General features: G+C 55.2%; 40 protein-coding genes and 2 pseudogenes (1 of these 42 running past the window's edge). 4 read left to right on the top strand and 38 right to left on the bottom strand.

Translation table 11 applies throughout. The features are described 5' to 3' along the window. The 12 genes from BCM02_RS00205 to BCM02_RS00155 all read right to left on the bottom strand — a co-directional run. Positions 1 to 3,282: the 5' portion of a LamG-like jellyroll fold domain-containing protein gene (locus BCM02_RS00205; RefSeq protein ID WP_148927051.1), read on the bottom strand. It extends 150 nt beyond the left edge of the window; the window shows 3,282 of its 3,432 coding nt (coding positions 1-3,282); its start codon is at positions 3,280 to 3,282; the stop codon falls past the left edge of the window. Positions 3,283 to 3,583: 301 nt separating this feature from the next. Further along, positions 3,584 to 5,566, bottom strand: coding sequence for a glycoside hydrolase family 127 protein (locus tag BCM02_RS00200; protein ID WP_148927050.1), 1,983 nt, complete (start codon positions 5,564 to 5,566; stop codon positions 3,584 to 3,586). A 44-nt stretch (positions 5,567 to 5,610) separates the two neighbouring features. Further along, on the bottom strand, positions 5,611 to 6,681 hold the full coding sequence (locus BCM02_RS00195) for a M24 family metallopeptidase (protein WP_148927049.1): 1,071 nt from the start codon (positions 6,679 to 6,681) through the stop codon (positions 5,611 to 5,613). A 52-nt stretch (positions 6,682 to 6,733) separates the two neighbouring features. Beyond that, a complete protein-coding gene (locus BCM02_RS00190) occupies positions 6,734 to 7,942 on the bottom strand; it encodes a glycoside hydrolase family 127 protein (RefSeq protein ID WP_246183124.1) in 1,209 nt (402 codons plus the stop codon). Beyond that, positions 7,872 to 8,129 (bottom strand): hypothetical protein, encoded by a 258-nt coding sequence (locus tag BCM02_RS35760; protein ID WP_246183123.1) that lies wholly within the window; start codon positions 8,127 to 8,129, stop codon positions 7,872 to 7,874. The genes BCM02_RS00190 and BCM02_RS35760 overlap by 71 nt, the downstream gene beginning before the upstream one ends. Positions 8,130 to 8,142: 13 nt before the next feature. Beyond that, complete coding sequence (locus BCM02_RS00185) at positions 8,143 to 10,458, bottom strand: glycoside hydrolase family 127 protein (RefSeq protein WP_148927048.1); 2,316 nt, start codon at positions 10,456 to 10,458, stop codon at positions 8,143 to 8,145. Positions 10,459 to 10,465: 7 nt separating this feature from the next. Further along, the gene (locus BCM02_RS00180) at positions 10,466 to 11,248 is read right to left on the bottom strand and encodes a carbohydrate ABC transporter permease (protein ID WP_148927901.1); all 783 of its coding nucleotides are present in this window, start codon (positions 11,246 to 11,248) and stop codon (positions 10,466 to 10,468) included. 48 nt (positions 11,249 to 11,296) lie between these two features. Next, positions 11,297 to 12,214, bottom strand: coding sequence for a carbohydrate ABC transporter permease (locus BCM02_RS00175; protein WP_246183121.1), 918 nt, complete (start codon positions 12,212 to 12,214; stop codon positions 11,297 to 11,299). A 71-nt stretch (positions 12,215 to 12,285) separates the two neighbouring features. Then, complete coding sequence (locus tag BCM02_RS00170; RefSeq protein WP_187433925.1) at positions 12,286 to 13,665, bottom strand: ABC transporter substrate-binding protein; 1,380 nt, start codon at positions 13,663 to 13,665, stop codon at positions 12,286 to 12,288. A gap of 110 nt (positions 13,666 to 13,775) precedes the next feature. Then, on the bottom strand, positions 13,776 to 15,563 hold the full coding sequence (locus BCM02_RS00165) for a sensor histidine kinase (protein ID WP_187433924.1): 1,788 nt from the start codon (positions 15,561 to 15,563) through the stop codon (positions 13,776 to 13,778). 41 nt (positions 15,564 to 15,604) lie between these two features. Further along, entirely contained in the window at positions 15,605 to 17,134 is a 1,530-nt protein-coding gene (locus BCM02_RS00160; RefSeq protein WP_148927045.1) for a response regulator transcription factor, read from the bottom strand. Between the two features lie 50 nt (positions 17,135 to 17,184). Further along, positions 17,185 to 17,730, bottom strand: coding sequence for a helix-turn-helix domain-containing protein (locus tag BCM02_RS00155; protein ID WP_148927044.1), 546 nt, complete (start codon positions 17,728 to 17,730; stop codon positions 17,185 to 17,187). Positions 17,731 to 17,964: 234 nt separating this feature from the next. On the opposite strand from BCM02_RS00155, the gene BCM02_RS00150 reads away from it, so the two are divergent. Further along, positions 17,965 to 18,879, top strand: a complete 915-nt coding sequence (locus tag BCM02_RS00150) for an AraC family transcriptional regulator (RefSeq protein WP_148927043.1) — start codon at positions 17,965 to 17,967, stop codon at positions 18,877 to 18,879. A 419-nt stretch (positions 18,880 to 19,298) separates the two neighbouring features. On the opposite strand, the gene BCM02_RS00145 is transcribed toward BCM02_RS00150, so the two are convergent. The 16 genes and pseudogenes from BCM02_RS00145 to BCM02_RS00075 all read right to left on the bottom strand — a co-directional run bounded on the left by BCM02_RS00145 (position 19,299) and on the right by BCM02_RS00075 (position 41,697). Next, positions 19,299 to 20,738, bottom strand: a complete 1,440-nt coding sequence (locus BCM02_RS00145) for an NAD-dependent malic enzyme (protein ID WP_148927042.1) — start codon at positions 20,736 to 20,738, stop codon at positions 19,299 to 19,301. A gap of 7 nt (positions 20,739 to 20,745) precedes the next feature. Then, positions 20,746 to 21,978, bottom strand: a complete 1,233-nt coding sequence (locus BCM02_RS00140) for an NAD(P)/FAD-dependent oxidoreductase (protein ID WP_148927041.1) — start codon at positions 21,976 to 21,978, stop codon at positions 20,746 to 20,748. Beyond that, the gene (locus tag BCM02_RS00135; protein WP_148927040.1) at positions 21,975 to 22,304 is read right to left on the bottom strand and encodes a (2Fe-2S)-binding protein; all 330 of its coding nucleotides are present in this window, start codon (positions 22,302 to 22,304) and stop codon (positions 21,975 to 21,977) included. The genes BCM02_RS00140 and BCM02_RS00135 overlap by 4 nt, the downstream gene beginning before the upstream one ends. Continuing rightward, entirely contained in the window at positions 22,305 to 22,577 is a 273-nt protein-coding gene (locus BCM02_RS00130; RefSeq protein WP_148927039.1) for a (2Fe-2S)-binding protein, read from the bottom strand. A gap of 11 nt (positions 22,578 to 22,588) precedes the next feature. Then, positions 22,589 to 24,025: an aldehyde dehydrogenase family protein gene (locus tag BCM02_RS00125; protein ID WP_148927899.1), complete on the bottom strand. Its 1,437-nt coding sequence runs from the start codon at positions 24,023 to 24,025 to the stop codon at positions 22,589 to 22,591. Positions 24,026 to 24,061: 36 nt separating this feature from the next. Continuing rightward, positions 24,062 to 24,946, bottom strand: a complete 885-nt coding sequence (locus BCM02_RS00120) for a dihydrodipicolinate synthase family protein (RefSeq protein WP_148927038.1) — start codon at positions 24,944 to 24,946, stop codon at positions 24,062 to 24,064. Between the two features lie 58 nt (positions 24,947 to 25,004). After that, complete coding sequence (locus BCM02_RS00115) at positions 25,005 to 26,006, bottom strand: proline racemase family protein (protein WP_148927037.1); 1,002 nt, start codon at positions 26,004 to 26,006, stop codon at positions 25,005 to 25,007. Between the two features lie 35 nt (positions 26,007 to 26,041). Further along, positions 26,042 to 27,043 (bottom strand): proline racemase family protein, encoded by a 1,002-nt coding sequence (locus BCM02_RS00110; RefSeq protein ID WP_148927036.1) that lies wholly within the window; start codon positions 27,041 to 27,043, stop codon positions 26,042 to 26,044. Further along, on the bottom strand, positions 27,040 to 28,236 hold the full coding sequence (locus BCM02_RS00105; RefSeq protein ID WP_148927035.1) for an NAD(P)/FAD-dependent oxidoreductase: 1,197 nt from the start codon (positions 28,234 to 28,236) through the stop codon (positions 27,040 to 27,042). The genes BCM02_RS00110 and BCM02_RS00105 overlap by 4 nt, the downstream gene beginning before the upstream one ends. Before the next feature lie 393 nt (positions 28,237 to 28,629). Further along, positions 28,630 to 31,059, bottom strand: a complete 2,430-nt coding sequence (locus BCM02_RS00100) for a hypothetical protein (protein ID WP_148927034.1) — start codon at positions 31,057 to 31,059, stop codon at positions 28,630 to 28,632. A gap of 338 nt (positions 31,060 to 31,397) precedes the next feature. Continuing rightward, complete coding sequence (locus tag BCM02_RS00095; protein ID WP_148927033.1) at positions 31,398 to 32,444, bottom strand: LacI family DNA-binding transcriptional regulator; 1,047 nt, start codon at positions 32,442 to 32,444, stop codon at positions 31,398 to 31,400. Positions 32,445 to 32,600: 156 nt separating this feature from the next. Next, a pseudogene (locus BCM02_RS35755) lies at positions 32,601 to 34,139 on the bottom strand (LamG-like jellyroll fold domain-containing protein); the annotation flags it as partial. 189 nt (positions 34,140 to 34,328) lie between these two features. Then, positions 34,329 to 38,135 (bottom strand): annotated as a pseudogene (locus BCM02_RS00090) (DUF5695 domain-containing protein); the annotation flags it as partial. A 304-nt stretch (positions 38,136 to 38,439) separates the two neighbouring features. Continuing rightward, positions 38,440 to 39,297, bottom strand: coding sequence for a carbohydrate ABC transporter permease (locus tag BCM02_RS00085; protein WP_148927032.1), 858 nt, complete (start codon positions 39,295 to 39,297; stop codon positions 38,440 to 38,442). Between the two features lie 3 nt (positions 39,298 to 39,300). Next, positions 39,301 to 40,233 (bottom strand): carbohydrate ABC transporter permease, encoded by a 933-nt coding sequence (locus BCM02_RS00080; RefSeq protein WP_425466132.1) that lies wholly within the window; start codon positions 40,231 to 40,233, stop codon positions 39,301 to 39,303. Positions 40,234 to 40,329: 96 nt separating this feature from the next. After that, positions 40,330 to 41,697: an ABC transporter substrate-binding protein gene (locus BCM02_RS00075; RefSeq protein WP_246183119.1), complete on the bottom strand. Its 1,368-nt coding sequence runs from the start codon at positions 41,695 to 41,697 to the stop codon at positions 40,330 to 40,332. Between the two features lie 594 nt (positions 41,698 to 42,291). Here BCM02_RS00075 and BCM02_RS00070 point away from each other — a divergent pair. Then, positions 42,292 to 43,209 (top strand): peptidylprolyl isomerase, encoded by a 918-nt coding sequence (locus BCM02_RS00070; protein ID WP_148927031.1) that lies wholly within the window; start codon positions 42,292 to 42,294, stop codon positions 43,207 to 43,209. 612 nt (positions 43,210 to 43,821) lie between these two features. Here the strand turns inward: BCM02_RS00070 and BCM02_RS00060 are convergent. From BCM02_RS00060 to BCM02_RS00050, 3 genes are read right to left on the bottom strand one after another with little or no spacing between them, the layout of a single operon-like run. Further along, on the bottom strand, positions 43,822 to 44,706 hold the full coding sequence (locus BCM02_RS00060; RefSeq protein WP_148927030.1) for a metallophosphoesterase family protein: 885 nt from the start codon (positions 44,704 to 44,706) through the stop codon (positions 43,822 to 43,824). 12 nt (positions 44,707 to 44,718) lie between these two features. Beyond that, entirely contained in the window at positions 44,719 to 45,060 is a 342-nt protein-coding gene (locus BCM02_RS00055) for a DMT family transporter (RefSeq protein WP_148927029.1), read from the bottom strand. After that, complete coding sequence (locus BCM02_RS00050; protein WP_148927028.1) at positions 45,050 to 45,868, bottom strand: HAD family hydrolase; 819 nt, start codon at positions 45,866 to 45,868, stop codon at positions 45,050 to 45,052. Before BCM02_RS00050 ends, BCM02_RS00055 begins: the two co-directional genes overlap by 11 nt. A gap of 167 nt (positions 45,869 to 46,035) precedes the next feature. On the opposite strand from BCM02_RS00050, the gene BCM02_RS00045 reads away from it, so the two are divergent. Continuing rightward, on the top strand, positions 46,036 to 46,593 hold the full coding sequence (locus BCM02_RS00045) for a GbsR/MarR family transcriptional regulator (RefSeq protein WP_148927027.1): 558 nt from the start codon (positions 46,036 to 46,038) through the stop codon (positions 46,591 to 46,593). A gap of 147 nt (positions 46,594 to 46,740) precedes the next feature. Here the strand turns inward: BCM02_RS00045 and BCM02_RS00040 are convergent, their stop codons facing one another. The 6 genes from BCM02_RS00040 to BCM02_RS00015 form a co-directional block, all read right to left on the bottom strand. Continuing rightward, positions 46,741 to 47,658, bottom strand: a complete 918-nt coding sequence (locus tag BCM02_RS00040; RefSeq protein WP_246183118.1) for an NAD(P)/FAD-dependent oxidoreductase — start codon at positions 47,656 to 47,658, stop codon at positions 46,741 to 46,743. A 312-nt stretch (positions 47,659 to 47,970) separates the two neighbouring features. Further along, positions 47,971 to 48,492, bottom strand: a complete 522-nt coding sequence (locus BCM02_RS00035; RefSeq protein WP_148927025.1) for a DinB family protein — start codon at positions 48,490 to 48,492, stop codon at positions 47,971 to 47,973. A 151-nt stretch (positions 48,493 to 48,643) separates the two neighbouring features. After that, positions 48,644 to 49,195, bottom strand: coding sequence for an MFS transporter (locus tag BCM02_RS00030; protein WP_148927024.1), 552 nt, complete (start codon positions 49,193 to 49,195; stop codon positions 48,644 to 48,646). Next, a complete protein-coding gene (locus tag BCM02_RS00025; RefSeq protein ID WP_148927023.1) occupies positions 49,192 to 50,634 on the bottom strand; it encodes an FAD-binding oxidoreductase in 1,443 nt (480 codons plus the stop codon). Before BCM02_RS00025 ends, BCM02_RS00030 begins: the two co-directional genes overlap by 4 nt. A gap of 169 nt (positions 50,635 to 50,803) precedes the next feature. Then, entirely contained in the window at positions 50,804 to 52,852 is a 2,049-nt protein-coding gene (locus BCM02_RS00020) for a methyl-accepting chemotaxis protein (RefSeq protein ID WP_187433922.1), read from the bottom strand. A 198-nt stretch (positions 52,853 to 53,050) separates the two neighbouring features. Further along, positions 53,051 to 56,347 (bottom strand): OmpL47-type beta-barrel domain-containing protein, encoded by a 3,297-nt coding sequence (locus BCM02_RS00015; protein WP_148927021.1) that lies wholly within the window; start codon positions 56,345 to 56,347, stop codon positions 53,051 to 53,053. 245 nt (positions 56,348 to 56,592) lie between these two features. Here BCM02_RS00015 and BCM02_RS00010 point away from each other — a divergent pair, with 245 nt between their 5' ends. Beyond that, positions 56,593 to 57,048 (top strand): hypothetical protein, encoded by a 456-nt coding sequence (locus BCM02_RS00010; protein WP_148927020.1) that lies wholly within the window; start codon positions 56,593 to 56,595, stop codon positions 57,046 to 57,048. 247 nt (positions 57,049 to 57,295) lie between these two features. On the opposite strand, the gene BCM02_RS00005 is transcribed toward BCM02_RS00010, so the two are convergent. After that, positions 57,296 to 57,671, bottom strand: a 376-nt coding sequence (locus BCM02_RS00005; RefSeq protein ID WP_187433921.1) for a transposase, incomplete at its 5' end; no start/stop codon positions are given.

The raw sequence follows: 57,671 nt of genomic DNA, 5'->3' as shown, positions 1-57,671 counted from the left end.
AATTCGAGCGTCGTCGTTGATATCGCCCGGCGTGGTCTTGATGATGGCCGCTTCGAAGGTCACGATCGCCGTCTGCAGCTCGCGAATGGCGTTCTCGATCTGCGGCTGCGTCGGATTCGCGTCATCTGCCACCGCTTTAGCGGACTGAATCGCCTGTTCGAATGCGGTTTTGGCCGCTTGAGGCACTTGGCCGACTCCCGAGCCGACGGAGGCTGCCGCAAGCTTCTGCTCGGCATCCGTAATGAGCGAGACGAGGGCTGATGGATCGATTGCGTCCACGGTGATCGAGAGCGCGGCACCGGTTAGCGCCGTTTCGGTACCCGAGCCGTCGGCTGCGCTGCCATTCGTTAAGGATACCGATGCCACGCCTCCCGAACTGCCGCTCTTCGCTTTGAAGCGCAGCTCAATAAGCTTACCGTTCACCTCTTTGGCATCCGTTCCAAGCTTGGCGAACAGCAGTCGAATGCTGCCCGGTTGAAGATGCTGTCCGACCAGCTTGAATGCTTCATTCTTCGCCGCAAGGTCGGTATCCGCCAACTCCAGTCGATCCGCGTCGTATTGAATGGTCATGTCGGCGGCAAGCGTATCGCCGTCCACCCCGCGCAAGCCCGCCTGCACATCGAACGATTGCCCGCTTTTCACCGAACTCGGCCCGGTTATCGTCAAGGCGTTGCGAGCTGTCTCATCCGCCCGCATCACCTTCCACTGCTGGATTCCTGTCGAGGTTGTCGGTTTGGCTTGAATTTGGACTCGAATTTTGTTCGTCGTAACCGGATCGAACGTCGTGACGTTATATTGATCCGGCAGCACGCCGTACTGCGACGGATTGGGCACTTCCTTCCAGGCCGATCCGTCCCAATACTCGAGAAGATAGGACTCCGGAGTATCGATGCCGTCATTATCGTCGAACCAGTAGAGGTGGCTGGAAGCAAGCGCAACCGGCTGCGCGAATTCGTACTGTACCCACTGCGTCGTTCCATGCGTATCCCAATTGCCGTAGATCGGATGATTGCGGTCCGCCGAGCTTGCCGGTTCGTACTCGTCGTTGATGCCAACCAAGCTTTCCCATGCGGAGACGAAGGATGTCGATACATCGGCGTCTACCGCCGCGTTCGGGTTCACCGGATCAGGCTCCTCTACTTCGGGCGGGATCGGTTTATCGGCAGCTAGCGCCGCGATCTCCGCGGCCGATAGAGCGCGATTGTACAGCTTCGCTTCATCCAAGACGCCTTTATAGTAATCCTTATTCGCATGGGATTTCCCGATCAGCTTGGCGCCGCCATTCTTAACGACGGATAACAGACCCGAAGGGATGTCGGAACTCCTCGCGGACTCCTTGCCATCTACGTATAGAATGGCCGAGTTACCCGTGACGGCGACGGCGGCATGATGCCACTCCTCAGAGGCCGCTTTCCCGCCGGAGATCGATATGTGTTTCCCGTTGTTAGGACTGGCGTTGAATCGCAAGACGTCCTGCTCATCTACGGCGAGCGCCATGCCTCCCGCCTCGCTCTTGAAGTCGAACAAGGTGGAGACCGAATCTATGGCAGCCGGCTTGATCCAACTGGTGAACGTGAAGCCGTCGGCGTCTTTCAGCACTTGTTCCGGAAGCTCGATATAGCTTGTCGTGCCGTTTAACAGCGCGCCCCCGTCTCTTGCGCCAGCCGTACGGACCGCATCATGCATCGTGCCATCATGGCCGGCGCCCGAATAATCAAGCCCTAAAGCGCCCTCTTCGTCGAACAAATAGCTTCCGGCTAACTCGCCTGATCCAACGTAAAGCGTAAATGTCTTCGTTATAGGTTTGCTCATTTCATCGTAATCTCGAAGCTGGACGGTGAACGAATAGCTGCCTTTCGCGTTCCCGGCGACTTTGCCCGAGAGTTTGCCCGTGAACCGATCCAGCTTCAATCCTTCCGGCAGAGCGCCTGCCGTTATCGTCCAATCATAGAACGGCACGCCGCCTTCCGCCTTCAATTGGAGCTCGTATTTCTCGCCTGGTTTGGCATGAGGTACCGGCACGTTCTTAATCGCCGGGCTTAAGAACGGCGTTAGCTTCTGATTTAGCTTCCAGCCGGCCTTCTCGGCAATCAACAGCGTCAATTTGGTCAGCATCCAACGTTTATTGTGGAATAGATGCGTCCTTCCCCCGTTCTGACCGCTGATCCGATCCCAGTATTGCGGCTCTCCGGGAATATGGTAGCCGTCGTCCAGCGGAACCGGATTCCCTTGGTAGGCCACGATGTTCGCAGCGGTTCCGCCGTCACGCTTGTAAGCGGAAACGCCTTTCCAGCTGCCCGAGTAGACAAGCGCATGCCCGAATTCATGCATGATCAAGCCGTAGACGTCCGTGGAGGTATCGTTCATTTCGGTGAGATACCACTGCTCGTCGTCCAAGGAGGTGAACGGCGTTGCGGTATCGTAGAAGTCGAGAATGGTAAGAAGCGATCGGTGAATTTTATCCGGAATCGTGCGCCCGTTACGCTTGTGATATTTGCCGTTCTCGGTTGCGCCGCCCGTGGAATGAGGACCGTTCAAGCCGCGCAAGTAAATCCACATCCCGTTATAGGGCTCGTCGTTGGCGACTTGAATGTGACCTTCGAAATTATCCTCGGGGATGGAGGCCGTCTCGTCGCCCGCAGGTACGGTATCGAACGGCTGCATATCAAAGAAATAAAACCAATCTTTGATCGCTCGTTCGCCGGCCTCTCGAATCGCCGGATCGCTGAAATAAGGTTGGATCGTATCGTACCGATAATCGAACTTGAGCGGGAACGTCGTTTCTTGCTCGTCATCCTGATCCAGAACGCGAATCGGCGTCGATTGTTGATGGGTCGCGCCATCCGCTTCCGTAATCGTCACGTCCAGTTTATAATGTTCGATCTCGCCATGGCCTCCGATTCGGTCTGGATGGATTTCGAGCAAGAAAGGCTTTACCTCGTCGGCGTTGTCGAAAGTGAGCGTCTTCTCGGCTCCGGTTGCGCTCAATGTACTGGGCCGATCCATCATTAGGCGGGACGTGCCTCTGGCATTCAGTTCGAGCGTAAGCGGGTAAGCGGCATTTGCCGGAGGTTCTACATTCAGCTTGACGTACGGGTTCGCCAAGTAGCCCTGCCAATCGACTAATTCAATCCCGTATTGATTCAGTTCCCTGCCGAAAATGTCCACGATTCGCGCCTGGTCGACAGCTCCATCCTCCGATGCGGAAACCGTCGTAGGCGGAACGAATAAACAAGCGCTCAGCATGCTCATGGAAACGATGGCCGATAACCACGTTCTCATCCGATAATCCCTCCCGTAGGCTTAGGTTCTATAAGTAAACGACAACGATCGCGCTACGATACGACATCACCTCCTCTCCCCTTCCCGGCTTGCAAATGAAGAAAGGAGGGCAAGCGAGTAAACCATTCCGCACTGATTATGCTATATAAAAACGCGCCATTTTCACATCTAATAGTTCAACCATCCCTTCTAAAAAATCAACTAATTTGAGCTGTGCCCGCTTCAACGAATTTCGCCATAAACAAAAACAGCAACAAGAAGCCACAATGATGGTGATGGCTTCTTGTTGCTGCGTGCGTTCTCAACGCTCTCGGATCCAAACCTGCATTTCGCCTTCGCCTCGGTTCGCCCAGGCAAAATAGGGAACGGCCTGAATCGGAAAGACGACGTCCGCCCTCTTCGTCTCCCCGTACAAGGTTTCTTCCCAGCCTAATGCCGAACTGCGTCGCGCTTCGCCCGTAATGACCGTGATTCCTCCCAGGATGTCCGGCCTGAACCGCGCTTCAAGCGGTGCCTGTTCCGGCAATGCGATATCCGGCAGAACCGCCCCGTTGTCCGCCTCCTCGAGACAATACACGATAGGACCGCGCTGCAGCGCGACCTTCCCGGCGTTGACGCGAACGTTCGGGTGCGCATACATGCGCTTGATCGTCATGGTCAGCTCGATCCGGATGACGTCGCCGGCCTCCCATACCCTGTTGATCCGTGCATAACCTTTCGTCATCGCCGCTTGGATATCCACGCGTTGGCCATTCACCACAATAGAAGGATTCTCGCACCAGCCGGGCACTCGAATCGCGACCGTGAACGCGGCCGGTTGATCCGGTGATACGGCCAAGTCGATCGTCGCGTCCCATGGATAATTCGTTTGCTGCGAGAGTTGAACGGATTGACCGGCAAGGTTAACCTTCGTGTCGCTTCCGATAAACTGGTGAACATAGACGCTGTTGTCCGTTTGCGAGTAGATATACGTGCCGAGTGAAGCAATCAGCCTAGCGAGGTTAGGCGGACAGCAGGCGCAGTTGAACCACTTTTGCCGGACTGGCTTCACGTGTTTCTTGTCCGGACGTTGGCAGGCTTGCGGCCAGACCTCAAGAGGGTTGACGTAAAAAAAGCTTTTGCCGTCCAGCGCCATCCCGCTAATGGTGCCATTATAAAGCGCGCGCTCGATGACATCCGCATACTTGCGATCCGGGTCGAGCCGCTGCATGCGGTGCGCCCAGAAGATCAGACCGATCGAGGCGCAGGTCTCGGTATACGCCGTATCGTTCGGCAGGTCATAATCGAACGAGAACGCTTCTCCATCGTGATTCGATCCGATGCCGCCCGTAATGTACATCTGTCTCTGCGTCACGTTGTCCCACAGCTTCCGGCATGCCTCGATCAATTCGGGATCCTTGAACGCCGCGGCCACATCCGCCATTCCCGCGTACATATAGACGGCTCTTACCGCATGACCGGCGGCATGCCGCTGCCGTCTGACCGGCAGATGGGATTGGTTATACGCGAAGCCGTCCTTATAGAGACTGTAATAAGGTTCGCGCAGTAAATAGTTCTGGCCGAAACGCGCCGCTCGGCCGTCCGCCTCCAGCCGGAAGTAATTCGGCTCTTGTCCTCGTTCGTTGATGAAATACTCGCTAAGCTTCAAGTAACGCGGTTGTCCGGTTGCTTCGTAAAGTCGAACCAAAGCAAGCTCGATGCCCTGGTGACCCGGATAGCCGCGTTTTTGTCCGGCTTCGACGCCGAACACGGTATCGATGTAGTCGGCGAATTTGCAAGCAATATCGAGCAGCTTCCCTTTGCCGGTCGTCTCGTAATAGGCGACGGCTGCCTCGATCATATGTCCGGCGCAATACAGCTCATGATTGTCGCGCTCGTTGATCCATCGTTCATCTTGATGACCGATGGTGAAATACGTATTCAAATAACCGTCGGGCTGCTGAGCTCTGGCCAGCAGTTCGATCGTGGCGTCCGCAAGCTGTTCAAGCTTGGGATTCGGAACTGAAGCGAGACTATACGCGACGGCCTCTAACCACTTCGTCACATCGCTGTCTTGAAAAATATATCCATAGAAGGCGCCCTCTTCTTCGCCCGCCGCGATACGGTAATTTTGCAGCGCATGACTCGGCGAAGCGCCTTCGATGCGGTCATTCAGCGCCTCCCATTGATAAGGGATGACCTCGTCCCTCACCAAAGCGACATACTTCGTCCAGAACGGATCATGGACCCGAACCTCTCTATAAGAGAGCGGCTGTAATCGATCGCCGGATACGGCATGCTTCACGGATAATCGTCCCCCAATCCGAAATAAGTACCGAAGTATGGAAGCTACAACGCGATGAGCGCTTTGGGCGACTTCGTCAACACCTCGATTCCCGTGTCCGTGATTAGGATGTTATCCTCGATGCGCACGCCGCCGAACCCCGGCAGATAGACGCCAGGCTCGACGGTCATGATCATCCCCGGCTCCAAGCGCTCCTCCGTTTGCGCGGAGAATCGCATCCCTTCGTGAATTTCCAAGCCGAAGGCGTGACCAAGGCCGTGTCCGAAATATGGGCCATAGCCGTAGCCTTCGATCACGTTTCGACCGAGCGCGTCGCCCTCTTTGCCCGTCATGCCGGGTTTGACGCCGTCCAAGGCCGCCTGATTGGCCTCGAGAACGACCCGGTACATTTCCTTGTGCCGTTCGGATGGCGTCCCAACGAACACCGTTCGGGTCAAATCCGATAGATAGCCCTCGAAGTTCGCGCCGAAATCAAGCGTGACGAATTCGTTCGTCCCGATGAGCTTGCTGCTCGCCAGACCATGCGGCAGGGCGGATCGTTCCCCTGAAGCGACTATGGTTGAATAGGCGGAAGAGACCGCGCCCTGCTTGCGCATGAAATATTCGAGCTCGGCGGAGACTTCTCGTTCGGAGATGCCGGGCTTGATAACGCCCAATATGTGATCAAACGCCTTATCCGTGATCTCGATCGCTTGCTTGATGAACCCAATCTCCGCTTCATCCTTGATGCCCCGCAATCGCTCCACCATATTCTCGGTAGGCACCAGTTCAATACCTTGGAATCGTTCGGCGTACGACTGGTATTGGGCATAGCTGGCATGGTTCTTCTCGAATCCTAATCTTGCCGCTTGAAGAGCTTGCAGCTTCTCGGCAATCGTGTCGAGCGGATTCGCGGCATGCTGCACGATCTCGTAGGCTTGGGCCTGCTCTTGAGCCTGATTCACATAGCGAAAGTCGGTGATGAGGAATGCCTGCTCCTTCGTGATCAAGACGAAGCCGGCCGAGCCTGTGAAGCCCGTCAAGTATCTCCTGTTATAGGGACTCGTAATGAATAACGCATCGAGCCCCTCCTGATCAAGCTGCTCTCTTACGCGCTGAAGACGCACTGCTCCCATGTCCGTTACCTCCCTGTTCTCATCTCTATCCGAGCGAAATTCAACTGTCCGCTTATGCTTCCTGAAGCCATACCAGCATCTCGCCCGGCTCCCGATTCGCCCACGCGTAATAAGGAATCGCCGTCATGCGCACAGGATGGTAGGTATTCGGCGCCGTCCGGTATAGCCAATTATCAGAGGTGTCGTCTTCATTCGAGCGAAGCCCCTCGCCCGTGAGCAAGACGACGCCATCCAGAAGCTTCTCGTCGTAACGCCACGCCCATTCCGCATCCGCGGGGATTCTTAGATCTCTCAGATTCTCGCCATTATCCGCTTGTTCTACGCAATACACGATTGGCCCTCGCTGCAGCGCCATTCTTCCGGCGTTCTCTCTGACCTTCGGATGGGCGCGAACCTTCTCGACCGGCATCGGCAGCTCCAGCTCGATTTGGTCCCCTTCCTTCCACACCCGATAAAGCTTGGCATACCCTTTAACGGCGATGTCCTCCAGATTGACCGGTTCGCCATTGATCTTAAGCGAAGCCCTCTTGCACCAGCCCGGCAATCTCAACGCGATCATCCACTCGGCGGGTCGGTCGACGGATACGCGCATCGAGACGGCTTCGTCCCATGGATACGCCGTCTTCACGACCAGCTCGACCTCTTGGTCGTTGATCCGCTGCTTCACCCGGCTATCCATATATAAGTGAACGAACAACGTGCTCGCGTCCTCGTCGTATCCGTACACATACTGACCTAACGAGGCGAGCAGACGAGCGATGTTTGGCGGACAGCAGGCGCAGCCGAACCATGACTGCCGTGTTCGGGCAACGGATCGCAGGTCGTCCCGAACGTCGCAAGCCGTGGGCCATACTTCAAGCGGATTCACGTAGAAGTAACCTTTCCCGTCTAATGAGATCCCACTTAGAATGCCGTTGTACAACACGCGCTCCATGACGTCGGCATAGTCGCGGTCCGCATCCGACTGCAGCATCCGGCTGGCCCAGAGCAGGAGACTAATCGCGGCGCATGTTTCCGTATACGCGCGATCATTCGGCAGATCGTAATCCACCGTGAACGACTCCCAGTGCTCGTTAGACCCCACCCCGCCGGTGATATACATGCGTTTGCGGGTCACATTGTTCCATAGTTCTATGCACACCTTCAGCAGCTCATCGTCATCATAGGCCGCGGCCAAATCGGTCATGCCGCTAAACAAGTACAAGGCGCGAACCGCATGCCCTTCGGCGGTACGCTGCTCGCGAACAGGCGCGTGAGCCACGGCTGCCGGCCGCGATGCGGAAGTTCTCCACCGTACGGCTCGGTTCCGCGCCGGGAATCTCGTCGTTAAGCGCCTGCCACTGGAACGGAATGACCGTCTCCCGCACCAACGTTTGCCGTCTTCCCCAGAAAGAATCTTCCTCTATTAGAACCTGTTTAATCGGAATTTGCATCATTCGGGTTCGCATGACCGATCCCCCCTTAACCACGGACATCTTCCTCGCCAAGCTTCTTGTATTGCGCTTCATCCACCACACGCAAACCGAATACACGGCGAATACGGCGCCCGGCCTTGCCTTGGAACTTGATCGTCACGTTTTCTTTGCCGATCAAGGCAGTCGAAGGAAGCGGATAGTGGACATTGTAGAACTTGTCGTTCTCTTCGAACCCTTTCCGCTCGGAATTTAGAAGCACCCTGTCCATGAACAAATCAAAATCGCAATTCGGCATTTCTTGCGCGGCCGTATAGGTGACGACCAGCATCATCGGTCGTTCCGGGCTGATGCGCATGTCGAACGAGAACCATCCGTCTTGTCCGGCCGTCCGATAAGTCCGGCGGTTCAATAAACCTACCCGGTTGGATGCATCACCCTGGAAATTGTGATCGCGCTCAGGCTGCATTTCGCCCGGCTGCACGTAATCGACGGTGCACTGCTCCAGCAGCTTGACCTTCCGCATCACTTCCGTATAGGCGGACTCCGCTTGCGCCCATTCATCTGCCGTGAAGATGTCCCAGTACACTGTGTACGAGTGATTATAGACGCGGTAGAACGGGATCAACTCGACGTCCCTCGGATACCCGACGCCGGCCATGCGAAAGGTCAGCGGCCGATCCGGATCGGCCGTAATCCATGCCGAAGGCTCCATACCTTTGGCGATCATAACGGGCGTATACAGAAAATCGGCTGCAGCCGGATCTGCCACCGGTCCGAGCACCCCTGCCAATACGAGCGGACCGTATAGAATCGCGGCACGATCCGGATTGTCCGGCATCGACTCCAGACGAGGCGACATGGGCAACGTAATCTCTACCTGATCTTCATCGATCCACGTTCTGCGAATGGAGACAAAGGAACCTGGCCGCTGATCGCTCTCGATCCGCTCCCCGTTCACGCTGATCTCAATTCCGTGCTCTGCCCAGTACGGATACCGGATGTTCAGGGCGAATACGGTTGGTTCCGCGCAGGATAGCCGAAGGACCGTTCGATCAGACTCCGGGAAGGTCGTCTCTTGCACGAGCGTGAGATTTTTGCGCTCCCACCGTAAGCTGGAATGAATGAACTGGTTCACGTACAGCGTGTCGTCGCCCTCGAAATAAATCGCGCTTCCGTAGCTGGCATGATTCTCCATGCCCGTTCCGACGCAGCAGGTGAAATCCTCGAATTTGTCGTCAAAGTGCTTGTGCCCGCCCATGGCTAGCGACAGACAATACGTGACGCCTCCGGTTTCCGGGTTTTGCGAGGCCAAAATGTGGTTGAACAGCGCGCGTTCATAATAATCGGCTTCCTGCGCCAGCGCGTTCCACTCGAATAGATGTTTGGTCAGCTTCAACATGTTATAGGTATTGCACGTTTCGGTGGTATGGGGACCGAGTCTGTCATACAGAGAATCCGGTTCACCGAAATATTCGCCGAAGCTGTTCCCGCCGATCACATAGGAATGGTGCCGCACGACCCGCTCCCAGAAGAACGCGGCCGTCTCTCTCCTTACGGCGTCATTGGTCAGCTCGTATTCTTTGGCCAAGCCAATCAGCTTCGGAATTTGCGTATTCGCATGCTTGCCGGGCAGACAGTCGACCTGTTGCGATAACGGATCCAACACTTGTTTATGCCAGAATCTCTCCGCGAGGCTTAAATACTTGCGCTCGCCCGTATCCGCGTATAAATCGGCCAATACCTCGTTCATGCCCCCATATTCGCATACCATCATCTCTTCCATCTGGTCCGCGTTCAGCGGAGCCAGCGTTGCCTCCAGCCAATCGGCTAGCCGACGGCCAATCTTCAACGCCTTCGCGTTGCCGGTCAATCGATGCGCGTCGCGAAGGCCGGCGAACAATTTGTGCAAGGTGTACAGCGGCGCCCACGCGCCGTTCAGATCGAATCCCTTGGAGCGTATATCGCCTGCGGCCACTTCCTCGAATACTTCTTTACCGTTCGGAATACCGGATACATAGCCGTCTCCATGCGCTTGCTGGCACGCTTCCAGCTCATCGGTAATATAGTCCGCTCTTCGTTTGAACTCCGATTCTCCCAAGGAAGCGTATAGCATGGAAATCGCGGATAAGTAATGCCCTAACGTGTGACCGGATAGACTCTCCGATTCCCACCCGCCATACTGCGGCGCTCGCGTATCAAGTCCTGCATAGGTTCGAAATCGGGCCAGAAGCCGATCCGGCTCCAGCGCTAAAAGGTACGTTCGATTCAACTCCATCGCATGCTTGAACGGGCCATCCAACAGTCGAACGTCGCCAAGGGCGAACGGCCTTGCTTCTCGCTTTGCTTTCACTTCTGCTTTCATTCGATTCTCATCCTTTCAAGCCTGTTAGCGTAATGCCTTCGATAAAGTAGCGCTGACCGATGAAGAAGACGATAATGACCGGCAAAATGACGACCGTTGAAGCCGCCATTAGCAGATGCCACTGGGCGCTATGCAGCGATTGGAACATTTGCAGGCCAAGGGCCATCGTAAATTTGCTCTCCTCGTTCACGTACACCAGCGGCCCCATAAAGTCGTTCCACGAACTCATAAAAGAGAACAGTCCGATCACGATTAATGCCGGCTTGGATAAGGGAATAATGATCCGCCAATAAATCGTCCAAAGTCCGGCGCCGTCCACGTAGGCCGCTTCATCCAGATCCTTGGGAATGGTGGAGTAGAATTGCCGCAGCAGGAAAATATCAAAGGCTGAACCAAACCATACGGGAAGAATGAGCGGAAAATACGTATTGATCAGCCCCGCCATTTTCCAACCGATGAACGTAGGGATCAAGGTGACGGCCCCCGGGAGCATCATGCTGGCGAGGAGCAGCGCGAAGAAGAAATTGCGTCCCGGCCACTTGAGTCTCGCATAGCTGTATGCCCCGAGCGAACTGCTGATCAGCGCGCCGGCCAGACAACTAACCGTAATGATAAGCGTGTTCGTAAAAAAACGGCCGAAGTTGATCGTCGTCAGCGCTTCCACATAATTCTGGAACTTGAACGGCGCCGGGATCCAGATCGGCGGAATCTCGAAAATTTGCAGCGAGGTCATGAACGAGCTGCGCACCAGCCAGAACAGCGGAAGCAAACAGAATAGCGATCCGACCATTAAGATGGCATATACAAGGATTTGGGAAATTCGCCGGCTACGTTGCACTCAATTCACCTCGCTCTCGTAGAACACCCATGCTTTGGACGTTCGGAAGAAAATAGCCGTTACGGCAAGGATGATCAAGAAGAGAATCCAAGCGATGGCGGAAGCATGCCCCATCTCGCCAAATTGGAAAGCTTCCCGGTAGATATAATAGTTGTAGAATAAGCTCGCGTTGTTCGGTCCGCCCTGCGTCATAATCAAGGCTTCCGTGAACACTTGAAACGCGCCGATCGAGCCCATGATCAGATTGAAGAAGATAATCGGCGTCATCATGGGGACGGTGATGTTCCGAAATTTGGTCCACGCGCCCGCTCCGTCGACCGTCGCCGCTTCGTACAACGACCTTGGCACTCCTTGCAGGCCGGCCAGAAAAATAATGACGGTGCTGCCGATGCCCCATAAGCTCATGAGGACGATTGAAGGCACGACCATGACTTCGGAATCCAGCCAGTTAAAGGTCGGAAGATGGAGCGCCGATAGCACGTTATTGATCAGGCCGAGGTCCGGGCTGAACAGCCAGATCCAGATCATGGACGAGGCGACCGCGGGAACGATGACCGGCAAATAAAAGATGGTGCGAAAGATCGATTTGCCCTTGATGAATTCCTGATTCAGGAGCAGCGCGACGATAAAGGAAAACAACAAGCCGAGCGGAACGCGCAGGATGACATACTTGAAGGTCACCCACAGCGAGTTATAGAAATAAGGATCCTTGCCGTCAAATAACCGCGTATAGTTATCGAATCCGATAAATTTGGGCGTATTCACGATCCTATAGTCGGTAAAGCTGAGCACCAAACTGGATACCATCGGGATGACGACGAAGAGCATCAGGCCAATTATGCTAGGCAGGGCGAACAAGACTCCCGCCAGCGCCATTCGACGTTTGCCAATAATAAGAGCGCCTCCTCTCGGCGGCATGGCTTCCATCCATGCACATGAGTCACTTATGATCGGGAGATGAGGGCCGAATAGCTTCGGCCCCCCGCCCGCTACTTGCCGTAGTAGCCTTGAATCAGCGGCTGTACCTTCGGTTCCACGCCTTTAAGCGCTTGTTCCGCGGTTTCTTTCCCCGTCCACACCTTATCGAGCGCCGGCGACACGAGCGCGTTGATCTTGGAGAAGTTCTTCACCTCGAACCCTGGCGTGCGGATCCCGTTCTCCAGCGTCTGCTTCATGAAGGCTTCGGTATAACCCTCCGGATGCGCTTTGTTCCCCGCCGCCCACTTGTTGATCAACTCCGGATTCGTGTACCATTCTTTCTTCAGCGGCATCCACAGACCGCCCGCGATCAGCGGCAGCACGCTATCCGGATCCGCCATCCATTTGTAGAGCATCCACGCTTCCTTCGGATGTTTGGTCGAACTGAAGATGACCGTCGGCGCGCCGTCAAGCAGCGTATTGCTCTCCTTCAGTTTGGGGAGGACCCCGACGCCCAGGTTGAATTCCTGCTCGGCGAACGCCTGCAGCGCCCAGTTCCCGGACACCGTCATCGCCACCTTCTTCGTCTGCAGCGCCATATCCGGCAAACTCTTCGTTTGAAGCGGCGTCGGCGAGACGTGGTGCAAGTACATCAGATCGGCAAGCTTCTGAATCGCTTCGACCGCTTCCGGTTCGGCAAGCCCGAAGCCCTTCCCGTCGGGCGTGAGATAGTTGCCTCCGTTCGAGACGACCGCGGCCATCATATTATAAGGATCGTATTGAAAGCCGAACTGTTTGATTTTGTCCGGATTGAAGTTAGGATCGAGCGCGTTGCGGCCTTCATTGTCTAACGTCAACTTTTTGGCATATTCCACGAACGTGTCCCAATCCCATGCCTTATCCGCTTCCGTCGGCGGCAATTCGACGCCTGCCGCTTGCAGCATGTCTTTGTTGTACATGAGCCCGTAACCCTCTACCGCGGTGCTCATGCCGAGCGTCTTGTCGGGCGCCCACTCATACCAAATCTGATCGAGATAATCCTCTTTGCGGAAATCGGGATCCGCCTCGATGAGCGGATTCAAATCCAAGATTTTTCCCTCCTCCGCCCACGACATCGCCGAACCGGAGTTCAAATACCCCACATCCGGCGCCACGTTGCCCGCTACCATCGTCGTAATCTTCGTCAAGTAATCGGATGGAATGTGCATTGGTTCCACCTTAATGCCGAACTTTTCCTCAAACGCTTTCAACGCATCCGTCACCGTTTTTTTCTCGATGGTGTCTCCCCAGAACGCAAACTTCAGTTCGATCTTTTCCTTCGGCTGGTTGGTGTCATTGGCGCTCGCATTGCCGGCAGGCTCCTCATTCCCGCCGGAACAAGCAGACAGCAATAGCGCCGACACGGCGACCGATCCGGCCAGCATACGAGTTAATCGTTTAGAATTAATCATGCCCTCACCCTCCATTACTTTTTACATGTTGTTTATATATTTAGTTTAATAGAAGCGAAACCGCGTTGAAATTCGATCATTTTTGTAATGGTGGAGGATCTTCGCTAATTTTACAAAGGCATCACAATTTTCACGGTCGTTCCTATATTTTCCTGCGAGGTCAAGGTTACCCCATACTGCTCGCCATACATGAGCTTGATGCGTTTATCCACGTTATGAATCCCGATAGAGTCGCTTCCCATCTCGGCGATCGCCTTCATGCGGCTTTCCGTGATCCCCTTCCCGTTATCTTGCACCGTAAAGCAGCGCTTGCCTTCTTCGATCCAGCCTCGAACCCGAATGATGCCCCCGTCGTGAATATGCGCAAATCCGTGCACGATCGCATTTTCCACGAACGGCTGAAGGAACAGCTTCGGCACCGTGCAGCCGTATAGATTCGGATCGATGTCGCAGCTGACCGTGAACTTCCCTTCGAACCGCTGATCCGTAATATAGATATAGTTGTGGAGCCAGTTCATATCCTCGTGGAATTCGCCGATGTCCCGATGGTTCTCCATCGTATATTGAAGCATGGACGAGAGGCTGATGATCATGCGGCTTAGCTCTTTTTGATTGTTTTCGAGCGCCGTCCAGTTCATGATATTGAGCGTGTTATACAGAAAGTGGGGATTCAGCTGAATGTTGAGCGACATGATCAAGGTCTCTTTCTCCCGCAGCTTGACGATGTAATTCTCCTCGATCAGATTGTTGATCTTCTCGTTCATTTGGTTGTATTTGTGAATCAAATGCCCCATTTCGTCATAAGCGACGATCGGAAGGCGCGTGCCGAAGTCGCCGCTGCCCGTTTTCTTAATGGCCTTGATGAGCTGGTTGATCGGACGCGTAATCGATTCCGCGAACAAGCAAGCCAGGAACAGCGAAATGAAGAGCAGCACGAGTCCGAGATAAAACGTATACGACGTAATTTGCGGCATAAACGTATCCAGCAGCATGTCCGAGGAGACGGTGATGCCCGCGATCCAGCCGGTTACCGCCGACGTGTCGAAGCAAATAATGAGCGGCTTGCCATCTTGAACGACGGTGATCGTCCCGCTCTTGAGGCGTTTCATTCGATCCAGCCACTGGGGTTCGATCCTCGTCCCCGCTCCCTCCCGATCGCTCTGCGCGACCAAGTTTCCTTGCGCGCTGATAACAAAGTACGCCGCGCCGTTAGAAGGCAGCGTACGTTCGAAACGGGAGGCAAGCAGCTCCGGCTTGAAGGTGAAGAGCAGGATCGGCGGTTCGGCTCGGCCGCTTAACTCGGTGATGGCGCTGCCCGTGATATGAAAGAACTTCAATAGCCGGACGCCGGCCAATAAAGGAGGATATTGCGAAGAGGAATACGATTCGCCGCCATCAGCGCCGAACATATCCGCAAAATGGAACGTCGGCACCCATTTCATCGCGCCATCGCCTTCCCGCGCAGCTTGATGCAGCGCCGTGGACGCGAACGTCTGGTAGGGAATGAACGCGGAATTGCCGATGTTCGAGTAGCTGGTCAGCAAATGATACGAGTAGAGCTGCGAGGTTTCGGGCAAATATTTTTCCAAAGCTTTCAGCACGTTTTTCTCCATCGTCACCATGCCGTATTCATCCTGCGGATCGGCGCGAAGATATTGTTCGTACATGACGGGATCTCCAATCAAGGCCAGACTATCGGCCTCGATTTGCGAGAGCTCCGAATCGATGATTTCGTTGTTTTGCTTGACGATGGAATAGACGTTTTCGCGCGAGAAGTTTTCAATGAAGCCTTTGCTTGCGTAGTAGTATTTGGCGCCCATAATCGTGATCGGAATCAGCACGAGCAAGGCATACGATAGAAGAAGTTTCGACCTGATGCTAAGGCGTTTGACGCTCATCCATAATCGCTTCATAAGGGTACGCAAATGGACCTCATCCTTTATCGGGTAGCGGAGAGATGACGATATTCATCCGGGCTCGCGCCGTATTCTTTGCGAAAAAGCCGAATAAAATATTTCACGTCCTTGTAACCTACCATGGCCGCGATTTCATAGACCTTCAAAGTCGTCTGTCTCAGCATGCTTGCCGCGTGGTTCATCCGGGTCTGAATAATGTATTGGCTGACGGTCGTGCGGGTATTGTTCTTGAAGAGCATGCAGAAATAAGAGGCGTTAAAATGGAATTTCTCCGCCAATAAGCTAAGCGACAACTCCTCGGCATAATGGCTCTCGATATAGGACTTGCAGGTCTCGATGATGGACTCGTTACGTTTGTGCTTCCGATTGTCGAGTTGATCGGTGACGCACGCGACCCAATGCTCTACGGCCTCCCATAATTCCGTCCAGTCCCCGCTTCTCAAGAAAGTCTCCTCATGCAGATCCGCGTCTTTTATGGCGTGGCCTTTCTCCGACAGGCAAGCGTGCAACTGATGAATGGATGCGGCCAGAGACAGCTTGAACGCTTCCGGAGACGGCATTCCCTTCTCGAGTACGTGAGCCGTCGCGGCGCGAATGCCATTCAAGATCGCCGGCTTGTCCCCGGATTGAATGGCTCTCGTCAGCAAACCGGTATCCAACTTCATCATGGCGGCATGACTTCGCAAGGCCATGGACATCGACGTATAACAGGCATTGCCACCGTGATAAAATCTGGCCTGAAGCGCCAAGAGCGCTCGTTCGCACGATGCGTGAACGTCCTGTCCCCAAGCGTAGAACGGCTCACCCGCGCCGATGGTCAACTCGATCCCAAGTTTACATGAAAGCTCCTCGATGACGGGTTGGAGTCGCTGCCGCAGATCGTTCGGCCAGAAGGACGAATCGTCGGCATCGGCCGTCAGCACCGCCATTAACAGCTCCATGCGGTCCGGTTCATGAAACACCGACCTTACGCCCTGCTCCTTCGACCATTGTCCGACCCTCTCCATAATCTGGCGGCGGATTAGCGTCGGCATTCCCGGACATGAAGGACGCTTGAACTCGATAGCCAGCACACCCCCCTTCCCGACCGGGCAGCTCTTCTCCAGCAAGCGAATATCGTCCGGGGACGATGCCCCTTCGAGCACGCGGGCAAGCAGCATGTCGATCGAGGCCAATTGCTCCGTCTTATACTTGGATTCGGCCTTGAGCAGCGTCTGAGTTACCTTCTCTTCTTCGATCGGCTTGAGGAGATAGTCGCAAGCTCCGAGTTGCACCGCTCTTCGCGCATATTCGAAATGCGAGTAGGCGCTCATGATGACGATGCTTTCGCCCCCGCCTCTCACGTTCATTTGCTCGATGAACTGCAAGCCGTCCATGATCGGCATTTCGATATCCGTAAACACCAAATCGACGGGATTAGCCGTAAGGCTCGCTAAAGCCTCCATCCCGTCTTTTGCGTGTAGGATTTGGTAGTCAGGCCGCAGTTCTTGGATCATGCGAGACAGTCCTCTTCGATGTTTAGGTTCGTCATCCACAACTAATACGCGCAGCATATGATTTCCCCCTGCCTCTATGGAAACTGCCAACCGTCACGCTCGAGTGCTCATGCTTTGGAGTCGGAGCAGAATACCGAGATGTATTTGACTTCATCCGTGACCAGCGTATACGCGTGCTTCTCGACGGAATCGAAGTACAGACTGTCTCCCGGCGCCAAGGTGTGCGACTCCGAACCTACGTTATAGACCATCGTCCCTTCCAGCACATAGATAAACTCTTGCCCGACATGCGAGTGTTGGTTGTGTCCGGTCTTGCCTTTCTTCGCAATGAAGTAGAATGGCTGCATCAATTTCTCCGGCCTCTCCGCCGCGATGGCCGCGAAAGCGTACCCCTTATCGGTCTTCACCATCTTTTTGACCGTGGCCTCGCTAGTCGTATACACCGTGCCGTTCTGATCTTCGTCATCCAGCAGGACCGATATTTTCGTCCCGAGCGCCTCGGCGATTTTGATGAGCGTGCCGATCGGCGGAACGCTCTTCCCGTTCTCGATCTTGGATAGCAGGCTCTTCGTGAATCCGCAAGCCGCCGCGATATCATCCAGACTTCGGTTCTGTTCTTTGCGAAGTTTTCGTATTTTACTTCCGAGTTCCATGATTATCGATCCCCTACCATGCAATTGTATTCAACAATGTGTAATTCCATGAAACTATACATGCTTGTCATTGTCAAATACGAAAATGACTTGCGCCGATAGGAGCTCTCTTTACTAATATTTCATTGTTGCGGGACATGGTATAATCTACATGTTACCGAGTCATGCGCGGTATTCACATCCCGAAATTCAACCCGGTGTTCTAAAATTCCAACCTAAGCGAGGAACAAAATCATGTCTTGGCCGATATTGCATTTTGTAACTCCCCCGATCCCTTATTTTATTGATAGCGGTAAGCACACTTATTTCAAGGGCGAACGACATGTCAGCCGCTTCTCGATCAATGTGTTCGATATTATCATCGTGACCAAGGGTACGTTGTTCATCGGGGAGAATGACAAGGAGTGGGGCCTGAGCGAAGGAGAAGCCATCATTCTGCGTCCGGACGGCTTCCACTACGGGACTGCCCCATGCCCGGAAGAGACCGATATTACATGGATTCACTTTCAAACCTTCGGGGCATGGGATGAAATGAACACGATGAACGAATGCCTCGACAATCAAATCGCGCTCTTCGAGAAGCATAAGCAAGCTGCTTATCTGAATCATTGCGAAGTGAGCTCGATTTTCATTCCGAAAGTCATGAAGCTCTCCGACAAATCCATGGACGATCTGACCGCGTTTTACGCCTTGGATCACGACCCGCGTTCGCTTCGAAACTGGAAAAAACAGACCGCTTTTCAAATGTTCATGCAGCATTTGAACCAAGAGGCGGAGCGATCGACCGACTCGACGGCCCTCCGGCTGGCAGAGAAGGTTGAGCTATTCATTCGCCATAATTACAACCAAAAAATTACGAACGCCCTGCTGCAGCGGGTTTTTAATTATCATCCCAACTATTTGGCCAAATGCATGTTGAAAGTATACGGCGTCACGCCCATTGATTACTTGCAGCAATACCGGATCGAACAAGCGAAGAAGCTGCTGCTCCAGACCGATTGGTCCGTCGCTCGCATCGCCGAAGAAGTCGGCTTTAACAATCCGCCCTATTTCTCCTCCGTCTTCACGAACAAGCAAGGGCTCTCTCCTTCCAGCTACCGCAACAAAAGCATGATACTCGACGATTCCGCACGAGGATTGAAGCCATAATCAAAGATCTCCCGCTATAATCGGCGATCATCGACTTGGTCCATCCAGGCTTCGATCTCCGAGTGATCGCGCGGTAATATTGCGAGACCAGCTGTTGATAGAGGGGCCTTGTTTCATCGATAAAGTCCTGTTCGGCCATATATGCCGCGTTGGATGTATCCATCGTGTACCGGATGTAGGCAATCTCGCACATCGATTCATAGTCTGTGCGCAAGCCGTGGATTTCCGCCATGACGCTATTCTGTCCCTCGGCGGTCGTTTCGTTCTCTAGCCTCTCAATGAGCGCGCCCAGATGGTTCTCCAGCTCATTCATGTCTGGGCGTGTATACGCAAACTCCATAAACCTCATCAGCTACAGCTCCTTTGCCAAGGATACAAGAAGGAAGCCGTCGACGCGGGGCAACGGCTTCCAGAACGCATCACATTTGCAAGGGGTGCCCCTCGCGGGCGCGAAGATCGCGCCGGCGCGCAACGCCGGATTCGTAGGCTACCTCCATGACCGCCCTCCGTACCCGCTCGACGACTTCCTGATTGAAAATACTCGGAATAATGAAATTCTCGTTCAACTCGTGATCCTGAACGACCGAGGCAATCGCAGCCGCCGCGGCGAGCTTCATGGCCTCCGTGATGCGCGATGCCCGGCAATCGAGCACACCTCGGAACAACCCCGGGAAACATAACACATTATTGATTTGATTCGGATAATCGGACCGCCCGGTCGCCATCACCTTCACGATGCCCTCGACCTCTTCGGGAAGAATTTCCGGCGTTGGATTCGCCATCGCGAATACGATGGGATCCTTCCCCATATTCCGGACATCGGACGCCGTTAACACGCCTGGACCCGACACCCCGATGAATATGTCCGCGCCATGGATCACTTCGGATAAGGTTCCCGTCTTCAAACGTGGATTGGTATGCTCCGCATACCAATCCCACGCTTCATGATCGTAAGTCTGACCGCGGACGAGCGCACCGCATCGATCGACGCCGATAATATCCGTTACGCCCGCGGACAATAGGATTTTCGTGCAAGCCGACCCGGCTGCCCCGACGCCGCTCAGCACAACCCGGCAATCCTGAAGCCGCTTTCCCACCAGCTTGACGGCATTGTAGAGACCGGCAAGCAGCACGACGGCCGTGCCGTGCTGGTCGTCATGAAAGACGGGAATGTCGAGTTCTTCGATCAAGCGGCGTTCGATCTCGAAGCAGCGCGGAGAGGAGATATCCTCCAGATTGATCCCGCCGAATGCAGGCGCGATTCGCTTGATCGTCTCGATGATCTCCTCGGTATCCTGCGTATCGATGCAGATCGGGAACGCGTCGACGTCCGCAAGCTGCTTGAATAGCATCGCTTTGCCCTCCATCACCGGCATAGCCGCGAGGGGGCCGATGTTGCCGAGTCCAAGAACGGCGGACCCGTCCGAGACGACGGCCACCGTATTTCGTTTGATCGTTAAGGAATAGGCCGCGGAAGGATCGTCATGGATCGCCATGCTCACTCTGGCGACGCCAGGCGTATACACGCGGGATAAGTCGTCCCGATTCTTGATCCTAAGCTTGGGATTGACCTCGATCTTGCCGCCGAGATGCATCAGCATGGTCTGATCCGATACTTTGATCACGTTGACGCCGACCAGCCCGTTCATCTGCGCAACAACCGATGAAGTCAAGATCGGATTCAAGCTGATCGTCAAGTCATAGATCATGGTTTGCTTCGCGATCCCGCTGACGTCGACGGCGAGCACTTCGCCGCCAGCCTCGCCGATTGCCGTCATCATTTGGCCGAAAGCGATTTTCTGCTTATCCATCTCTAGTCGAACAATGATATTGGTGCTGCTCCCCGCGTTAACCGCCATTGCCTCGTCACACTCCAACTTCAATGGTTTCCTGCCATAGCCGGTAAATGCCTCGTCTTGCCTCCGCAATGCCCGGCTGGAACTGGATTAGCGCCGCAGCCCGCGTACGGCCGACCTCCTCCATCGCCTCAGCTACGATCCGATCGCCGCCGCTGCCGATCGCGTCGGCATCTACGCCTATGGACGCCGCCGCCAATCGGCCCTGAGACATCGCGACTAACGCGCTCTCCACCCCCGTAATATTACCGGCGACGTACAAGCCTTCTACCGGCGTTCGCATCTGCTCGCTATGAAGCGGCAAGTGACCGCCTAGCTCAGGCGTGTAGATAAAGGGACAGCCTGCCACCGAGGCCAGCTCCGCCAGCGGATATAAACCGCCGGCAAGCGCGACGAAATCAACCGGCTCCTCCCATTGGCTGCCGTCGAGGATCTCTCCTTTGGCATCGACTTGGGCCAGCGTCACGGACTCGACCCGCTCGTTCCCGTTAATCGACACGGCGGCGGTACGCAGCTGAAGCGGAATATCCCACATCCGAATCCCTTTTCTGGGGAAGAAATTCGCGATCCATCCCGCGAGATTGCATGAACGCGCGATTCTGCTGCCCATTCGAAGGATCGGAGACGGAGCAAGATGGGACAAGCCCATAAGCAGCTCAAGATTGTCCTTCGGCTTAGCAGCAGCTCCCGCCAATGGACCTGCAGGCGGGAGCACGATGCCGGCTAGGGAGACGCCGCTTACCGAGAGCTCCCTGGCAATTGCCATCGCGAGAACATTAATACCGACAATGAGCCCTCTTCTGCCAGGCTTGACGAAATTGACATTGGCCATGACCTGGGCCGCGCCGATGGACATCACCCCCGGCAGCGTCCAGCCTTGCACCGGCATCGGAATCTCGGCCGCTCCCGTCGCAAGCAGCACGCGAGGCGCAAACAGGGCGCCTATGGAGGTCGATACCTCAAATCGGTCATCCACCTTCAGCATACCGTATACAGAGACGCCGCACCGGATGCGAACCCCACGCCTGCCGGCTTCCGCAATCAATTCATCGGCGATCTGCTTGCCAACCCACCAATGGCCGGACTCCTCGTGGAACTGACCAAGCATTCGGCCGCCCGGCTCCGGGAATTCATCGATAACGGTGACCCGCAGACCATACTCGGCCGCTTTGTTCGCGGCTGATAACCCGGCAGGACCAGCGCCAACGATGATGAGATCCGTCTCCTCCCCTTTGCTTGTCATGGCAGCTTCCTCCCGGTAATTTCATTCGCGAGCTGCTGCCCTTCCGTAATGATCATGCCCGGCTCAAGCGGGGTAAGACAGGAGCGGACGATTCCTTGCCCCTGGACGACCAGCCGGCATTCCATGCAATGTCCGATCGCGCAATAGAAGCCGCGTGCCGCACCGGATTCTTCATGCCTGCGCAGGACGCGAATCCCCTCGGCCAATAAGGCGGCCGCGATCGGCTCGCCTCGATAACCGCTAAGTTTCTTCCCGTTAAAGGTATAGGTGATCGGTTGGTGGAATTTCGTCTTGCCCAGAATGGGATGATGCTGGATTCGCTCCATCTAGGACTCCCCCCTTGCCAACTGGCCGAAGCTCACCGGCCGGATTGGCGGGCGGCAGGACAGCAATTCGGCATCCAGCGACGCATGGGGGTCTTGCGCGCGCAGCCATGCTTCAACCAGCCTCCGGCAGACGCGTCCTTGGCAAGCTCCCATGGTTGCCCTGGTCTTCATCTTTAATTGGCGCGACGTGCAGCTGCCGGACTGATAAGCGGTTTCCAATTGTTCCATCGACACTTCTTCGCAGCGGCATATGAGGATAAGAGGTGGCTTCATAATCGTGCCTCTTACGCATAACTGATCGCGCAAGTTTTGATCTCGCTGTAGAAATCCAAGGCCGCTTGACCTTGCTCTCTGGAATGCGAGCTGGACAGCTTCATGCCGCCGAACGGCGCCTGATATTCCACGCCCGCCGTTTCTTGATTCACGCGCACCATGCCCGCCTGCGCCTCGTCAAGGAAACGATGGGCATAAGTCAAATCGCGCGTAAACAACGAAGCGCTCAAGCCAAATACGGTGCGATTGCAGAGCGCGATCGTTTCCTCGAAGTCGGCCGCCTTTAGAATGGTTGCAACAGGGCCGAATATTTCTTCTTGCACGAGCGGATGATCGGCATCGATGCCAGCTGCTACGAGGGGCCGGATATAATAGCCATCGGCTGAACTGTCCGGGAGGCTGCCTTCGGCGATGATCTCGGCCTGCTCCCGAGCCATGTTCACATACGACATGACGGTTTTATGCTGACCCGCCGAAGCAACCGGTCCTAAGTAGACCGAAGGATCAAGCGCAGCGCCCAGCTTAACCTGTGACGTCGCCTTCGCGAATGCTTCGACGAAGCGGTCGTAAATCCCGCTCTCGACGATAATCCGGCTTGTCGCCGTGCACTTCTGCCCGGCCGAGCGGAACGCCCCGCTAACGATCATGGCGATCGTCTTGTCCAAGCTGGCGTCATTGAGTACGATCGCCGCGTTCTTCCCGCCCATCTCGGTCTGGTATTTCACATTCCGGCGGGCGCATACCTCGGCAACATGCCTGCCGGTAGCAGTCGAGCCTGTGAAGCTGACCGCATTAAGCGACGATTGTTCCAGCAGAACGTCGCCGATTTGACTGCCTTTGCCGATCACCAGATTCAATACGCCGGCCGGCAACCCGGTAGAGGCGAAAATTTCGGCCATTCGGCTTGCCGTCAGCGAAGCGAACTCCGCAGGCTTCCAGACGACCGTATTCCCGCATATTAGCGCAGGCGCGAATTTCCATACCGGAATGGCCACCGGGAAGTTCCACGGCGTGATGACCCCGACTACGCCAAGTGGCACCCGCTTCGTATATTGCAGGACGTCTGTCTCGCTCGACGGAATGACCTGTCCGCTCGCTCGAACGCCTTCGGCGGCATAATAACGAAGCAGATTGACGCCGCGCATCACCTCGCCGCGCATTTCGGCGATCGGCTTACCCATCTCCGTACTGGCGATCGTGGCGAGCTCTTCCAGACTCGTTTCCAGCCCTGCCGCCATTTGGTACAGATGGCCGGCTCTAGCCGCGCCCGTCTGACGGGACCAAGAGGCGAAGGCGGCGCGCGCCGCCTGCTCCGCTTGCCTGACATGAGAGACGTCGGACAAATGCATCACGCCGACCTCCTCGCTTAGATTCGACGGATTCTTAATCACAATGGTACCGGCGCTCGGGGTCACCCATTCGCCACCGATCCAGTTACGGCTATTCATCATTCCGCGGAACCTCCCTCGTATTCACGTGATCCCTCATTGCGGCTGCTTGCGGTTAACGGCGAATTCGTATGCTTTCTTGATCGCCTCATAATCGGCGACCGGCAGCGGCAATCTCGGCGGGCGCGTAGGTCCCACTGGGAAATCCGACAGCCCCATCATGTACTTGATCGATTGGACGAGCTGCGGGCTTGCATCATAATGGAACAGCGGGAGCAGACGGCGGTACAGCTCGCCGGCTTCCTTCAATTTCCCTTCGCGCGCCAATCGGAATAACTCGACGCCTTCCTTCGGCAGTGCGTTCGGCACGCCGGAGATCCATCCCGTAGCGCCGAACAACGGCCCTTCCATCGCAAGGTCGTCGACGCCGATCATGACTTCCAAATTTGTTTTGGCCAAGATGTCGTGCACGCGGCGGATGTCGCCCGAGAATTCTTTCACCGCCACGACATGCTCGATTTTGGATAATCTTGCGAGCAGATCAGGCGTCAGATCTATTTTGTAATCGTGGGGATTATTGTAGGCGATAATCGGCAGCCCTACGGTATTCAGCGCCTCGTAATGCGCCACCACTTCATGTTCGAGCGGCTTATAGTTAATCGGCGGCAGCGCCATCACTCCGGCTGCGCCCGCATCCTTCGCATGCCGTACCCAGGCTACCGCTTGCTGGGTCGAAGGAGCGGCGGAACCGACGACGACCGGCACGCGACCGGCGGCCGCGTCGATAACCGTCTCCACGACCTTCGCCCGTTCCTCATTGGACATGGTCGCGTATTCGCCGAGCGAGCCTGTCGGCACCAGACCGTGCACGCCCTGCTGAATCAACCAGTCGCACAGCTCCGCCAATCGCTTGTAATCCACCTCGTATGCGGATGTGAACGGCGTAACGAGCGCAACATAAACACCTTCAAAACGTGCCATAGCGGGTAATCCCCTTTCGTTATTTGAATATTCAAAAAATATAAAATGCAAGGAATGGCTAGCGTAATATAAACCCTTGGGGCAGCGGATCCGAAGGATCCAGAACAAAGTTCATCCAACCTAGCAGATGAGCGTCGGCTGTATATCTAGGCACGATCGACGAGCGATGATCGTTCTCCTTCGCGAACGAGGAACACCTAGCCTTGGCACCGGTGATCCCTTCATACGTTACCTCCTCGCCAAGCATTAGCTCACCGCGCGCGATCAGAACGGCGAGATGCGCGCATGCTCCTGTACCCCCTGGCGATCGGTCGCACTGCGCATCGGCGAAGATGGTCATGCCGCGATAAGCGTGTTCTGTCGAGCCGGATGCCGCAGATTCGTACATAAATACGCCATGCAGGCCTTTAATGGATTCATCATCCGGATGCACGACGTCGACGGCAGCCTCGACCGCCTGGCGAATAGCGCTTCCCCAAGCCTGCATCTCCGAAATTGAAGTCGTAATTCCCCCGAACGGCGCGGCGTCGACAACCGCATAGAACGCCCCGCTGTAGGCGACATCTATCGTACACGCGCGTCTTTCAACGACAACCGGTACGTCGGCGGCCAATACGAAGCTCGGAATGCCTTCGATGGTGACAGACCTCGCTTCCGTCCCGTCGTAATCGGCATAAGCGGTAACCCGGCCGGCTTCGCAATCGATTCGAATCCCGCTGACCGCTTCCTCTCGCGCGATCTGCCCCGTCTCCAGCCAAGCGGTCACGACCGCGACAAGACTATGCCCGCTAATCGGAGCAAGACCTTCATTGTTCATGAATAACAAGCCGAAATGCGCGTCATCGCTTGCTGGCGGAGTCACAATGGCGCCGGTCATGCCGAGATGTCCACGCGGTTCGGCCATAAGCAGCCGGCGTACCGCGTCATGATGGCCCATGAAGTCCGCTGCCCGCTCTCGCTGCACGGCTCCTCGCATCTGGGGTAAGCCTCCGGTTATAATCCGAATCGGCTCCCCGCCCGAATGCATGTCGATGGTCGAGTACCATTTGCTGATTTCCATCGCTGACCCCCCAATGAAATAATAGCCCTCTCTCGCTAGAGCAGGAAAAAACCGTCGTTTAGCGCATCCCGCTCATCGAGGAAGAACTGATGGAGGCCGGTAACCCAAGCGGAACCTGATATTTGCGGAACGACGGCCGCAAGCGTTCCGACCACGGTTTCTTGCAGCGCTTTCGCATGAAACAAGGAGCCTACGATGCTTTCATGGACGAATTCCTCATTCAGCGCAAGCTCGCCCTTCGCGTACAAGACGGCCACCTTGGCAGACGTCCCCGTCCCGCATGGCGAACGGTCAATTCCGCCGGGAGGCACGACGACCACATTCCGGCAATGCGCTTCAGGCGCGACCGGATCACCGTAGAATTCGACATGCGTCAATCCGCGAATGACCGGAATTTCCGGATGAATGATTTCAACCTGTTCATTGACCGCCTCTCTGATCTGGACGGCCAGCCGAACGATTTTCGAGCCGTTGGTCGGCAGCAGAGGCAATTTCAGTTCGCGCGCATCCACCAACCCGTAGAAATTGCCGCCATACGCAATATCGAGATTGACCTCCCCAAGTCCGTCTACCTGTACTTTCACGTCCCGCCGGTATAGAAAGGAAGGAATGTTGGTAAACGTGACCCGCTCCACCTTGCCGCGGTTGATGTCCAGCCGAGCCTCCACAAGCCCGGCCGGCGTATCCAGCCGAATAACGTTTTTCTCAACCGGAAAGTATCCGCTCTCGATCAAAGCCGTACAGACTCCGATCGTGTCGTGACCGCACATTGGCAAGTACCCGCCCGTCTCAATGAACACGACCCCGATATCGGCTGCAGGATCGCATGGCTCGGTCAAAATACAACCCGACATCACTTCATGCCCGCGAGGCTCGAACATGAGCGCCCTCCGAAACGCATCGTGATGCTCAGACATATAAATCATCTTCTCTGTCATCGTCTTGCCGATTAAGGCGGGCGCGCCGCTGGTCACCGTACGGGTCGGATTGCCTCCGGTATGCGTGTCGATCGTCGTGACCAACTTAGAAAGCCTCATATGACCACCTCCTGATGTACCCTGCCGGTGAGGAATCGGTCATACCGCAACGGCTCGGTCGGAATGCACGTCGGAGACTCGCTCAGCATCTCGCTCACCGCCTTGCCGGTAACCGCCGCCAAGCTGATCCCGTCGCCTTCGTGGCCGGCAGCCACGTATAAGCCTGGCACCTCGTCAATAGACGACACGATCGGCAGATGATCCGGCGTCCAAGGACGCAAGCCTGCATATGCACGAAGCATCGGAATATGCTCCATAACGGGGAAGAACCGAATGGCCCGTTCCGCGATTAACCGGATGACGTATTGGTCCACTCTGCTGTCCATACCGACGAACTGCCGGCTCGATCCGATCAGGAAATTTTGGGAGGCCGTCGGCTCGAACACGAGCGCCACGCCGTACTTCTCCATCTCGGGGTCCACCTTGCGCCGGCCGCCGAATTTACTGATCAAGTAGCCGAATTCCATTACTTTGCGTTTCCCGATATTGGTTGACCGGGAGGCAACGAGGATATGTCCCTTGCGCGGCTCGATCGGAAGATCGATCCCGACGGATCGCCCTAGTATTGCGGACCATACCCCTGCCGCGATAATAACGCTGTTCGCGCGAATCGTGCCGGTGGATGTTTCCACGCCTCGAACGCGTCTCTTCTCATCCAACAGGATGGACTTCACCTGCGTATGCGTCATCATGCGCGCGCCGTGCCTGCGAGCCGTAGCCGCCAGCGAGTACGTGAGCAGGACGGGATTGACCGTCGAATCCGTCTCGCACTCGAGCCCCCCGAGCAAATCATCCGCCATGTAGGGCCATTCTTCGCGAAGGTCGTTCCGATCGAGCATGTGAAAAGGAAGTCCCGCTTCCTGCTGCCGCTTGACCCAGCGTTCGGCCGCGATCATCTCTTCTTCGCTCTCGCACACCAGGATGCTGCCCGGCGCCCGGTACTCGAATTCTTCATCCAGCTCATGGACTAATGCGGCGATCAGCTGCTGCGACTTTAACGACATCTGGCTATCGAAGCCAGGATCCTTGTCAATCGCCAAAATGTTGCCGTCGCACTTGGAGGAGGTCCCGCCGCCAATCTCCCCTCGTTCGACCACCGCCACATCCATGCCAAGCTTTGCCGTGTAATAGGCAATTGCCATCCCGATAATGCCGCCGCCGATAATGACGACTTCAGCCGAGTCTCGCTTCATAACCGGTTCACTTCTTTCCGCTGGTGTACGTCGATTCGCAACCCTAGACGGCCCCAATGCTGTCAGGTTAAGATGGGCTCCGTCCCTTTGACCCGAGTTCTGTTGCTCCCTCCCCCTTCCCCCTCCGCTGCAATGTTGTCAGGTTAAGATGGGCTCCGCCCCTTTGACCCGAGATTTGTTACCACCTCCCCCTTCCCCCTCCGCTGAGGGGAACCAGAGGGCTTTGCCCTAGTCGGATAGAATCTGATAACCTAATGAGTTGAATGAAGTTTCTTATTAGTCTATATTGTTAATTTTAATTCAACCTTGTTGAATCGTCAACGATCATTTTTATACAAAAGCCGCCTCCAGAATCGAATTCTAGTAGGCGGCTGTTCATTAGGTATTATTCGATTATTGAACCGGAAGGCCGACAGGCAGGAAGTTGCCGTTCGTATAGCACACGCTCTTTAACGTCTCTCCGTCACGAGCCGTGTACGTTAGCTCCTTCTCCAACATGACGAATTTACGCGGGTAAGCGGCATAGCTCGTCACCTTCCAGCCCTCCTCCATTGGCTCGAGAAAACCATTGACGCACCGCAAATGACCGGAAGCATCCGTATATAGATAGGTTGTCGTGCCGAAACCGAGCATATAGGCCACAAGCTCTTCGCCCATATCCCAATCGTCTCCTTCGATACTGGCGAACAAGCTGCTGAACAGCGGGTCGTCCGACTGCTTGAACACCGATTGACCGAACCGGTTGCGGGACAGCTCGGGCATGTTCAGATTGGGAGCGGCGATGCTGTACGTGGAAGCCGCCTCTCCGGGCTTAAGCTTGCGCGCCGTTGATTGCACATTCCAGTCGTAGCAGTTAAAGACGGCCATGGTGGCTCGATACCCCGCCTCCAGGAGTCTTGGATCGCCAAGCGTCTCGTAGGAAGCGCGGGCAGCCCCCGCGACCAATCCGCCCCACAAGGAATGCGTCATATAGGACAACGCCTCCCACCAGCGGTCGGGCGCATTGGCACGGTAATCGTTGCTGAATCCGATATTGGCGATGATTAATTGGCTATATAATCGCGCTTCCTCCGTCAATCCTGCCAAACATAACGCTTCGCAAGTCGGACCAAATCCGGCGTTGTCATAGAAGTGCTCGGTAATCGCGCCCCGATACCCTTTAGATCCATGCTTCAAGCCTTCAACGAATCGAAGCCATAGTCCATGCAGCCGAGCATGCTGCTCTTGCAATCCTCTGTCCATCAAATCCGTCAACAGGTCCGAAATATAGAGAATAAATACGCCGACAAGCTGCGACTCTTCCTTCTCCCGCCGGCTGCCATGACAGTCGGGGTCGAGTCTCATGCACAGCACATCCGCCGCCCAAGCTAAGTAAGTGTCGGATGCGTTATAGGTTAACAGATCGTCATCCATTCGAGAGAGCAAATAAAACACATGCCCAATATAATCGAAATCATAAATCCGATAGAATGAGCCATAGAGGGAGTTCGGTCGCGATAAGTTCCCTTGTTCAAACCAATGCGGCTTCATATCGAGAAACGCGGACATTTCGGCTTTCGCGACTTGTTCCGGAATCGCCGGCGATAAACTGTTTTTCATAAGAATAAAGGTCAATTTGCCGAGCGACTCGCCTTGGTTCGACAAGGGCAAGAATGCGAACGGACGCTCCGAGTTCGGATCCTTCTGAACATTGTTCTCGCATAACCAGGCCGCTCTTTTCTCGAGAATGCGTTGAATCGGTTCAAGGACATTCCCAACCAACACATCCGTTCTGCCATTCTCCAGCGTGGCCACGACTTTAAACTCGCCTGCGGTTCGAATCGGGATTACGGCTCGCAGCCGATTGGAGGCGCCATCCGGAATCGATCGGAATTCACTCGTGATGTCGACTGCATCGACGGCGTTCCCATCGCCTGACATCGTCATCATGCAGACCGATTGCAGGTTCTCGCTAACCGGCAGCTCAACCTCGGCGACGAACTGTCCTTCCGTCGTAATAACCGGCGAATACGTCCATTGCGGGTGTCCATAAACGAGCGCCTTCTTATAGAAATCCTCCTGATGCTGGTACGGTGTGAAGACGAACGTCCATGCTCTCGTCTCGGACGGCTGCAGCGTGACCGCCTCATACGCTTCGCCATAGATCCAATCATGCTCCGCGGTATCCGCCATGGAACTTCCGTCTTCGATGAACGATAGCCGGTGATAGAGCAGCCCATCCAGCGAGGGCGATACCTGTTCCAGAAAACGGTTCACATAGCTGCAGTACGATCCAAACGCCGCCACGCGATCTCCCGTACTGTAAACGGCAAGATGCGGAGCCGTGTTGCTTCGGCGCATCGCCGCGAATTTAGCGAAATCGCCTCCGACATGCGGAAATAAAGCGCAGGATTGATTCATGTTCCTCGAGACATCTTGATCACGGAACATGATATAAGCGAGCGAGAACCAACTATGGAATCCGTTAATCGTGATCGGAGCCGTCGCCCGGTTAGCGCATTCGACGGTCCACCGCCATTCGTCATCCCGATCCAGCGCGTATCGATATTGAACGAAGAAGTTCGGATGCTCGAACTTAATCGTTGCGGCATTAGCCGTCAATTCGAAGTACGTCTCCAAGTTAACGCTTTCAATCCACTCTCCGTTAACGCTGGCAGCCCATTGGCCAAAACGTTTGTCTTGATCCGTATAGCCCGCTTCCTCTACATATCGGGCATCGATGACCCAGTTCATTCGAGCCGGGTCATCAGCCATAACGAATGATTCCACGGTTCCGCTTGGAGAAACGACTAATTCGAAGGCATTATTTCGCAGCAGATTCACGGTTTCACTCCTATATCATTCAAAATCTAAACGTTTAACTTAATGCAATAATCTTAACATATTGAAAGTTTATCCAGCAAGCATTTTCTGACCTGTCCGTAATCATGCCAATAGACCAGTTAAACCAAGCATTTGCTAGAATTCTGCCCTCTGTTCCAACACCGTGTTAGATGAAAGTTGGTTGCGATGTCGATACAATATTACAAGTTAATCGATTATATAACCGAACACCATGCTTCTTTACATCTCGCGATCCAGAACGACAAAAACGGCCTCCGGTCGATAACGTCCGGACCAAGGCCGCTTAGCTGCTGATCTATTCATGCTCTTGTTCAGAATTACTTGCCTGCCGTTCTAGGCGCGGCGACAGACTCTCGTTCAATAAGCCGGCACAGCGGCGTCTCGTCGATTACTTCCCCATCGCCGCTAATCATGCTTGCGAGCGATTTCATGGCCAGTATCCCCATATCGTGCAAAGGCAGTTCGACCGTTGTAATGCTTGGACTTAAATAGGCGCTGAACTCCCGGTTGTCAAAGCCGACGATGGATAGATCTCGAGGAACGACCACCCCTTGCTCGGATGCGCAGCGGAGAGCGCCCGCTGCCATAAGGTCGTTCATAACGAGAATCGCCGTCGGCGGATCGGCTAGGCTGAGCAGCTCGCCGGCCAACCGATAACCCGAATCCAACCCCCAATCGCCTACCTTGATGAATTGCGGATCGAACGGCAGTTGGAATTCCGTAAGCGCTTTATAGTAGCCGTTAAACCGCAGCCGCGACGGGATCGAATCCATCAATCCGCTGATGACGCCAATACGGGAATGACCTTTGCTAACCAAATAGTTCACGGCATCGTAAGAGGCCTGCTCGTCGTTATATTGGACCGATTTCGCATCATTGGCATAGCAGTAGGTGTACACGATCGGCTTATTGTACGTATTGACTAGACCGGTCAAATCCCTTGGGTGCACGCCAATATAGATAATGCCTTCCACTTGTTTGGATAGCAGGTTGGAGACTGCGTCCTGCGCGTATTTCCGGTAGTCTTCCATCTTCGAATAATTATATCCGATTCGCTTCTGGAGCCGAAGATTCGTCAATAGAATATGCATGTCATAGCGATCCGCATAGTCGTTAATGCCGTCGATGATTTCCGGTACGTTAAAGACGGTCACGTCCTCCGCGATCACGCCGATCGTGTTCGTGCGATTGCTTTTCAAGCTTTTCGCGATATCGTTCGGCCTGTAGTTGAGCTCTTCTATGACCTTCAGAACCCTTTCTTTCGTTTTGGGCCGCACGTTGCGAGTCCCGTTCAACACGTAGGAAACGGTCGCCGTCGATACGTTAGCGCGTGCAGCTATATCTTTAATTCCGACTTTCTCCATGCCGCTCCCCTTTTCTAAACGTTTCACTTTGTCTTTTTGTTATAACACTTCCTTTTCGAACATTCAACCCATAAACCGACAAAAGAAGCAAACAACCTTACTCTGCAGTAAGGTTGTTTGCTCTGTTACATGTGAATATCGAGATTACTCGAGCCGTTATCCGATAATCATTCTTGCCAACGCCGCCAAATCTTCGAGACCGATTCGGCCGTCGCCGTTGATATCCGATTTCGCCGCCGATGTCCAATCCGGATCCGCGTTTGTTTTGCCATACGCAGCCGCAACCATCGCGAGGTCGCCGATGCTGACTTTCGCATCTTGATTGACATCGCCTGGTTTCGGCTTAATAATGGCATCATTGAAGATCTGAAGCGCCGTCTGCAGCGATTCTACGGCTTGCGTCACTTCCGCCTGCGTTGCCGATGGCTTGCTTGCCACCGCGGCGGCAGCTTTGATCGCCGTTTCTAGCGCGGCCTTCGCCGCGGCCGATACTTGACCGACCCCCGTACCGACGACGGCCGCGTCATGCTTCGCCTGCGCCTCTTGGATCAATTGGCGTAATCCGGCTTTATCGATCATGGCAATATTGATCTCGTGTCTGGCTCCGGCATATTCCGTCTCCGTGCCGTTCCCATCGGCCATGATGACCTTCGCAACGTCAATGGCCGCAAGTCCCGATTCAGCCGCGTCCTTGACCTTCAAGCGAAGTTGGATGAAATCTCCGTTCACATCGGAAGCTTCCTGGGCTACATTCGCGATCAGCAGCCGAATGCGGCCCGGCGTTACTTCCTTGCCTGCCAGCACATAACCGGCTTTCAGCAGCTGTTCATCAAGCGAGACAAAGGCAAGCTTATCTTGGTCGTACGTGATGAGGATGTCCTGTGCCTGCTGGTTCCCGGTTATTCCTTTGTATCCGACGACGACGTCGAATTCATCTCCCAGGTTGGCTTGGACTGGCGCCAGAATAACAGCGCTTGCCGTCGCATCGGCTTCGGTTACCGTCACATGCGCTTCCGCGCGAATTCCCGTGCCTTCGACGATGCCGGCAACCGTAAAGCTGCCCTTCTTCGCGTATTGGCTAGGATCGACGGGCTCCCAAGAGACGTAAGCCGTTCCTTTCTCGTCATTCTCATAGGTCACCTGCACCCGTACTGGCAATATTGGCGCCGTGCCGACTTCGGTGGATACGACCGTACCGTCGATGCTCTTGATGTCTTTCCCTTCGTAGAGCGCCTTCGTTTGCGCCGCCGTCATCACGCCGTCGTAGATGCGGAAATCATCGAGCGATGCATGGAGCTGCGCGCCGTTCCCATAGCCGGAGACGCCGATCTTCTTCACGTCCGAAGTCGCCGATATCGTTTTTGGGGAACCGTCCGTGCCAACGGCCTGCTGAACGCCGTTCTTGTAAATCGCGCCCGTTCCGGTGTCGGAATCGAACGTCGTCACGATATGCGTCCATTCGTTCAACGGCAAGAAGTCATTCGGCGACTGGCGGACATAGAAGCCGTTCGCGCCGTCCACATAGACGATGCTCGAATTGCCGTTGTACGTGATGAACAGCCCTTTGCCCGCATAATTGTTCTCGGGCTTGAACCAGAGCAGCACGTTCTCTCTCTCGTTCATGCTCTCCGTCCGCTTGATCCAGTAGGACAACGTCATATTTTTCGGCTGAAGCAGCATGCTGCTGCCGGAGTCAATGTAGTTGCCGACGTCTCCGCTGAACTGCAGACCGCCGCCCGCATGCCCATCCGTCGATCGAGTAAGTTGGCCTTTGATCGTGCCGTTCAGTTGATTCGAACTGGCGTCCTTGATTTCCGAGCCTTCCGCTTCATCCATATTATATCGAACGACCAACGATGGATAGCCGTTGATGACCCGGTTCTTTACGGCAACGGTTGCCAGCGCTTCAAGCGAAGTTCCGGTGACGGATCCCTTAACGGTAAATGTCTGGCCTTCCGTCGCGTATTGCTCAGGGGCTATTGTCTCCCATTTTACCGATACGCTGATCGTGCTTCCGTCCTTCAAATACGCTTTGACCGACGAAGGCAGTTTGGGCGCGACATCGACCGGAGTCGATAGTTGAGGCTGCTCCACCCGCTCGATCTGATCCTGCTTCGGCGCAACCAAGGCGGCGACCTCCGCCTCGCTTAATGCGCGGCTGTAGATCCGGAAATCGTCAATGGCCGCATCCAGATAAGGATCCGCGTATTGCGATTTGCCGATATAGTTGTTTTTGGTTTTGCCCAGGTCTTTCGGCGTGAGCGTCATGTTCGTGTTCCGTCCAGCCTCTTTGCCGTCTACATACAGAATTCCGGTAGAATCCGCCAGCGTAACGGCAACATGCCGCCATTCTCCGGCGGTCAGAGCCGGGCCGGAAACCGTCTGCTCCGCTCCAGCCGCATTGCCGTTCACCGTTATGCTGAACTGCATGCCGGAGCCGACCTTCGGCGCCAAGAACATATAGGACCCCGTCCCCGTGCCGAAGTCAAACAATCGGGCATAGTCGTTTAACGAATTCGCCTTTACCCATGCCGAGATCGTCATCGCTTCCGTATGGCTCATCACATTTTCCGGCAGCTGCACGTAGCCTTCCTCGGCTCCGACCTTCACGGCTTGACCGGACCGTCCTTCCGTCCAACCGGCCGTTCCTTTGAGAGTACCGTCCCTCCCGCTTCCCGACGCGTCGGCGGCAGCCGTCCCTTCCGTCTCATCAAACAGATAATGAGCCATAAGCACCGGAAGCGGCGGCGCAGGCGTGACCGTAATCTTCACCGTATCGGATGCCGTCAATTCCGAATCATTCGCCGTCAACTCAAATACATATTCGCCAGGTACATCTAACGTGGCCGACGTCGTCTTGGCTTTCGCGTTGCCGAAGACAACGTTAGCGCCTTCCGGACCTGTTACCAGGTTCCATTGCGCCTCGAGCTTCCCTGCCGGAAGACCGTCGTCTTCTACCTGACCGAGCAGCATCGCGTCGTCGTATAACGGGATCGTCTGATCGTCGCCGGCATTTACGGTCGGAGCCTTATTCGGATCGGCAGTCGTCGCGATCAGCTCCACCGTATAATCGTTCGCGGCCGGCGCCTGAACGGTCAGCTGCGCTTTTGCGCCGAAGGCATTGATTTTCCCTGTCGATTGTCCGTCGACTTTCACCTCATAGGCGCCTGGCTTCAAGCCCTCCAGCGTGATGCCGGTCTTATGGCTTTCGCCAGGCGTTCCGTTCTTCATCGCAAGCTTCACGTAATCTTTGTTCTTCGCAAGAACCGCCTTGGTATGTTGGTCTCGCTGCAGCGCAATGTACAGCTTCTCCGTAATTAGATTGATTTTCTTATACAAGCCGTCCGTCGGCACGATCTCATAGCGACCGTTGTTCTCCGACACGTCGGCGCCGTAGCCGGTGAGACCGAAGATCGGATCGATCGCGATATCGGCGCTTAATATCTGCAGAGCGCCGAATAACCCTAAGTCCGCTTCGCCCGTCATGCCTCTCCAGCCGTTCATAAGCGGGACGTTCGCGCCTCCGCCATGTCCGAGCGTGCCCAGGTTGCCTTTCTCCGCTTGATACGTCCATGCAGCGGCGCCGTAATTGTCCGGGTCCTCGCTGATCTGCCCGGTATTGATGGCGCCGATGTTCGCGATTTTGGCCGCGTAGGACAACCGCTGCTCCTCTTCGCGGTTATCGGCCGCATGATAACGGATCCAATCATCCATCGCATAGCCGGCCAAGGATACGGTGTATTGGAAGTTCCACCAGTTCTCGCCCGTTATCGTGACCGGATCGGTATAGTAATACCAGACCGGCATGTGGCCGCGCGATGCGCGCGTTTTTTCATTGATTTTCCCCATCATGGACTTTGCTTTGGCCGCTTCCGCTTCAAGGCCCATATTCATTTTGGCCAATGTATAGACCGCTTCTTCGCCTGTATTGTCGTAGCTGTACTCCGAGCCGTACGGATACGTCGTATTTTTGAAATTGTTGTATTTCCGATTCATTTTATGGATGATATCGTTCGCTTCGACCGTGTACCCTTCCTCTTGCAGCGCTTGGATAATAGCCGGCGTCGTTAATTCTCCCATCAGTCCGGTATTCCAGTTATAGGCGACCGGCCCTTCATAGAGCGCTTTGAAAATATGGTACGCCCGCAGCAGGTAGGTATCCGGTTCTTCCGCATAATCGATCAATTGCGGGTAATCCTTGGCGATTTTATACATGCTGAAGTAGGTGTTATAAATGTGCGGATACGCGTAGCCCCGGTAGGTTGGCGTCGTATTCGGCTCCGGCATGAGGAAATCATGAATCAAGTAATCCTCATGGTGGCCATTCATGAGATTCGTCCAGATGGTGACGTCCAAATATTCATCCAGCGCCTTCACTTCCTTGGCTACCGGATCCAGCGCGTTCTTCTCGGCCAAGAATTGCCCATGCGTCAATCCCCAGTCGTCTCCCCATCCCCAATAACCGTCAAAGCTGCCTCTCTTCTCCTTCGTGTGCATCATCCAGTCGTCGAATACTTTGTCATAAATTTGCCCCGGCGCATCCCATTGCGTCTTCTCGACCATGAATTCGGAGCGAGCTTGGAGCGCTTCGTCAATCGGGGAAATCGCATAAAATTGAAGGACCGTATTATACCCGTCGCCATACTCAACCGTGATATGATTTGGCCCCAGTTTGCTCAGCTGAAGCTCGTAGATGTGATGTCCGCCGGCCTTGCTCTCGACAAACTTCACGTCTTGGCCCGCCTTATCGGTAACCGAATGAATCGGCTGCGTCGTGCGCAGATCGAATTTGGCTTTCTGGTTCGTCGGCACGATCATCCCCGGGACGACCGTCACATCGATAAGCCCCTCCTCGTACAGCTTATTCTTCATATCCGCTTCATCCGTGACGGCGAAGAAATTAAAGCCATACTTATTCTCTTCGCCGGCTTCGAGCAAGAGGCTTGTGTTCGGCAAATAGCCGCGGTTCGTTTTTTTAATGACGTTCGAGTGGATATAGAAAACGTTCAGCCCTTCGATCCACTTGCCGCTCTCGCCCGTCCATTTGCTGCCGGGACGTTCTTCGGCGCGCCAACGATCCTGGTATTCGAATCCAGCGCGCGTATTGGCGTCAGGCGTCATCAATAAGAACGATCCAAGACCGCTTGGACGGCTGGCTGTTATGTAGGAGCTGTTATTCCCGACGAAGGAGTGCGTCACGACCCGCGTCTCGTAAATTTGATCCCCGTACTGCCACTGCTCATTGAACGCGAGAGGAACGCCGTAATCGCCGATTTCAAGCTTCTTCCCGCTCGTATTCGTCAGCTTGATTGTCCAGCTCAGGGAGCCGTCATCTTGCGGCGTATATGTCTCGACCAAGGAGAAATCCCGAATCCCTTTGGCGTTCTTCGAATTTTCATAGGTCACCGTGGTTTGCTTCTCCGATCTCTCGATCTTCCGGACGTCCGCGGATTGATTCGTCGACGCTTCCAGCCAGTCGCCGTCGTCTCCGAGCCGATACGTAAACATCAGCTCTCCGAGCCATTGATGGTCGTCCGTATTTTGTTCGGGAGCCGTAACGGCGTTCATCGCATATTCCGTCGGGAACAGGTCGTCTTTTATTTGCAGGGAATTAATTTCGCCATATTGGCCAATTTCCACTTGAAGCCCGCCATTCGATGACTCGGCTGCAGCCGATACTTGGCCGCCCATTGGGCTGACAAGCCCGGCAAACAGCGCAAGCGCGGAAACGGACGCGATTGTCTGCTTGGATGAAAGCTTTCTCCACATCGCTGAGATCACAAGAACACCCTCCTGTTAATCGTTTAGATTATTGAATGCAGCTCCTCGCTTATCAAGGAGACGAACTCCTTTCCGCCTACTCGTCTGCTCGGTAAGCGTTTACTTCATCTTATCATCTGCATTTTGGGAGGAGGACCGAAAATATCAACTTGAATATTCAATATTTCAACCTTATTTGAGGGTGCCGGTTGTCTGTATTGCTTCCCCGCCGCTGCTAGCCTTTGACGCCTCCGACCGTCAACCCTTCCACGAAATACCGTTGGAAGAAAATAAAAAGAATCAGGATCGGCAGAATCGCCAGCACCGAGCCGGCGATGAGCACCTCGTAATTGTTGCCCATTGGCGAAAGCAAAGAGGTCAACCCGATCGGCAGCGTGAATTTCTCGGTGGTGCGCAGGACAATGAGCGGCCACAGGAAGTTATTCCAACTCTGGAGCGCCTGGAGGATCGTCATCGCCCCGAAAGCCGGCAGCATGAGCGGAACCATGACGCGGAAGAAGATGCCGAATTCGTTGCAGCCGTCAATTCTCGCGGCATCCATGAAATCCTTCGGCAATCCGAGCGCGAATTGCCGGAAGAAGAAAATCGGCAGCGGCGCCACGACGAACGGAAGGATGACGCCCCAGATCGAATTGATCAGCGTAAAACTAATCATCAATTTATAGAGCGGCAGGATAATAATCTCGACTGGCAGCATCATGACGACAAGCACCAATGTAAACAGCAGATTGCGTCCTTTGAACTCGTACATGGCCAGACCGTATCCGACCATGGAGGACACCAGCAAACAGATGACCGTGTAGAGCAAGGTAATGACGATGCTGTTGCGGTACCATCCGAAGAAATGGCCTGCCGAGCCTTCATGCGAGAGAAAAATTTGCTTATAATTCTCGAAGCCCATCACGGCGAGATCCCAGCGTACATTCAAACCGTACCGGAACAACTCTTGAGCCGGCTTGAAGGAGGCCAGCATGAGCGCGTACAAAGGAAATAGAGCCAGCACGGCAAACCCGATGAACGCGAGTAATAAAACGATCGATGACAGCGAACCGAAGCGAACGCGTTTGTCCATCGGTTATGCCTCCTTCTTGAACATGCCGCTTGCAAGAAGCTGAAGCATGCTCACGACAAGCGTAATGCCGAGTAACGTAATGCCAATCGCCGCCCCGAACCCGAGGTCGAAATATTCGAAGCCCTGCTGATAGATGTAGCCGACCAAGGTAAGGCCGATCCCTTGCGGCGATGCTTTGCCTCCCCATAGCATGTAGCTCTCCGTAAACATCGCATAACCGCCGTAGATACTGATGGTCGTCACGTAGATCGTAATCGGCTTCAACTGCGGCAGCGTAATGCTGAAGAAGGAGCGAATCGGCCCTGCTCCATCCAGCGAAGCGGACTCATACATGTCCTTCGGAATATTTTGCAGCGCCGATAGATAGTACAGCATATTAATGCCTACCCACCGCCACGTCGCCAGAATGATGAGCGCCAGCATGGAGAGCGAGGAGCTTTGAAGCCATTTTTGGCTCGGAATGCCGACCAGATGCAGGATGCTGTTCATGAGCGAGTTATCAAGCTCGCCGAACATGAGCCGGAATATGATGCCCGCTACCACGACGGATGTAAGGGCGGGTATAAATAACGTCGACCGAAAGAAATTTCTCCCCGCAAGCAATTTGGAATTCAAAAATACGGCCAGCGCCATCGGCAACGGAATCAGCACCACGACGGTCCAGAACGTATAGCGCGTATTATTGTAGAGCGCTTGGAAGAAGTCTTCGTTCCACAGCTTCTTGTAATTATCGAAACCAATATAGCGCGTCTCTCCGGGCAGCACTTCCTGAAAGCTCATGAGCATGGCTTGAATGAGCGGATAGGAGAAGAATACGATAAACGATAAAATGAATGGCATTACGAACAAATAAGGCGCGACTATCTGCATGTTGAGTTTGCTTCGTCTTCTCCCGGCGAGCTTATTCTTCGTCGAATCTGTAACCACAGTAGGCAAGATGCTCTCCTCCTTCCATAGGACTTCATTTTCTCTAATTTTAGACGGCCGTGCAGGCATCGCGACATGCGCTGCACGGCGATAATAACGTCGCCGCTATTTTTGCTGGACCAGCTTTTCTTGCGATTCTTTCAGAACCGTCGAAGGATCTTTCATTTGCTGGAAGATTTGCGGTATCGCGTCGTTACGGACGACATCGAATACTTTCGGCGAGATCTCGCGGATGTTCACCGGGTTGATTTCGTCTTTGACCTCAAGCAGCGTGTCGAAAATATCGTCGCCGAAGTAGGCCGTGAACTTATTGGCTTCTTTCATCGCCGGATCCGACCAAACCTCGGTCCGGATTGGATCGAACCCGAGCTGCTTCCAAATTTCAATATTGCCTTCCTTCGAAAGCTTGGCGAACGCCGTAAACTTCTTGGCCAGATCGATGTGCTTGGATTGGTTCGTAATCGTCGTGGCCGTTCCCCCCATGCCTGCGGAGCGGAAGCCGCCTTCTTCCCAAGCCGGCATCGGACGGATGATCATTTTTCCTTTCAAATCCGGCATTTCGTCCGTGAAGCGGCCCATGAACCAGAATGGCATGAAGACCGACGCCGCCCCGCCGTTGTTCATGAAGCCTTTGTATTCCTCCGTATCGTGACCGACGCCTGGCGCGACCGCCGCGATCTTTTCTTGGACGAGCTTCTGGAAGAAGTTCATCGTGTCGATGTTCACCTGCGCGTCAACCGTTGGATTCCCGTCTTGGTCCACCTGATCGGAGTTGCGCTGGCTGATCGCCGGCCACCAGGACCAGTTCCCGTTGCCTTCGAAGGTAATGAACGGCTTGCCGGTTTTCTCCAATACCTGCTTGCCGTACTTCTCCACGTCGGACCAGAGCTTAATATCATCCGGATTCACGCCGGCTTGGTCCAAGATTTCCTTGTTGTAGTACATGACGGTCGCGCCGACGTGAAAATCAATGCCGTAATACTTGTCGTCGCTGCTATAAATATCCACCCGAGACTTTACGATGTTGGGGAGTTCAGGCTCGATAATGTCGTTCAACTCGACAAGCTGAGGTTTGCCTTTGACAAAGTTGGGGAACTTGCTTTGCTCCACGTCCGCCAAATCCGGCGCCCCGCTTCCGGATTGCAGCGCGAGCAGCAGCTTCGTATGCATATCGTCATAAGGAATCGTGGTCGCTTCCAGCTCGATCGGCTCTTCCGGATGCTTCTGATTCCACATTTCGGCCATAGACTCGTAAAACTTCTGATGCTGTTCAACAAAGGTCCACAGCGTGAGTTTGACCGGTTCGGCCGTGCTCGACGTTCCGGTCTGATTCGTGCCGGTGTTCGTCGTAGTTTGTCCTTGCGCGTTCTCCTCCTTGCCGGCATTGTTATTGCCGTTCGAGTTACCGCAACCCGCAAGCGTTAACATTAATAAAACAGCGGATAAGGCCATGGGTACCGATTTATTGCGCATTCTACTTCCCCCTCATTCAAATGTTCATCTATGCTTCAATCCCATCGGGATAAAAGCCAAAAGGCAATATCCCAAAATCTAAACGTTTAGATTTTGGGATAAAAAAATGGAGACATTCTAATCGATCGCATGGCTTCAGGCATTATGTACGAGAATACACGAGAATAATAGACGAATTACCTTCATAAGCGTGAAGATTTTCGTCTACTCAAGTAAGGAAATAGAGCCGAAGCCAGCCTCGATCTTTAGGCGAGGGACTGAGCACCTACCAAATTTAAACGTTTAGTTTTCTTAATATTGTTATATCACGCCTTTTCTCAATCTGCAAGCGCTTTTATTGGGTGAACCAAGGCTACAAGGCGGAGTCTTCCCCGCCCAAAACTCATTGATCATAAGACGCAATCCCTTCCAATTCTCTTCTCCATTCGTTTAATCCGAATAACCAGACCATGGCTCGAGTTGGCGCGAAATCGTTTAGACAGCAAGTTTCAGCTCCATTATAATGATGGTGAGCCGATCCCATTTCCTATTGATTCTTAAGGTATTAAGCGTAACTTTATATGTCTTTCATGAGTAAGGAGTTGAAACAACGAGATGTCGCAGAGGAATACGCCGGTGCCGAGTGCAGGAAGTGGCAATGTTATTGCCACTTACAAGGATGGAACGGTAACGGAACACGAGTTCTTGAAATATATGGCATTTGTTGGCCTGATGAACCCGGATTACGCGAACACGCTGGATACGTCGCCATACAAAAAAATGACCCTCAAACAATATATCGGGCATAAAGTGTTGTATTCCCTCCTAGGTGAGATATCGGATGAAGCAATAAAGAAAGTCGATGCGCAAATGAACATGTTCGTCGAGCATTTAAAGAGAGCAATTGAGTCCGACCCAACGCTTAAAATGCAGATTGAGGAGGCAGCGCTATCCGATTCGGATATCAAGTATTTCTACCGTCTGATCACAACGGTAACAGACGCGGAGTTAAACAAGATTTCGGATGATGCTGCGAAAATGAGATTCGAAGAAACTTCAGCGGATTTCAACATGGTTACAGTGCGGCATATTCTAATCAGCACAATAGACAAGTCGAGCGGTGAAGAACTCGATTCCATGGAAGAAGCGTTCAAGCGTGCGCAGGAAGTGAAGATGAAGCTTGATGCAGGCGGCGATTGGTCTGTGCTTGCAAAGGAATATTCCGACGATATTGCCTCCAGCAATAGCGGAGGGCTCTATAGAAGACAAACGGTAGGCAACTACATAAAGAACTTCAAGGATGCAGTCAACAAGCAAGAGATTGGTCAGATCGGAGATCCGGTAAAGACGGAATACGGATACCATGTTATCCAGGTCGAGAAGCGCGAAGAGATGACGTTCGATATGTTGGACCAAAATCAGAAGTTCACGATCAAACAAACGCTCGCCTCCGAAGGGTTGGAGAAGTTCATGGCTGATGAGCTGGAAGGTCTGATCATAAAGATCGATTTACCGAAGGACACGACGATTTAAGCATTCCTTAGCTGTTCCGATAACAAAAACAGCTCCAGCAATGGACTCCTTAATGTCCAAGACTGAGGCTGTTTATTTTACCGGCGATGCCTCTACACGTGCGGTAAACTCAGCTAAGGAACAGCCCTTTGAATAGTTATACTAATCCAGTTAGCTTCGAAACCCAGCAAAAATTCAACATTGCCTATCTCTTCACCAGCAGTGTAACGCACTCCACATGACTCGTCTGAGGGAACATATCCACCGGTTGCACCCACTCAATCCGAAAGCCGCCGGTCGCGTCCGAAGCCGGCTCTCGCTTCCGCTTGCGGCCGCGCCGGCTTCGTCTGCGGAGACGTCGCCTCCGCTCGAATGAGCCGATGGTTGATTGGCCGTTGATTGCTTGTCTACTTCTGCCGCGATAGTTTTCCATTCACATAATGGCAAACGCCCTCCACGAATTATGATAGAAGATAGAAGCTTATCCCGATCGACGATGCTCACGCTCACGTTGCGGGATCGCGAATCCTAAAATATACCAATTTTGACACACCTTCTCCAAACGAAAAAGCAGGCCTCATGGCGGAATACCCGGCGCCAGAAGCCTGCTTTCTCACTCTGTTCCTGCTTTTGCTAGCTACGCGTTCCTCCGGTTTCCTGCACGCCGCGCCCGAGCTCGATTACCGCGCTTTCCACCCAACGGCCGCCTTCAAAATCCCGACCCTTCACGATGACGCGATCCTCGTAAATATCCACGAAAAAACCTTGGCTGCCCGATTTATGCTCATCCTCGTCCGTCCACAAATATCCGACCGATGCGGCGTTCAACATGGCAGGCGAATGGCCATCCCCGCCATGCAGCGCATGCGGCGCACCCAGTTCCCAGTGCGTATGCCCGCTGAACAGAATGACCTGCGGGTAACGCCTAACGATCGCATGCAGTTCCTCGTCTTGAATGACGCCGTGCCACCCTTGCGCTTCGAGCGAGCCGGATACGGTGTTCATGAGCGGCTGATGCAGGAAGACGAAAACCGGCTTCCCCGCTTCCGCGCTCTTCAGCCGCTGCTCCAACCAGTTTAGCTGCTCGACCGATAGATAGGCGAAATCCTTCCGTTCCGGCTCCGCCTGCTCCGATCCGAGGAACAAGAATAGGTACCCGTCAACTTCGTGTGCATGATAAGGCCCAGGCATCGCCGTAAAACGTTGAAACCGTTCGAGCTGCGCCACCGTTTCGCCGCCGAATAGATCATGATTCCCATGCGCGAAGCGAATCGGGACGGTTAGCCCCCGCTCGCGGCACTGCTCCCAAATCCGCGCCATCTCGACGTATTCTTCTTCCCAGCCATGATCCGTAATGTCGCCGACATGCATAATGCCCATGCTGTCCGGCTCGAGCGCGGCGATATCGAGCAGCGCCCGTTCGAAATTCCGGTTATGGACATGCTGCGCATCCATTGTCACATGGGTGTCGGTTATCACTTGGAAACAAGCCCGTCTTCCGTTCTGCTGCATGTTCATCCACCTCTCCCTTTAATGTCCGCCTGCGCTCATGTTCAGCCCGACGATGCCGGCGACGATGACGCCGACCCAGATCATCGATGTCCATGGCAGCGGTTGCTTGAACAAGACGAAGCCCGCAAGCGTAATCAGCACGATCCCGACGCCGGACCAAATCGCATAGGCGATGCTGACGTTGATCGTCTTCAGCGCGAAGTTCAGACACGTGAAGCTGGCGCCATAGAACGCGAACATGAGCACGGATGGCCACAGACGAGAGAAGCCGGCGGAATATTTCATCGCGACCGTCCCCGACAGCTCGAGCCCGATGGCCAGCGCCAAATACATCCAGCCCCATGCGGCATCAGCTTTCATCGCTTGCTCCCCGAATGCTGATTTCGGCATAACCCGCGATCACGTGATCGGCATCCGTCAGGCCGGCTGTGACATCCGAGACGCCGGCTTCGTCCGTCGGCGCGATGCCGATCGTGACGGCCGCGCCCGCCGCGCGACCCATGCGCATGTCGGCGTTCGTGTCCCCGATCATCGCGACGCTCCCGCACCCGACGCCGAGCCGACGGCAAGCCAGCTCCATCAAATCGGGGAACGGTTTGCCGCGCTCCGCCAGATCGTTCCCGACGACGGTCTCGAAATAATGCCGGATGCCCATCCAAGCGAGATGCCGCTCGGCGGGTTCGGTGTCGTCCGCTGTTACGACGGCCATTGGGATGCCCGCAGCCTTCGCCGCCTCGAGCAGCGGCAGAAGTCCCGGCAGCGCCTTGATCGGCTTCGCCTTCGCCAGCTGGCTCTCCGCCTCCTGGCGGCAAGCCTCGACGAGCTCCTTCGCCTCCGCCCAAGACAGTCCGGCTTGGTACGCATGCCAAGACAGGATGCCGAACAGCTCCGGCAGCGTTCCCATCGCGAGCGGGCCATTCCGGTCGTAATCGACGATTCGACCGTCCGCTTGATGCACGGTGCCGAGCAATCGAGGCAGGAACGCAGGCGTCAAGCCGAGCGACGAGACGCTTCCCGGCGCCAACCGCTCGAGCCGGCCGATATACCCTTGCAGCAGCCATTCGCACCAAGGTCCCCACATCGACACGAAATCCAGAATCGTGCCGTCTTTATCGAATAACAAACCCTCTACCGCGTACGTTTTCCCGTTTACGGCGATCATGCCCATCCGCAGCTCTCCCTTAGACTTCCAATTCGCCTTCTACCGTTCAATTATTATTGAATCCAATGAAATTATCAAGATAAATTCGCGAACTTCTCGAACACGTACAAATTTTCATGTACAATTATCTCATAAGAAGAAGATAGCACGACATCGGAACAGGAGACTTCGCCATGAAGAGAGAAACCGGGGAGAAAGATACGCCTCGCGAGCAGCTGCGAGGGACGGTCATCGACGCCATCGCCCAGACGATGGATTTGTACGGCGCGAATTATTCGTTCGGCCAGCTGTACGGCATTATGTTTTTCGAGGACAAGCCGTTCACGCTGGAAGATATGATGGGCCACATGAACATGAGCAAGAGCAATATGAGCTATGCCATCCGCTCGCTGCTCGAATCGAAGATGGTGACCAAGCTGGAGGAGAAGATCGACCGCAAAGACCAATATGTCGCGGAGACCGATTTCTTCCAGGCGTTCCGCAGCTTCTTCACGATGAAACTGCAGCGGGAGATCGACGTCATGACAGGCGCGATCAACGAAGTGCTGCCCGAGCTTTCGGAGCTCGTCTTATCCGAGACGACGCCGGCCGAAGAACGCGAGCGCTGCTTGGCCGATCTGCACAAGCTTCGGCACGGCATTCGGTACTATGAATGGCTCCAACGTTTCGTCGATCGGTTGGAAGCCGGCGAGCTATTCGGCGAACACCCGGATCATGGCAACTCCCCGTGAGGGCAAGTCGAAACGGCTGACGCCGTCTTTTAGCGGGGGTTCGCGTTTCATCGCTTGTATTTCAACCAAGAACCGGACGCGATGCCATGCCGAGGCTGCCCCGACTGGCCCGCAACGTCCGGTTATTCCTGCGCTGGCCCCCAATGGTTACGCGTTGTCCCACGTTTCCTGGAGCAGCTCCATATTAATGCCGACCGCCGCCATCGATCCCATCGCGGCCGCCATTATGGCTTGATACTTGATCGTAGCCGCGTCTCCGGCGCCGAATACGCCCGGCACGTTCGTTCCGCCGAAGTCGTTAATGACGAGGCTGCCGGCTTCCGTCATTTCACACCCCAGCGATTGCGGGAGGTCCGATCCGGCGACGAGCGTCGGCGCGAAGAAAATGCCGGTACAAGCGACGCGCCGTCCATCCCGAAGCACGATCTGCTCCACCATCCCCTCCTTCGATTCGATCCGTTCGATCGGCGCGTCGTACAAGGGGATATTGCGCTTGGCCAACGCTTCGCGCTGCTCGTCCGTCAATCCATCCGGTCCATTCGTGCAAATGGCGTAACTTGACGTCCAGCCCGCCAGCGTCTTCGCCATATGCATCGCGCCTTCCCCGCTCGTAATGACCGCAAGCGGCTGATCCCGAAGCTCCCAGCCGTCGCAATAAGGACAGACGAACGCGCTTATGCCATACACGTCGGCCAACCCTTCGATGTCCAGCGGCCGGTCTTTTTTGCCCGCGGCGAACAATAGCTTCTTCGCTTCATACGCGTCGCCGCCGGAGGTTACGATCCGGAAAGCCCCATCGGCGCCACTTATTTCCGCAGCCGCGTCCTGTACGAATGAGACGGACGGATAACGCCGCATTTGCTCGGCTGCAGCGGCTCTGAACTCGCCCGGACTACTGCCGTCCCGCGTCAAGAAACCGTGCGTTTCGCGCGTGACCCGGTTACGCGCTTTCCCTTCGTCGATGATGACGACGCTTCTTCTAGCCCTCCCGAGCACTAAGGCTCCGCTTAATCCCGCCGGTCCGCCGCCGATAATGGCTACGTCGAATGGATTCGTATCTTTCAATGTAATCCCATCCTTTATCGAGTAATAATGTCTCTGATACGGCAACACAGCGCTCCGTCCAGTCAGATGCCCTATGAACTGCATGTGCAAGTAGTCCGTTAAGCCGAAAAAGCCCAGCTCCCAGTCCTCTTCGCCATGAGTTAATGTTAATTACAGACTTATTATATCCATAATATCTTCGATAAGTCTATATGTTATTATTACGTTTTTAACGATGACCATCGCAGGCTTTGGCCGTCTCCCCGTGTTCCGCTTGGACGCGCGAAAGCCGCCGGATCAGTTAACCGTCCCGGCGACCTCTACAACGTCGGCCTATCGTTTCAAGAAAGCATCGACCCGGCGCTTCTGGCGCAAATGATGCGCCACGTGCATGACGATATGATGATACCATTCCTTCGCGTTAATGTAGCCAAAATAGGGATGCTCCACTTTGCGGTCCGGCGAAGCCCCCAGCACGAGCGGCAGCGCTTCTTCCATCTGCCGGCGCAGCTTGGCCATATTGTCGATCAACTCCTGCTTGTCGGCCGGCACGCTCGCGGTCCCTTCCGCGGATTTCGGCACCTTCGCTCTGATCGGAGGGATGCCGCCGATCAGATAGACGATTTTACCGACGGTCGTCTTCTTCGCTTCCCGGTTCTCCGGCCCATGCAGACAGGCATGGAGCGATTGCATTTGAAGGAATCCGGTGTTAATGACATGGCTGTACATTTCGCCGAGGGACCAAGAGTCTTTAGATGGCTTCCGGTTAAATTCATCCCATGTGTATGCGTCCATCTCGGTTATATAATGCTGCGACAAGGTTAGAAAGCGGGATAACATACGGTCTGGCTTCATACTGCGATTCTCCTCTATTCGTCGGTCAAAGGGTCTTGTTCCTCCCTAGTATAGCACCCTTAAGATCGGTCATGCCGCTTCTATCCGTTCGTTGGACGGTTGCACAACGACCTGGCGACTTCTCGAATTTCGGTATCGGACGAAGCTCCATCTACTCTGCCGAGGCTGATCCGCGTCCATTGTTCCGCCATGTCGCCCAAGCGCTCGCCCCATAGATCGCGGCGCTGACATAGAACAAGGCGTCAATGGTCAGCAGATCGATCAAATATCCGCCGAATACGACCGCCAAGCCGGAGGCGACGGACGTCCAGAATTGATACTCCCCCATCGTCTTGCCCCGATTCCCTCGTTCCGTCAGGTCGGCGAGCAGCGTGCGTTCGCTGATCTTCTGCATGGCGCAGCAGACGCCCATCAACAACTGAAGCAGAAGCACCACGGTGTAGCTCATAACCCAGGGGAACGCAGCCATGGCGGCCATCATGCCGATCGAACTTGCGACAAGCATTCGTTTGCCGTGCCGGTCCACGCTTCGGGCCAGCCACTGGGACGCGATTGCCGAGCTGATCGTGAATACCGCGAATGCCAAGCCATACTTCGTGAAGCTGTTGCCGAGATTTTTTAGAAACAGCAAGTAATACGGATAGATCATTCCCGCAGCCAGCGTCACCATCGTTTGCGAGCGGATTAACCACCTGATGTTCATCGACGCGCATCCTTTCCGTAGTCCTCATAGAAATAGTTGACGAACCGCGCAGCCGGATCCGCCTGCTCCTTAGCCCGGAAGAACGCCGCCGCGCCTGGATAGGCGGCATGAAACTGCGCGGCGCTCGGATATGCGGCGTAAGGCAAATAATACGTCCCCTTGTGCGCGAGCACGCGGTCGATGACGGATTGAATGGCCTGCTTTGTATGCGCTTGCCCTTCCTCGGAGAGCGGGACGTTGAACAGACACACCAACGCGAACATATCATCGGTAGCATAGGATAACGCGGCTTCCTCGTCGCGATTGACGTAGCGTACGGTAATATTCAATAGATTCAGCCGTTCTCTCGCCAGCACGCTTCGGAAATCGTCGATAAATCCGGCGAATCGATCCACGGGGATGAAATATTCCTGCAGCAAGTCGTGATCGGTGGCGCTCTGATAGTCCATGAAGGCCGACTCCGATCGCATTGCGTTATTGCGGGAGATAAGCTGCCCCTTCTCTCTTTCGAACAGCGCTTTTTGCATCGTCCACAACGCATCTTTGCCCCAGTCGGACTTGCGGCTTATTCCGAACATGATTTTGGCGGGCAGCACGCCGCTCTCCCTTTCCCGAAGCCGGTTATGCGCCTGCAGCGGCACGGAATCTTCTCGCACATAATTGATGGCATACATATCGGTCAGAAAACGGTCCGGCGCTACCGATATCCGCGCTAGATGCATGCGCACGTCCGGATTGCCGAGTACCTCTCGTTCGAAATATGAATGATATGCGTACACGTCCATCGTATCCGTCCGCGTCCGGTACAGCTCGTCGTCCGTTAAACGCAGCGTAACGTCCACGATAATGCCAAACAACCCATAGCCGCCGATGACGAGCGGGAACAAGGCCGCATTCTCGGTTCGGCTGACTTGGATCGTCTCGCCTTGCGCGTTCATAAGCCGGAACGATTCGACGCTCGCGATCAGCGAGCCGTTGCGAATATCCCGGCCGTGCGCGTTCACGCTGAGCGAGCCGCCGATCGAGAATATATTCTGGGACTGCATCGTCTTCACGGACAAGCCGTGCGGATTGATATAGTCTTGCACGTCGCCCCATGTGGCGCCGGCTTGAACGCGGATCGTGCGGCGGACGGGATCGAAATCCAATACGTGATTGAACGCGGTCATATCGAGTACGACGCCGTCTTTATAGTAGGTGTGCCCGCCTTGGCTGTGGCGCTGGCCGGCGATCGAGATCGTCAGCCCTTTGTCGCGCGCCTCCCGTACCAGGTTCCGAAGCTGCTCTTCTTCCTTGCCCGCGACGACTCTGCTCACTTTGACCGGATGAAGCCGGCTGTAATCGGTTATCAGGTACGGGTCCTGGTCCGGCGATTGGAAGCGCGCGTAAGTGTGCAGGCATAAGGCGGCGAGCAGCGCGAGCGCGAACGTTTTTTTCATAAGGAGCCTCCTTCTCTCAAACGCCCGTATCGTACCATTATCCGCCAGCCGCGCGAGCTCACCTAGTACTAACTTTCGCTAGTACCGCTCGCAGCGGCGGGATCGCGACGCGAACAAAAAACCTCCGCCCTGAGTAGGGCAGAGGCTCCGGCAACGATTTTAATTGGGATCAAACTTTGAATTTGCTTACGACGTCCTCGAGGTCTTTCGTCAGCTGCGTGAGAACCGACGAGGATTCGTCGATGCTTCTCGAGACGTCGAGCTGACTTTGCGAAGAACGCTTGACCATCTCGGTCTTGCCGTGCGCGCTCTTAGCCAGACGGGACATCTCGTCGCCGCTGACGGACAGCTGTTCCGCCCCCGCGGACATTTGCTCCGAGGAGCTGGAGATTTCGAGCATCCGCTCGTTGACGCTCTGAATTTCGCTTACGATATGCCTGAACGCGGCGCCGACGCTGCGGATCGTGTCCGTCCCGGTCTCGACGTCCGTCAAGCCTTTGCTCATCAGATCCACGACCGTAGCGGTATCTTGATTGATTTCGGTAATAATATCGGTAATGAGCCGCGCGGAATCGTTGGATTGCTCGGCCAGCTTGCCGATCTCCGACGCGACGACGCCGAAACCTTTGCCGTGCTCGCCGGCGCGGGATGCTTCGATGCCCGCGTTAAGCGCGAGCATATTCGTCTGTTTCGTAATGCCGGCGATGACGCCGATGATTTCGCCGATGCGCACGGAATGGTTCTCCATACGGCCCACCGCCGCCGCTACCGCTTTGACCGACTGATTGATCTCGTTCATGTTATCCACCGCATGGTCGACAATGCCTCGACCTTCCTCGGCGCGCGCATACATGTCGGTTGTAATCTCGGCGACGTCGGAGGACGACTCCGCGATCCGCTGTACGCCGAGCGTCAGCTCGCTGAGCGCCGTCGCGCTGTTCGTCGTGCCCTTCATTTGCTGCTGCGCGCCTTCAGACATGATGAGCACGTCCGAAACGATCGTATTGGCTGCGTCATTCGCGATCTCGGCATTGCGGCGAAGCTCATCCGACGTGGCGGAGACAATGCCGGATTTGGCCGACACTTCTTGAATCGTCTTCTTCATTCGCTCGGACATTTGGTTGAAATGATCGGCCAAGCGTCCGAATTCGTCGGCGGATTTCATCTCGAGCTTGCCGGTGAAATCGCCTTCCGCCATCCGTTTGGATGCTTCGGTCACGCTCCGGATATTTCGCGACATATAACGCAAGAATAAGGAAAGAATAACGATCAATACCGCGATTGCGACCACGCCGATCGCAATTGAAGCGTACATGCGGTCGTTCAACGTGTGCATGAATTCGGACATCGGCGCCGTTAAGCAAAGGTACATGTTCGTATTCGGAATTTGCCTGTAGAACACCCCGAGTTCGCCCGATTCGCTCGCTAAGATGCCCATTCCTTCCTCGCTTGCCAGCAGTTTCATCATTTCGGTCTTCGACGCCGCGGCATCGGCTTCGCTCATTTCGCTCGTCGCCTGTCCTTTGCCGGTCGCGATGATTTCCCCGCTGCCATTCAGCAAATACGCATAGCCCGTTTGCTCGACCGTCGTCCGCTTAACCAAATCCAGCACCGTCGACAAATCCATGTCCGCCGTCGTCACGCCCATCAGCTTGCCGCTACCATCGCGGATCGGCGCCGACGCCGTCATAAGCGATTTATTCAGTAATTCATCGAAAAAAATATCGGTAAACACGAAGGATCGGTCGGTTTCGGCTCCGTCTTTGTACCAAGGCTGGTTCAAATAATCATATTCCGGCGTGTTATAGTCCTGCGTCGTCACAATCTTCTCTCCGTCGCGGTAAGCGTAGGTCGAGAAATATTTGACCCCTTGCCGGTGAACGTTCGGCTCCAAATTCACGCTCACTCCGAACGTGTTCGGGTCCGATTTGACCAGCTGCGTCGACATCATTTCGAAGTAGGACATATCATGCCCCTTGATATCGATGCCCTCAAGAAGGCGCGCGAAGTTCTCGGCCGTCCGGGCATGCTTCAGCATATCCTCTTCCAACAGGGTGCTGACAGCCTTCGTCTGCTCGGTCATATACTTCTCGATATCGGCATCCATCGTATCGTGCAGCACGACATTGGAGTAACTGACTATCCCTCCCATGCCGACGGCCAGCAATGGCACGATCAGGAAATAAGCCATTTTGGAAATGCTTCTGAACTTGAACATGCGCGCCTTCCTTTCTCCCCGGACAGGTTGCCCGTGATCCCCGTCAGCGTATTTACATAAAGGTATCGGGGATTGGAAAGAGAAAAGTGACAGGTGATTACTGGGCGAATCATCCGACTCGGCTCGCAACAAAAAGAATCGCCGGACGCGCTTCATGCACATCCGGCGATTCTTCTGTATGGAAAAGGATGAGTTCGGTTACTTCGTTACCTGAACAGTGATCTTCGCGCTGCTCGTCGTGCCCGCCGCGTTGACCAACACCGCCTCGTATTCGTAGACGCCAGGCGCCTTGCCGTTCATCGCGGTGACCGCGCTCTGCGCGCCCGGCGTCGCGGCTGCCAGCGCAGTCGAATCGATCAGCTGGCCGTTCTCGTACAACCGGTACTCGGTCGCATTCGTGCCCCACCACATGTTCATCGTCACGCGGAAGCTGCCGTCGCCGTCCCAGTTATCGTGCGACAGGACTGGCTTACCCGGCGCGGCGTCCGTCACTTGAACGACCAACGGTTCGCTGCCGGTCGTGCCGTACTTGTTGCTCAGCTCCGCCGTGTAGGCGTACGTGCCGTTCGCTTTGCCGCTCACGTTGAACTTCGCGGTTTGGGCGGACGGCGCTGCGTCCGTCAACGATTGAGTATGCACGAGCACGCCGTTCTCGTAGACGTTCAGCCGCGTGCCGTTATTCCCCCACCACATGTTCATCGTGACCGTATAGTTGCCGTCCTTCAGACCGGATTGACCGCTTGTGCTAGAGAGCACCGGCTTGCCCGGTTTGCCCGTGGATACGGTCGTGGACGATTTCACCCGGAAGGTAACCGTCGCTTCGGTCTTGTTGCCCGCCGCGTCGACCACCGCGTAGCTAACCGCGTGCTCGCCTTCGCCGAGGCTCGATGCCTGGACGACTTGACCTTCCGCGATGACCGCGCCGTCGAGCAGCAGCGTCTCCGAGGCGACGCCCGAGACGGCGTCTGCGCTAACCAGTTCGAACTTGAGCGTATCCGCGTCCGACACGTCGCCGATGGCGCCGCCGGATTGGGTCAAGCTGGCGCTCGGCGCCGTCTTGTCCAGCTTCACTTCAATCGATTGAGCCGCTTCTTGGTTGCCCGCGGCGTCGGCGGAAGCGAACGACACGTTATGGACGCCTTCTTCGGCAATCGTAACCGGTCCCGTATAGACAGCGGATACGCCGCCGTTCACGGCATACGTCGTCGTAATCGGCTCGCTGCCGTTATCGGTCGCCGCAAGCGTCAGCACGACATCCCCGTTATGCCATCCGTTCGCGTTAGCCGTAGGGGATGCGGATGCCTTCGTGATCGGAGCAGCCGTGTCGGACGCCGCCGCAAAATCGGCGATGCCGCGCGGCTTAAGCTGATACACGCCTTTGAAGATCGCCGCGACGCCTTGAATGCTGACCTTCTGCCCCGCCTGGTACGGGAACGTCGCCAGCGTCAAACCTGTACGTCCATCCACGCGTACATGCGTGCTCGCGTCGCCTTTGACCGCATCGAATTCGAACGAACCGGCCGGAGACGCGGCGATGATATTCGCGATCGTCGCGTCGCGCAGCTCTACCAACTGACCTTGATTCGCGTCGTTAACCGTGTCGACCGTCTTCGCCGCCGGAAGCGCGGCCGTGCCGGTCTTCTCGATCGCGACCGGGTCGACGAGCTCGAGCTCCGTATTATACAGCGCCGTCGGCGCCGTTATTTTGATCTTGTCGCCGGCATGGAAGCCGCTCAGACTTTGGAAGACATACAGTCCGGCCGATTCGTCCTGCAGATAGAACGCTTGTCCGCCGAACGCGCCCGGCTCGGTCGTCACGACGCCTTCGACCGTCACGACGGTGCCGACTGTCTTAGCGCGCGCTTCCGCTATCTCGATTTTGGCCGGAATCGGGTTCTGCTCTTCTGGCAGCGGCTCAGCCGGCACGTTGCCCAGCGTCACGGCCGCCGTCTTCAGATTCGAGCCGTTCTGGCGCAGACGCAGGTTCGCGGCCGCCGTCGTGCCCGGCTTGATGCGCACGGTCAAATCTTTATACGCGTGCCCTTTCGAATCCGAGGTCAGGCTGAAGTTCGCGCTATAAGCTTCCGTCGCCGGCCACGTGCCGTCGGCGTTCTGGAATTTGGCGATTTGCGCGCCGCCGCTGACCAGGTAGATGCCGGCCTGATAACCGGATACCGTCGTATTGGCAGGCAAATTATCGATGACGATCCGAATTTGGAAATCAGCCGCGTTCGGAAGCACCGCCTGGTGCAAGAAGCTGTACGCGGCGCTCGCCGTCGCCGCCGGTCCGCCATACGAGCCCGGCTTGAACGTGCTGCGGTCATACCACTTGTAGCCCGCGTTCGGCGCCGCCCATGGCTCGGCCTTCGGCTCGGTCGAAGCGGCCGGCTCCTCGAAGGGCAGCAGGGCGGTCGGCTGATCGAGCTGAAGACCGTCGACCTCGGACAGCTCCGCGTAGCTCTCCTTCTTCGCCAGCCAATCGATCATATTGACGAGCAGCTTGCCGTCGTCGACTTCCTTGAAGCCGTCATAGGTCGTTTTCTTCGCGCCCGTATCTTCGCGCAAGTACTTCGGCGTCGCGTCTTCGACCGGCGAGGAGTCGCCGATGAACGCCGCTTTGCCCGCGCCCGACTTCGCGATCGCCACATACGGTCCTTCCGCGACGCCGCCGCCGTTATAGACGCCTTGGTCGACCGCATTCGGCCAGGCCTCGTTCGTCTCCGGCAGATATACGATGCCCTTCGCCTTGTCCGGATCGGTGATGGCGATCGTCGACCCGGCGTGCATCGCGACGGCGTCTACGCCTTCGGTAATGCCGAACGATTGCTCCGGCGCGACGACGTTCGTCGCGTTGATGTCGCCTAGCGCGTTGTAGCGGAAGCGAACGCCGAAGTTATCGGCTAGCCAATCGGAGCTGGCGACGTCCTGCATCTGCGCGGAAGCGGACTCCGCCGCATCCATCCCTTGAGCCGGGTTGGTCCATGCCCCGCGGCGATAGCCGTTGAACGCTTCGTTGCCGTCCCAGCGGTTCTTGTTCCGGTCTGCGTTGTAATGGTCGCCGATGAAGAAGATGCTGCCGCCGTTCTGGACGTACTGCAGCATCGCAGCCTGCTCGCTCGTCTTGAACGGCACGTTGGCCTCGGCAATGACGAATACGTCGTAGCCGCTCAGATCGCCAAGCGTGATCGGGGTCGTCTTGCGCAGCTCCTTGACGTAATAGCCGTTGTTCGCGAGCGCGTTCCCGAAGTCCGAGAAGGCGCCGTCGATGACCCAGTCGGCCGCGCCTGCCGTTTGGGCATGCGTGTTATCGAACAGCACCTTTTTGCCCGCGTTGCCATTGACGACCTTCGCGTCAATGAACGGCGCCGGATCAGCCGGCCCTTCCGCATGCGACGTCTGCAGGCTTCCGAGGGACAGGAAAGGCGCCGGCACCGCAAGCGCGAGGGCGAGCGATGTTTTGAGCACGTTGGATTTCCAAGAAGATCTGAATCCCATAATCATCCTCCTAGTATGGAAAAACTATGAAACTAGTGTACCAGAAACTAGGCTATGACAATCTCTATGATTTTGTAAATCGAACCTGCTGCTTATTTGGTCAACGTGTACAATGCCGTGCGTTCTCTCTCACCGCCAGGTGCCGACTCCGGCGCTCGCCCGATCGGAAGAGAATAGCCCGGCCAGAAATGCGGATAACCCCTTCGCGCATAGGTTAAAAGTATCATCAGGGCGAGGTGCTGCTTATGCGAATATGGTTCCGGCGGCTGGAGCGATTGCTTACCTTGGCCGCCATCTACTTCTTGCTTGTTCCCGCGATCGTATTCGCCTCCCTTGTTATCGGCATGACGGGAGAGACGGATATCGGCCAATCGATGCTTGTAACGCTCCTTCTTCTTCTCTGCGTCATCCTGCTATACCGCAGAACATATGCCCGTCCGTCCGGCCGCCGCGCCAAAACGATCGTCATCGACTTCACCCGCGAGGACGAAGACGACCCGCCTCCCCTGAGCGGCATCTACTGGGATCTCTACGAGGAACAGCGGGAGCTGGAACGATTGAACGGCTGTTTCGCTAAGGAAACGCCGTCTGATGGAAGCGCCATCGTCGATCCGCCGTCGGCCGTAACAAAAGGCAGGCAAGATGCTCCGCCGACGCGATTGCACTCGCATGCGGATCGTCCGAAGCGCAGCCGGGCGTAACGCCCCGCGCCGAATGCATTCGTGGTCTCGGCTGGCTATCGGCGCGTTCCGCTTTAACTTTGAACCTCTCCTTTCTTGTCATCTTGCCAATTTATACTACCAAACATATGTTCCCATGTAAACGTTAATTTGAAATATATCCCACATTTTCGCGGAACAAAAAAGGGGCCGTCTCAAAAGGGTTTAAGTAAAATGTCTTCTAACTTCGAATGGCCTCCAATTGCATGAAAAATGGCGTTACAGGGTCTTATCCCTGTGACGCCATTTGCCATTTTCGGTCCACTGCGGCTTTCTTCAACAAATTATGGGCGAGCGAAAGCCACCCGACCTCCAGGCTCACTTTTGGCAAGCCGCGAAGCAGGAATCTTCGGAATCCCCGGTTGTTCTTTATCTGTCCAAATACGCTTTCGGGTTCATGCATCCGCCGAACTGAAAGCGCGTAGCCTTCTTCGCTCTTCAAGCGTTCGCGTGCCCGTTGTTTGTAGCGAAGATAGTCCAGGCTCACTTTAATCTCACGATCACCAGCTACCTTTGTGCAGTTTACCTTGAGTGGGCATCCTTCGCAGCTAGCACTGCGGTAATGGCGATGGCGAAGTTCATAACCGCTTTCCGTACGTTCTTTG

Source organism: Paenibacillus methanolicus (assembly GCF_008124765.1).
GTDB lineage: Bacteria > Bacillota > Bacilli > Paenibacillales > Paenibacillaceae > Paenibacillus_Z > Paenibacillus_Z methanolicus.
Note: the sequence above shows the minus strand (reverse complement) of the source record. Positions and strands in the feature narration are given on the sequence as shown.

Bases quoted from the DNA above. Each gene is read 5' to 3' on its own strand.
- BCM02_RS00180 (WP_148927901.1), bottom strand. From the start codon at position 11,248: ATGGTCGGATCGCTATTCTGTTTGCTTCCGCTGTTCTGGCTGGTGCGC.
- BCM02_RS00170 (WP_187433925.1), bottom strand. From the start codon at position 13,665: ATGATTAATTCTAAACGATTAACTCGTATGCTGGCCGGATCGGTCGCC.
- BCM02_RS00110 (WP_148927036.1), bottom strand. From the start codon at position 27,043: ATGAGGCTTTCTAAGTTGGTCACGACGATCGACACGCATACCGGAGGC.
- BCM02_RS00155 (WP_148927044.1), bottom strand. From the start codon at position 17,730: ATGGAACTCGGAAGTAAAATACGAAAACTTCGCAAAGAACAGAACCGA.
- BCM02_RS00075 (WP_246183119.1), bottom strand. From the start codon at position 41,697: ATGCGCAATAAATCGGTACCCATGGCCTTATCCGCTGTTTTATTAATG.
- BCM02_RS00095 (WP_148927033.1), bottom strand. From the start codon at position 32,444: ATGGAGAAAGTCGGAATTAAAGATATAGCTGCACGCGCTAACGTATCG.
- BCM02_RS00165 (WP_187433924.1), bottom strand. From the start codon at position 15,563: ATGAGCGTCAAACGCCTTAGCATCAGGTCGAAACTTCTTCTATCGTAT.
- BCM02_RS00145 (WP_148927042.1), bottom strand. From the start codon at position 20,738: ATGGCGGTTAACGCGGGGAGCAGCACCAATATCATTGTTCGACTAGAG.
- BCM02_RS00055 (WP_148927029.1), bottom strand. From the start codon at position 45,060: ATGAAAGCTGATGCCGCATGGGGCTGGATGTATTTGGCGCTGGCCATC.
- BCM02_RS00105 (WP_148927035.1), bottom strand. From the start codon at position 28,236: ATGAAGCGAGACTCGGCTGAAGTCGTCATTATCGGCGGCGGCATTATC.
- BCM02_RS00130 (WP_148927039.1), bottom strand. From the start codon at position 22,577: ATGAAGCCACCTCTTATCCTCATATGCCGCTGCGAAGAAGTGTCGATG.
- BCM02_RS00035 (WP_148927025.1), bottom strand. From the start codon at position 48,492: ATGAAGCCAGACCGTATGTTATCCCGCTTTCTAACCTTGTCGCAGCAT.
- BCM02_RS00025 (WP_148927023.1), bottom strand. From the start codon at position 50,634: ATGAAAAAAACGTTCGCGCTCGCGCTGCTCGCCGCCTTATGCCTGCAC.
- BCM02_RS00150 (WP_148927043.1), top strand. From the start codon at position 17,965: ATGTCTTGGCCGATATTGCATTTTGTAACTCCCCCGATCCCTTATTTT.
- BCM02_RS00135 (WP_148927040.1), bottom strand. From the start codon at position 22,304: ATGGAGCGAATCCAGCATCATCCCATTCTGGGCAAGACGAAATTCCAC.
- BCM02_RS00140 (WP_148927041.1), bottom strand. From the start codon at position 21,978: ATGACAAGCAAAGGGGAGGAGACGGATCTCATCATCGTTGGCGCTGGT.
- BCM02_RS00020 (WP_187433922.1), bottom strand. From the start codon at position 52,852: ATGTTCAAGTTCAGAAGCATTTCCAAAATGGCTTATTTCCTGATCGTG.
- BCM02_RS00160 (WP_148927045.1), bottom strand. From the start codon at position 17,134: ATGCTGCGCGTATTAGTTGTGGATGACGAACCTAAACATCGAAGAGGA.
- BCM02_RS00115 (WP_148927037.1), bottom strand. From the start codon at position 26,006: ATGGAAATCAGCAAATGGTACTCGACCATCGACATGCATTCGGGCGGG.
- BCM02_RS00120 (WP_148927038.1), bottom strand. From the start codon at position 24,946: ATGGCACGTTTTGAAGGTGTTTATGTTGCGCTCGTTACGCCGTTCACA.
- BCM02_RS00010 (WP_148927020.1), top strand. From the start codon at position 56,593: ATGCGAATATGGTTCCGGCGGCTGGAGCGATTGCTTACCTTGGCCGCC.
- BCM02_RS00050 (WP_148927028.1), bottom strand. From the start codon at position 45,868: ATGGGCATGATCGCCGTAAACGGGAAAACGTACGCGGTAGAGGGTTTG.
- BCM02_RS00015 (WP_148927021.1), bottom strand. From the start codon at position 56,347: ATGGGATTCAGATCTTCTTGGAAATCCAACGTGCTCAAAACATCGCTC.
- BCM02_RS00060 (WP_148927030.1), bottom strand. From the start codon at position 44,706: ATGAACATGCAGCAGAACGGAAGACGGGCTTGTTTCCAAGTGATAACC.
- BCM02_RS00175 (WP_246183121.1), bottom strand. From the start codon at position 12,214: ATGCCGCCGAGAGGAGGCGCTCTTATTATTGGCAAACGTCGAATGGCG.
- BCM02_RS35760 (WP_246183123.1), bottom strand. From the start codon at position 8,129: ATGCGAACCCGAATGATGCAAATTCCGATTAAACAGGTTCTAATAGAG.
- BCM02_RS00125 (WP_148927899.1), bottom strand. From the start codon at position 24,025: ATGAATAGCCGTAACTGGATCGGTGGCGAATGGGTGACCCCGAGCGCC.
- BCM02_RS00070 (WP_148927031.1), top strand. From the start codon at position 42,292: ATGTCGCAGAGGAATACGCCGGTGCCGAGTGCAGGAAGTGGCAATGTT.
- BCM02_RS00085 (WP_148927032.1), bottom strand. From the start codon at position 39,297: ATGGACAAACGCGTTCGCTTCGGTTCGCTGTCATCGATCGTTTTATTA.
- BCM02_RS00030 (WP_148927024.1), bottom strand. From the start codon at position 49,195: ATGAACATCAGGTGGTTAATCCGCTCGCAAACGATGGTGACGCTGGCT.
- BCM02_RS00195 (WP_148927049.1), bottom strand. From the start codon at position 6,681: ATGGGAGCAGTGCGTCTTCAGCGCGTAAGAGAGCAGCTTGATCAGGAG.
- BCM02_RS00045 (WP_148927027.1), top strand. From the start codon at position 46,036: ATGAAGAGAGAAACCGGGGAGAAAGATACGCCTCGCGAGCAGCTGCGA.
- BCM02_RS00185 (WP_148927048.1), bottom strand. From the start codon at position 10,458: ATGAAAGCAGAAGTGAAAGCAAAGCGAGAAGCAAGGCCGTTCGCCCTT.